General features: G+C 72.8%; 51 protein-coding genes and 1 pseudogene. 27 read left to right on the forward strand and 25 right to left on the reverse strand.

Annotation, left to right across the window (positions count from 1 at the left end):
- The first annotated feature begins 321 nt into the window (after nt 1–321).
- The 8 genes and pseudogenes from AB0L74_RS22680 to AB0L74_RS22715 all read left to right on the forward strand — a co-directional run bounded on the left by AB0L74_RS22680 (nt 322) and on the right by AB0L74_RS22715 (nt 9,452).
- Nucleotides 322–1,374, forward strand: coding sequence for a BMP family ABC transporter substrate-binding protein (locus tag AB0L74_RS22680; protein WP_365655131.1), 1,053 nt, complete (start codon nt 322–324; stop codon nt 1,372–1,374).
- Nucleotides 1,375–1,809: 435 nt separating this feature from the next.
- Nucleotides 1,810–2,856: a BMP family ABC transporter substrate-binding protein gene (locus AB0L74_RS22685; protein WP_365655134.1), complete on the forward strand. Its 1,047-nt coding sequence runs from the start codon at nt 1,810–1,812 to the stop codon at nt 2,854–2,856.
- A 209-nt stretch (nt 2,857–3,065) separates the two neighbouring features.
- Nucleotides 3,066–4,622 (forward strand): ABC transporter ATP-binding protein, encoded by a 1,557-nt coding sequence (locus AB0L74_RS22690; protein ID WP_365655137.1) that lies wholly within the window; start codon nt 3,066–3,068, stop codon nt 4,620–4,622.
- Nucleotides 4,622–5,746, forward strand: coding sequence for an ABC transporter permease (locus AB0L74_RS22695; protein WP_365655140.1), 1,125 nt, complete (start codon nt 4,622–4,624; stop codon nt 5,744–5,746). The genes AB0L74_RS22690 and AB0L74_RS22695 overlap by 1 nt, the downstream gene beginning before the upstream one ends.
- Nucleotides 5,743–7,020 carry an ABC transporter permease gene (locus AB0L74_RS22700; protein ID WP_365655143.1) on the forward strand — a complete coding sequence of 426 codons (1,278 nt, stop codon included), beginning with the start codon at nt 5,743–5,745 and terminating at the stop codon, nt 7,018–7,020. The genes AB0L74_RS22695 and AB0L74_RS22700 overlap by 4 nt, the downstream gene beginning before the upstream one ends.
- Nucleotides 7,017–7,409, forward strand: a complete 393-nt coding sequence (locus AB0L74_RS22705; RefSeq protein WP_365655146.1) for a cytidine deaminase — start codon at nt 7,017–7,019, stop codon at nt 7,407–7,409. Before AB0L74_RS22700 ends, AB0L74_RS22705 begins: the two co-directional genes overlap by 4 nt.
- A 90-nt stretch (nt 7,410–7,499) precedes the next feature.
- The gene (locus tag AB0L74_RS22710) at nt 7,500–8,783 is read left to right on the forward strand and encodes a thymidine phosphorylase (protein ID WP_365655149.1); all 1,284 of its coding nucleotides are present in this window, start codon (nt 7,500–7,502) and stop codon (nt 8,781–8,783) included.
- Between the two features lie 89 nt (nt 8,784–8,872).
- Nucleotides 8,873–9,452, forward strand: a pseudogene (locus AB0L74_RS22715) (Uma2 family endonuclease).
- Nucleotides 9,453–9,459: 7 nt separating this feature from the next.
- Here the strand turns inward: AB0L74_RS22715 and AB0L74_RS22720 are convergent.
- Nucleotides 9,460–10,380, reverse strand: a complete 921-nt coding sequence (locus tag AB0L74_RS22720; protein WP_365655153.1) for an AEC family transporter — start codon at nt 10,378–10,380, stop codon at nt 9,460–9,462.
- Nucleotides 10,381–10,527: 147 nt separating this feature from the next.
- Between AB0L74_RS22720 and AB0L74_RS22725 the strand changes: the two genes are divergently transcribed.
- On the forward strand, nt 10,528–10,914 hold the full coding sequence (locus AB0L74_RS22725; RefSeq protein ID WP_365655156.1) for an STAS domain-containing protein: 387 nt from the start codon (nt 10,528–10,530) through the stop codon (nt 10,912–10,914).
- Here AB0L74_RS22725 and AB0L74_RS22730 read toward each other — a convergent pair.
- Nucleotides 10,798–11,814: a sigma-70 family RNA polymerase sigma factor gene (locus AB0L74_RS22730; RefSeq protein ID WP_365655159.1), complete on the reverse strand. Its 1,017-nt coding sequence runs from the start codon at nt 11,812–11,814 to the stop codon at nt 10,798–10,800. The two genes, AB0L74_RS22725 and AB0L74_RS22730, sit on opposite strands and share 117 nt — an antisense overlap.
- A gap of 129 nt (nt 11,815–11,943) precedes the next feature.
- A complete protein-coding gene (locus AB0L74_RS22735) occupies nt 11,944–13,242 on the reverse strand; it encodes an MFS transporter (protein ID WP_365655162.1) in 1,299 nt (432 codons plus the stop codon).
- 63 nt (nt 13,243–13,305) lie between these two features.
- On the opposite strand from AB0L74_RS22735, the gene AB0L74_RS22740 reads away from it, so the two are divergent.
- Complete coding sequence (locus AB0L74_RS22740) at nt 13,306–14,259, forward strand: LysR substrate-binding domain-containing protein (protein ID WP_365655165.1); 954 nt, start codon at nt 13,306–13,308, stop codon at nt 14,257–14,259.
- 124 nt (nt 14,260–14,383) lie between these two features.
- On the opposite strand, the gene AB0L74_RS22745 is transcribed toward AB0L74_RS22740, so the two are convergent.
- Nucleotides 14,384–15,145 carry an alpha/beta hydrolase gene (locus AB0L74_RS22745; RefSeq protein WP_365655168.1) on the reverse strand — a complete coding sequence of 254 codons (762 nt, stop codon included), beginning with the start codon at nt 15,143–15,145 and terminating at the stop codon, nt 14,384–14,386.
- A 157-nt stretch (nt 15,146–15,302) separates the two neighbouring features.
- Between AB0L74_RS22745 and AB0L74_RS22750 the strand changes: the two genes are divergently transcribed.
- Together AB0L74_RS22750 and AB0L74_RS22755 are read left to right on the forward strand one after the other, a co-directional pair.
- Complete coding sequence (locus AB0L74_RS22750; protein ID WP_365655172.1) at nt 15,303–16,421, forward strand: adenosine deaminase; 1,119 nt, start codon at nt 15,303–15,305, stop codon at nt 16,419–16,421.
- Between the two features lie 177 nt (nt 16,422–16,598).
- Complete coding sequence (locus tag AB0L74_RS22755) at nt 16,599–16,931, forward strand: ATP-binding protein (RefSeq protein WP_365655175.1); 333 nt, start codon at nt 16,599–16,601, stop codon at nt 16,929–16,931.
- Nucleotides 16,932–17,016: 85 nt separating this feature from the next.
- On the opposite strand, the gene AB0L74_RS22760 is transcribed toward AB0L74_RS22755, so the two are convergent.
- The 5 genes from AB0L74_RS22760 to afsQ1 all read right to left on the reverse strand — a co-directional run bounded on the left by AB0L74_RS22760 (nt 17,017) and on the right by afsQ1 (nt 21,015).
- The gene (locus AB0L74_RS22760) at nt 17,017–17,220 is read right to left on the reverse strand and encodes a PspC domain-containing protein (RefSeq protein ID WP_365655178.1); all 204 of its coding nucleotides are present in this window, start codon (nt 17,218–17,220) and stop codon (nt 17,017–17,019) included.
- Nucleotides 17,221–17,377: 157 nt separating this feature from the next.
- A complete protein-coding gene (locus tag AB0L74_RS22765; protein ID WP_365655183.1) occupies nt 17,378–17,929 on the reverse strand; it encodes a VanZ family protein in 552 nt (183 codons plus the stop codon).
- Between the two features lie 127 nt (nt 17,930–18,056).
- Complete coding sequence (locus tag AB0L74_RS22770; RefSeq protein WP_365655186.1) at nt 18,057–18,653, reverse strand: hypothetical protein; 597 nt, start codon at nt 18,651–18,653, stop codon at nt 18,057–18,059.
- A complete protein-coding gene (locus AB0L74_RS22775; RefSeq protein ID WP_365655189.1) occupies nt 18,650–20,341 on the reverse strand; it encodes a HAMP domain-containing sensor histidine kinase in 1,692 nt (563 codons plus the stop codon). Before AB0L74_RS22775 ends, AB0L74_RS22770 begins: the two co-directional genes overlap by 4 nt.
- Nucleotides 20,338–21,015: a two-component system response regulator AfsQ1 gene (afsQ1, locus tag AB0L74_RS22780; RefSeq protein WP_006133375.1), complete on the reverse strand. Its 678-nt coding sequence runs from the start codon at nt 21,013–21,015 to the stop codon at nt 20,338–20,340. Before afsQ1 ends, AB0L74_RS22775 begins: the two co-directional genes overlap by 4 nt.
- Nucleotides 21,016–21,304: 289 nt before the next feature.
- Between afsQ1 and AB0L74_RS22785 the strand changes: the two genes are divergently transcribed.
- Entirely contained in the window at nt 21,305–22,126 is an 822-nt protein-coding gene (locus AB0L74_RS22785) for a SigE family RNA polymerase sigma factor (protein WP_365655192.1), read from the forward strand.
- A gap of 266 nt (nt 22,127–22,392) precedes the next feature.
- Here the strand turns inward: AB0L74_RS22785 and AB0L74_RS22790 are convergent, their stop codons facing one another.
- On the reverse strand, nt 22,393–23,028 hold the full coding sequence (locus AB0L74_RS22790) for a uridine kinase (RefSeq protein WP_365655195.1): 636 nt from the start codon (nt 23,026–23,028) through the stop codon (nt 22,393–22,395).
- 172 nt (nt 23,029–23,200) lie between these two features.
- Here AB0L74_RS22790 and AB0L74_RS22795 point away from each other — a divergent pair, with 172 nt between their 5' ends.
- A complete protein-coding gene (locus tag AB0L74_RS22795; protein ID WP_365655198.1) occupies nt 23,201–23,605 on the forward strand; it encodes a hypothetical protein in 405 nt (134 codons plus the stop codon).
- A gap of 125 nt (nt 23,606–23,730) precedes the next feature.
- Here AB0L74_RS22795 and AB0L74_RS22800 read toward each other — a convergent pair whose 3' ends face one another.
- The 3 genes from AB0L74_RS22800 to deoC are packed head-to-tail and all read right to left on the reverse strand — an operon-like array spanning nt 23,731 to nt 27,034.
- Nucleotides 23,731–24,621, reverse strand: coding sequence for an aldehyde dehydrogenase family protein (locus tag AB0L74_RS22800; protein ID WP_365655201.1), 891 nt, complete (start codon nt 24,619–24,621; stop codon nt 23,731–23,733).
- Complete coding sequence (locus tag AB0L74_RS22805; RefSeq protein WP_365655475.1) at nt 24,614–26,059, reverse strand: aldehyde dehydrogenase family protein; 1,446 nt, start codon at nt 26,057–26,059, stop codon at nt 24,614–24,616. Before AB0L74_RS22805 ends, AB0L74_RS22800 begins: the two co-directional genes overlap by 8 nt.
- A gap of 12 nt (nt 26,060–26,071) precedes the next feature.
- On the reverse strand, nt 26,072–27,034 hold the full coding sequence (gene deoC / locus AB0L74_RS22810; RefSeq protein ID WP_365655478.1) for a deoxyribose-phosphate aldolase: 963 nt from the start codon (nt 27,032–27,034) through the stop codon (nt 26,072–26,074).
- A 254-nt stretch (nt 27,035–27,288) separates the two neighbouring features.
- Here deoC and AB0L74_RS22815 point away from each other — a divergent pair, with 254 nt between their 5' ends.
- Entirely contained in the window at nt 27,289–27,972 is a 684-nt protein-coding gene (locus AB0L74_RS22815; protein WP_365655204.1) for a PH domain-containing protein, read from the forward strand.
- A gap of 147 nt (nt 27,973–28,119) precedes the next feature.
- On the opposite strand, the gene AB0L74_RS22820 is transcribed toward AB0L74_RS22815, so the two are convergent.
- The 4 genes from AB0L74_RS22820 to AB0L74_RS22835 form a co-directional block, all read right to left on the reverse strand.
- The gene (locus tag AB0L74_RS22820; protein ID WP_365655207.1) at nt 28,120–29,337 is read right to left on the reverse strand and encodes a glycosyltransferase family 39 protein; all 1,218 of its coding nucleotides are present in this window, start codon (nt 29,335–29,337) and stop codon (nt 28,120–28,122) included.
- 168 nt (nt 29,338–29,505) lie between these two features.
- Nucleotides 29,506–31,152 (reverse strand): phospho-sugar mutase, encoded by a 1,647-nt coding sequence (locus AB0L74_RS22825; protein WP_365655210.1) that lies wholly within the window; start codon nt 31,150–31,152, stop codon nt 29,506–29,508.
- 456 nt (nt 31,153–31,608) lie between these two features.
- Nucleotides 31,609–32,433 carry a purine-nucleoside phosphorylase gene (locus AB0L74_RS22830; protein WP_365655213.1) on the reverse strand — a complete coding sequence of 275 codons (825 nt, stop codon included), beginning with the start codon at nt 32,431–32,433 and terminating at the stop codon, nt 31,609–31,611.
- A 92-nt stretch (nt 32,434–32,525) separates the two neighbouring features.
- Nucleotides 32,526–32,963, reverse strand: coding sequence for a gamma-glutamylcyclotransferase (locus AB0L74_RS22835; protein WP_365655216.1), 438 nt, complete (start codon nt 32,961–32,963; stop codon nt 32,526–32,528).
- 96 nt (nt 32,964–33,059) lie between these two features.
- Between AB0L74_RS22835 and AB0L74_RS22840 the strand changes: the two genes are divergently transcribed.
- Nucleotides 33,060–34,508 (forward strand): NAD(P)H-quinone dehydrogenase, encoded by a 1,449-nt coding sequence (locus tag AB0L74_RS22840; protein WP_365655219.1) that lies wholly within the window; start codon nt 33,060–33,062, stop codon nt 34,506–34,508.
- A 269-nt stretch (nt 34,509–34,777) separates the two neighbouring features.
- Nucleotides 34,778–35,734: a DeoR/GlpR family DNA-binding transcription regulator gene (locus AB0L74_RS22845; protein WP_365655222.1), complete on the forward strand. Its 957-nt coding sequence runs from the start codon at nt 34,778–34,780 to the stop codon at nt 35,732–35,734.
- A gap of 95 nt (nt 35,735–35,829) precedes the next feature.
- Here the strand turns inward: AB0L74_RS22845 and AB0L74_RS22850 are convergent, their stop codons facing one another.
- Nucleotides 35,830–37,605, reverse strand: coding sequence for a biotin carboxylase N-terminal domain-containing protein (locus tag AB0L74_RS22850; protein ID WP_365655226.1), 1,776 nt, complete (start codon nt 37,603–37,605; stop codon nt 35,830–35,832).
- A gap of 382 nt (nt 37,606–37,987) precedes the next feature.
- On the opposite strand from AB0L74_RS22850, the gene AB0L74_RS22855 reads away from it, so the two are divergent.
- Complete coding sequence (locus tag AB0L74_RS22855; protein ID WP_365655229.1) at nt 37,988–38,494, forward strand: hypothetical protein; 507 nt, start codon at nt 37,988–37,990, stop codon at nt 38,492–38,494.
- Here the strand turns inward: AB0L74_RS22855 and AB0L74_RS22860 are convergent.
- Both AB0L74_RS22860 and AB0L74_RS22865 read right to left on the reverse strand, forming a co-directional pair.
- On the reverse strand, nt 38,463–39,083 hold the full coding sequence (locus tag AB0L74_RS22860) for a nucleoside triphosphate pyrophosphatase (protein ID WP_365655232.1): 621 nt from the start codon (nt 39,081–39,083) through the stop codon (nt 38,463–38,465). The genes AB0L74_RS22855 and AB0L74_RS22860 overlap by 32 nt on opposite strands.
- A gap of 31 nt (nt 39,084–39,114) precedes the next feature.
- The gene (locus AB0L74_RS22865; protein ID WP_365655235.1) at nt 39,115–39,243 is read right to left on the reverse strand and encodes a hypothetical protein; all 129 of its coding nucleotides are present in this window, start codon (nt 39,241–39,243) and stop codon (nt 39,115–39,117) included.
- A gap of 129 nt (nt 39,244–39,372) precedes the next feature.
- Between AB0L74_RS22865 and AB0L74_RS22870 the strand changes: the two genes are divergently transcribed.
- Complete coding sequence (locus AB0L74_RS22870; RefSeq protein WP_365655238.1) at nt 39,373–40,503, forward strand: SGNH/GDSL hydrolase family protein; 1,131 nt, start codon at nt 39,373–39,375, stop codon at nt 40,501–40,503.
- A gap of 22 nt (nt 40,504–40,525) precedes the next feature.
- On the opposite strand, the gene AB0L74_RS22875 is transcribed toward AB0L74_RS22870, so the two are convergent.
- Nucleotides 40,526–40,738: an acyl-CoA carboxylase epsilon subunit gene (locus AB0L74_RS22875; RefSeq protein WP_365655241.1), complete on the reverse strand. Its 213-nt coding sequence runs from the start codon at nt 40,736–40,738 to the stop codon at nt 40,526–40,528.
- Between the two features lie 24 nt (nt 40,739–40,762).
- Nucleotides 40,763–42,367: an acyl-CoA carboxylase subunit beta gene (locus tag AB0L74_RS22880; protein WP_365655244.1), complete on the reverse strand. Its 1,605-nt coding sequence runs from the start codon at nt 42,365–42,367 to the stop codon at nt 40,763–40,765.
- 110 nt (nt 42,368–42,477) lie between these two features.
- Between AB0L74_RS22880 and AB0L74_RS22885 the strand changes: the two genes are divergently transcribed.
- Nucleotides 42,478–43,344, forward strand: a complete 867-nt coding sequence (locus AB0L74_RS22885; protein ID WP_365655247.1) for a biotin--[acetyl-CoA-carboxylase] ligase — start codon at nt 42,478–42,480, stop codon at nt 43,342–43,344.
- A gap of 106 nt (nt 43,345–43,450) precedes the next feature.
- Nucleotides 43,451–44,572 carry an adenylate/guanylate cyclase domain-containing protein gene (locus tag AB0L74_RS22890; RefSeq protein WP_365655250.1) on the forward strand — a complete coding sequence of 374 codons (1,122 nt, stop codon included), beginning with the start codon at nt 43,451–43,453 and terminating at the stop codon, nt 44,570–44,572.
- A 7-nt stretch (nt 44,573–44,579) separates the two neighbouring features.
- Here AB0L74_RS22890 and AB0L74_RS22895 read toward each other — a convergent pair whose 3' ends face one another.
- Nucleotides 44,580–45,266, reverse strand: a complete 687-nt coding sequence (locus AB0L74_RS22895; protein ID WP_365655253.1) for a hypothetical protein — start codon at nt 45,264–45,266, stop codon at nt 44,580–44,582.
- Between the two features lie 213 nt (nt 45,267–45,479).
- Between AB0L74_RS22895 and AB0L74_RS22900 the strand changes: the two genes are divergently transcribed.
- Both AB0L74_RS22900 and AB0L74_RS22905 read left to right on the forward strand, forming a co-directional pair.
- Nucleotides 45,480–46,280 (forward strand): enoyl-CoA hydratase-related protein, encoded by an 801-nt coding sequence (locus tag AB0L74_RS22900; protein WP_365655256.1) that lies wholly within the window; start codon nt 45,480–45,482, stop codon nt 46,278–46,280.
- Between the two features lie 95 nt (nt 46,281–46,375).
- Complete coding sequence (locus tag AB0L74_RS22905; protein ID WP_365655259.1) at nt 46,376–47,524, forward strand: diguanylate cyclase; 1,149 nt, start codon at nt 46,376–46,378, stop codon at nt 47,522–47,524.
- Between the two features lie 37 nt (nt 47,525–47,561).
- Here AB0L74_RS22905 and AB0L74_RS22910 read toward each other — a convergent pair whose 3' ends face one another.
- The gene (locus tag AB0L74_RS22910; RefSeq protein WP_365655262.1) at nt 47,562–47,888 is read right to left on the reverse strand and encodes a hypothetical protein; all 327 of its coding nucleotides are present in this window, start codon (nt 47,886–47,888) and stop codon (nt 47,562–47,564) included.
- A gap of 109 nt (nt 47,889–47,997) precedes the next feature.
- Between AB0L74_RS22910 and AB0L74_RS22915 the strand changes: the two genes are divergently transcribed.
- The 3 genes from AB0L74_RS22915 to AB0L74_RS22925 all read left to right on the forward strand — a co-directional run bounded on the left by AB0L74_RS22915 (nt 47,998) and on the right by AB0L74_RS22925 (nt 53,477).
- On the forward strand, nt 47,998–48,378 hold the full coding sequence (locus AB0L74_RS22915) for a hypothetical protein (protein WP_365655265.1): 381 nt from the start codon (nt 47,998–48,000) through the stop codon (nt 48,376–48,378).
- 221 nt (nt 48,379–48,599) lie between these two features.
- Nucleotides 48,600–49,847, forward strand: a complete 1,248-nt coding sequence (locus tag AB0L74_RS22920; RefSeq protein ID WP_365655267.1) for an Ig-like domain-containing protein — start codon at nt 48,600–48,602, stop codon at nt 49,845–49,847.
- 324 nt (nt 49,848–50,171) lie between these two features.
- On the forward strand, nt 50,172–53,477 hold the full coding sequence (locus AB0L74_RS22925) for a S8 family serine peptidase (protein WP_365655271.1): 3,306 nt from the start codon (nt 50,172–50,174) through the stop codon (nt 53,475–53,477).
- A gap of 51 nt (nt 53,478–53,528) precedes the next feature.
- On the opposite strand, the gene AB0L74_RS22930 is transcribed toward AB0L74_RS22925, so the two are convergent.
- Entirely contained in the window at nt 53,529–54,413 is an 885-nt protein-coding gene (locus tag AB0L74_RS22930) for a helix-turn-helix transcriptional regulator (RefSeq protein ID WP_365655274.1), read from the reverse strand.
- Nucleotides 54,414–54,586: 173 nt separating this feature from the next.
- Here AB0L74_RS22930 and AB0L74_RS22935 point away from each other — a divergent pair, with 173 nt between their 5' ends.
- Nucleotides 54,587–55,630, forward strand: a complete 1,044-nt coding sequence (locus AB0L74_RS22935) for an NAD(P)-dependent alcohol dehydrogenase (RefSeq protein WP_365655277.1) — start codon at nt 54,587–54,589, stop codon at nt 55,628–55,630.
- The last annotated feature ends 207 nt before the right edge of the window (nt 55,631–55,837 follow it).

Here is a 55,837-nt window from a genome sequence, read left to right on the forward strand (position 1 = left end):
CAATCCACACCGAACCGGAAGGCCCTCACCCGTTCAAGATCCCCCAGCCGAGACCTGGCTCACCCGTCCACAACCTCCCCGGACAGAACAGCTAGCCGGCCCCGGCCCGTCCCGGCGGCGGCCGGGCGGGCCGCCGGCTGACCGGTGCCCCGTTGGCGCCCTTTCGTTCCCCTTCGAACCGGTGGTTCACCGGGCCGTAACCGGCCACCGGCACGAATGGATAACGGCCCCGGGGAACCCCGTTCCCAGGGGTTTCTACGCGCGTTAATGTGCGCCGAACCGAGCATCCGCTGCGGGGTTGTGAAGAATGGGGAACTTCAGATGCGCCGGATACCGAGACTGACCCGCGCCGCGGTGGGGGTCGCGTCGCTCGCCCTCGCCGCCACCGCCTGCGGCAGCACCAGCAGCGAGAAGGACAGCGTCGACAGCGGCGCGAAGGGCGGCAAGGGTCTCGCCATCGCCTACGACATCGGCGGCCGGGGCGACCAGTCCTTCAACGACGCCGCGTACGCGGGCCTGGAGCGGGCGAAGAAGGAGTTCGGTTACGAGACCGCCGACATCGAGCCCACCGAGGGCGAGACGGACGCCGACAAGGAGCAGCGCCTGGCGTCCCTGGCGCGCCAGGGCCACAACCCGGTCATCGGCGTCGGGTTCGCCTACGGTCCGGCGATGAAGGCCGTGGCCGCCAAGTACCCGAAGACCACCTTCGGCATCGTCGACTCCGTGGTCGAGGGCAAGAACGTCGCCTCTCTGGTCTTCGCCGAGGAGCAGGCGTCGTACCTGGCCGGTGTCGCCGCCGCGAAGGCCACCAGGACGAAGTCGGTCGGCTTCGTGGGCGGCGTGGACGTCCCGCTCATCCACAAGTTCGAGGCCGGCTTCGAGCAGGGCGTGAAGGACACCGACCCCAAGGTGAAGGTCCTCTCCCAGTACCTGACGCAGACGGCCGAGGAGGGCGGCTTCTCCAGCCCGGAGAAGGGCAGGGCCGCCGCCGAGGGCCAGATCGAGAAGAAGGCGGACGTCGTCTACCATGCCGCCGGCCTGTCCGGACAGGGGGTGATCGAGGCCGCCGCCAAGGCCGGGGTCTGGGCGATCGGCGTCGACTCCGACCAGTACCGGCAGGAAGCCCTCGCGAAGTACAAGGACTCCATCCTCACCTCGGCGACCAAGGACGTCGGCGGCTCGGTGTACGCCCTGGCCAAGTCCGTGAAGGACGGCAAGCCGCTGACCGGCACCCAGACCTTCGACCTGAAGGTCAACGGCGTCGGCCTGACCGAGAGCAACCCGCGGTTCGCCGCCGTCCCGGGCCTGAAGGACGCCGTCGCGAAGGCGAAGGCGGGCATCATCGACGGCTCCATCAAGGTCCGCACCGAGTGACGCGCGCGGCGGGGCCGACGCGCCGGTGAACACCGGCCCGCACCAACCGGCCCCGCCCCCCGTCCGGCCCAGGCCCCCGGCCCGTACCACCTCGCCCGCCCCGGCCCGCCCGCTGCCGGTCATCCGCCCCCTCGCCCGCCCGCGCCCCGAGCCGTACCGGCAGCCGTACCGGCCGATCGGATGAAAGCGACCGGACGCTGACGAAACGGGCGGGTGCCGCCGGTGTCCGCCCGGTCGGCCGTCCCGCCGCCCGGTTACCCGCCGCCACCCTTCCTTTGCGGTCGGCAACACTCGGCGCGCCGCGCACGGCCGGTTGGCCACGGGCGGATAACAAGGTGGACAGAAGGGGTTTTCAGGTAGGTCTACGCGCGTTAATCTGCGGCGAAGTCAGCGCCGAAGCCGAACCGTCCGGCGCTAGCACGACAGGAGCACCACATGCGCCGGATTTCCCGGATCACGGTCGCAGGCGCAGCGACCGCCTCCCTGGCCCTCGCGCTCTCCGCCTGCGGCGGTACCTCGACCTCCGGGTCGTCGGAGTCGAAGGGCGACAAGGGCCTCGCCATCGCCTACGACGTCGGCGGCAAGGGTGACCAGTCCTTCAACGACGCCGCCTTCGCCGGCCTGGAGCGGGCGAAGAAGGAGTTCGACTACACCACCGCCGACATCGAGCCCACCGAGGGCGAGACGGACGCGGACAAGCAGCAGCGCCTGGAGTCCCTGGCCAAGCAGGGCTACAACCCGGTCGTCGGTGTCGGCTACGCGTACGCCACCGCCATGAAGGGCGCCGCGGAGAAGTACCCGGACACGACCTTCGGCATCGTGGACGACTCCACGGTCAACGCCGACAACGTGGCCGACCTCGTCTTCTCCGAGGAGCAGGCGTCGTACCTGGCCGGTGTCGCCGCCGCCAAGTCCACCAAGAGCAAGGTCGTCGGCTTCGTGGGCGGCGTGGACGTCCCGCTGATCCACAAGTTCCAGGCCGGCTTCGAGCAGGGCGTGAAGGACACCGACCCCAAGGTCAAGGTCCTCTCCCAGTACCTGACGCAGACGGCCGAGGAGGGCGGCTTCTCCAGCCCGGACAAGGGCAAGACCGCCGCCGAGGGCCAGATCGAGAAGAAGGCCGACGTCGTCTACGCTGCCGCCGGTCTGTCCGGACAGGGCGTGATCGAGGCCGCCGCCGCCAACAAGGTGTGGGCGATCGGCGTCGACTCCGACCAGTACCAGCAGGAAGCCCTCGCGAAGTACAAGGACTCCATCCTCACCTCGGCGATGAAGGACGTCGCCAAGGCGGTGTACAACCTCGCGAAGTCCGTGAAGGACGGCAAGCCGCAGACCGGTATCGTCAGGGGCGATCTGAAGAGCGGTGAGGTGAGCCTGTCGGACTCCAACCCGAAGTTCGCGCGGAACGCCGAGCTCCAGGAAGCCATCAAGACGGCCAAGGAGAAGATCATCAGCGGCGAGATCAAGGTCAAGAGCAGCTGATACTGCACCACCTCGAACAGCGTGCAACCGCCGGGTTGCGTCCGCGCAGCGGGGTACGGGGAGGCCCGCCTCCCCGTACCCCGTTGCTCGGTGCGCCGCTCGTTTCGATGCCGTAGGGGCGCTACGCGTGTAGATGACCCCCGTCCCCAGGAGAGTGCGCCATCCACGCGTCCAGCAGCCCTCCGGCCGGCGCGGCGGTCAACGGTCAGGTGACCGCCGTCGAGCTCGCCGGGATCACGAAGCGTTTCCCCGGTGTCGTGGCCAACCACGACATCCACCTCACCGTCCGCAAGGGCACCGTCCACGCCCTCGTCGGCGAGAACGGCGCCGGCAAGTCGACGCTGATGAAGATCCTCTACGGCATGCAGAAGCCGGACGAGGGCACCATCGCGATCGACGGCGAGCAGGTGAGCTTCTCGTCGCCGGCCGACGCCATCGCCCGCGGCATCGGCATGGTCCACCAGCACTTCATGCTCGCCGACAACCTGACGGTGCTGGAGAACGTGGTGCTGGGCAGCGAGAAGCTGTACGGCATCGGCTCCAAGGCCCGCCGCAGGATCCAGGAGATCTCCGACCGCTACGGTCTCGGCGTGCGTCCCGACGCCGTGGTCGAGGAGCTCGGCGTCGCCGCCCGCCAGCGCGTGGAGATCCTCAAGGTCCTCTACCGCGGCGCCCGCACGCTGATCCTGGACGAGCCCACCGCGGTCCTCGTCCCGCAGGAGGTGGACGCCCTCTTCGACAACCTGCGCGAGCTGAAGTCGGAGGGCCTGTCCGTCATCTTCATCTCCCACAAGCTGGGCGAGGTCCTCTCGGTCGCCGACGACATCACCGTCATCCGCCGCGGCACGACGGTCGGCACGGCCGTGCCCGCCGAGACGACCCCGCGCCAGCTCGCCGAGATGATGGTCGGCAGCGAGCTGCCCACCCCGGAGACCGCCGAGTCCACCGTCACCGACCGCCCCGTCCTCACCGTCGAGAAGCTGCGCCTGGCGGCCCCCGGCGGCAAGGCCCTGCTCGACGACGTCACCTTCACCATCCACGCCGGTGAGGTGCTGGGCATCGCGGGCGTCGAGGGCAACGGCCAGACCGAGCTGGTGGACGCGCTGATCGGGCTGCGCCACGCCGACTCCGGCACGATCCGCCTCGGCGACGAGGAGATCACCGGCTGGACCACCCGCAAGCGCCGCGAGCAGGGCGTCGGCTACATCCCCGAGGACCGCCACCGCCACGGCCTGCTCCTGGAGGCCCCCCTCTGGGAGAACCGCATCCTCGGCCACGTCACCGAGAAGCCCAACGCCAAGGGCGTCTGGCTGGACCCGAAGGCGGCCCAGGAGGACACCCGGCGGATCGTGACGACGTACGACGTCCGCACCCCGGGCATCGACGTCACCGCCGCCTCCCTGTCCGGCGGCAACCAGCAGAAGCTGATCGTCGGCCGCGAGATGAGCCACCAGCCGCGCTTCCTGATCGCCGCGCACCCCACCCGCGGTGTGGACGTCGGCGCGCAGGCGGCGATCTGGGACCACATCCGCGAGGCGCGCCGCGAGGGACTGGCGGTGCTGCTGATCTCCGCCGACCTGGACGAGCTGATCGGCCTGTCCGACACCCTCCGCGTGATCTACGACGGCAGGCTGGTCGCCGACGCCGACCCGGCCTCCATCACCCCCGAGGAGCTCGGCTCGGCGATGACCGGTGCCGCCACCGGCCACCTCGAACACGAAGAGCCCCCGGCCGCCGGCCCGGGCAGGGAAGACGAGGCCCGTTGATGAAGAAGTTCGACAAGGAGCGCGTGCTCCTCGCGGTGGCCGGTCCGGTCATCGCGCTCGCCGTGGCCTTCGTCCTGAGCGCGATCGCGCTGATCGCCTCGGGCAAGAACCCCGTCGAGCCGTTCGCCCTCATGTTCGAGCAGGCCGGGTTCTCCGACATCCAGGTCCTCATCGTCAACCAGGCGTCGATGTACTACGTCGCCGCGCTGGCGGTCGCCATCGGCTTCCGGATGAACCTGTTCAACATCGGCGTCGACGGCCAGTACCAGCTCGCCGCCATGCTCACCGCGATCGTCGGCGCCCACGCCGCCCTGCCGGCCTTCCTCCAGGTCCCGCTGCTGCTGCTGACCGCCGCCCTCACCGGCGCGTTCTGGTCCGGCATCGCCGGTGTCCTGAAGGTCACCCGCGGGGTCAGCGAGGTCGTCGCCACGATCATGCTGAACGCGATCGCCACCTCCGTCATCGGCTACCTCTGGCTGCCGGACGTCTTCGGCGTCAAGGTCGGCAACAACAACACCACCGGCGAGATGCACGACTCCGGCTGGATCCCCGGCATCGACCTGGGCGCGGCCGGCGAGATCTACGGCCTGGTGTTCCTCGCGGTGCTGCTCGGCATCGGCTACTGGGTCGTCCTCAACCGCACCCGCTTCGGCTTCGACCTGCGCGCCTCCGGCGCCTCGGAGTCCGCCGCCGCGGCCAGCGGCGTCGACCCCAAGCGCATGGTGCTGACCGCCATGCTCATCTCCGGCGCCATCGCCGGTCTCGCGGGCCTGCCGATCCTGCTCGGCGACACCCACACCTACAGCCTCAACTTCCCCACCGGCATCGGCTTCCTCGGCATCGGCATCGCCCTGCTGGGCCGCAACAGCCCGGTCGGCATCGCCTTCGCCGCCCTGCTGTGGGCCTGGCTCGACAAGGCGTCGCCGGAGCTGGACTTCCACGGCTACGACAAGGAGATCGCGGTCATCATGCAGGGCCTGATCGTGCTCTCGGTCGTCGTCTCCTACGAGGCCGTCCGCGAGTGGGGCCTGCGCCGCCAGCAGCGCCGCGTCGGCGCCGAACTGGCCGCCGGGCACGTCCTGGGCGCCGACACCGACACCACGAAGGAGGTGGCTGGCCGATGACCACCCCGCAGACCACGGCGACCGACGTCAACCAGCCCACGCTGCGGCCCGCGGCACCGACCGGCCGCCGCTTGTCGCTGCCCGTCCTGCTGCTGGTCATCGCCGGAGCCCTGGCGCTGACCTCGCTCGTCCGCATCATCACCGGCGCCGACGGCATCACCAACGTCAGCCAGATGTCCACCGCGCTCCAGCTCGCCGTCCCCATCGGCCTGGCCGGTCTCGGCGGCCTGTGGGCCGAGCGCGCGGGCGTCGTCAACATCGGCCTCGAAGGCATGCTGATCCTCGGCACCTGGTTCGGCGCCTGGGCCGGCTTCCAGTGGGGCCCGTGGACCGGCGTCCTGGTCGGCATCATCGGCGGCGCGCTCGGCGGCCTGCTGCACGCGATCGTCACCGTCACCTTCAACGTCAACCACATCGTCTCCGGTGTGGCCCTCAACATCCTCGCCCTGGGCGCCACCCGCTACCTGGCCCCCCTCGCCTTCGAGGGCGAGCCCGGCGGCTCCGCCAAGCAGTCCCCGGCGGTGGACTCCCTCGGCCACTTCACCGTGCCCGGACTGTCCGACGCGCTGAGCGACCTCAACGACAAGGGCTGGTTCCTGGTCTCGGACCTCGCCGGCCTGCTCGGCGGCCTGGTCACCAACGTCTCCTGGCTGACCCTGATCGCCGTCGCCCTGATCCCCGCCACCTGGTGGATCCTGTGGCGCACCCCGTTCGGCCTGCGCCTGCGCTCCTGCGGCGAGAACCCGGTCGCCGCCGAGTCCCTCGGCGTCAATGTCTACAAGTACAAGTACCTGGCCGTGATCATCTCCGGCGGTCTGGCCGGGCTCGGCGGCGTCTTCCTCTCCATCGTCGCCAACCCCTTCTACCTGGAGGGCCAGACCAGCGGCCGCGGCTACATCGGCCTCGCGGCGATGATCTTCGGCAACTGGATGCCGGGCGGCCTCGCCATCGGCGCCGGCCTGTTCGGCTACACCGACAGCCTCAACCTGCGCGGCGGCTCCGCCAACGTCCACGCGCTGCTGCTGCTCGGCGCGCTGCTGCTGCTCGCGGGGGCGATCTGGTTCGCGGTCCGCAAGGCGTACGTCAAGGCCGTGGTCACCGTGGTCGTCGGCGCCCTGGTCTTCGCCTGGTACGCGAGCACCGACGAGGTCCCCAACCAGGTCGTCTCCGCCACGCCGTACGTCGTCACGCTCGTCGTCCTCGCCCTGTCCGCGCAGCGCCTGCGGATGCCGAAGGCGGACGGCCTGCCGTACCGGAAGGGACAGGGCAAGTGACCGGCGCCGACTGGGCGGCGCTGCGCCGGGCCGCCCGGGACGCCATGTCCCGGGCGTACGCCCCGTACTCCGGGTACGCGGTCGGCGCCGCCGCCCTGGCCGACGACGGCCGCACGGTGACGGGCTGCAACGTGGAGAACGCCAGCTACGGCATCGGCCTGTGCGCCGAGTGCGGCCTGGTCTCCCAGCTCCAGCTCACCGGCGGCGGCCGGCTGACCCACTTCGTCTGCGTGGACGGCCACGGCGAGGTCCTCGTCCCCTGCGGGCGCTGCCGCCAGCTGCTGTACGAGTTCGGCGGCCCGGAGCTGCTGCTTCAGACCCCGGCGGGCGTCCTGCCGCTGTCGGAGATGCTCCCGCAGGCGTTCGGTCCGGACCATCTCACCGGATGACCCTTGCACGGCCCCTCCGAGCCGCGACCGACCGCTCGGAGGGGCCGCGCGTTTCCCCTTCCCCCTTCGCACTCCTGGAAGGAACCACCCATGGCCATGGACGCCATCTCCGTCATCCGCACCAAGCGGGACCGCGGCGAGCTCAGCGACGCGCAGATCGACTGGGTCGTCGACGCGTACACCCGCGGGGAGGTGGCCGACGAGCAGATGTCGGCCCTCGCGATGGCCATCCTCCTCAACGGCATGAACCGCCGCGAGATCGCCCGCTGGACCGCGGCGATGATCGCCTCCGGCGAGCGCATGGACTTCTCCGCGCTGTCCCGCCCGACCGCCGACAAGCACTCCACGGGCGGCGTCGGCGACAAGATCACCCTGCCGCTGGCCCCGCTGGTCGCGGCCTGCGGCGCCGCCGTCCCGCAGCTGTCGGGCCGCGGCCTCGGCCACACCGGCGGCACCCTGGACAAGCTGGAGTCGATCCCCGGCTGGCGGGCGCTGCTGTCCAACGAGGAGATGCTGTCCGTCCTGGACGGCGTCGGCGCGGTCATCTGCGCGGCGGGCGACGGCCTGGCCCCCGCCGACAAGAAGCTCTACGCCCTGCGCGACGTGACCGGCACGGTCGAGGCCATCCCGCTCATCGCCTCCTCGATCATGTCGAAGAAGATCGCCGAGGGCACCGGCTCGCTGGTGCTGGACGTGAAGGTCGGCAGCGGCGCCTTCATGAAGACCCTCGACGACGCCCGTGAACTCGCCTCCACCATGGTCGGGCTCGGCACCGACCACGGCGTGAAGACGGTCGCCCTGCTCACCGACATGTCCACCCCCCTCGGCCTCACGGCGGGCAACGCCCTGGAGGTCCGCGAGTCCGTCGAGGTCCTGGCGGGCGGCGGCCCGGCGGACGTCGTCGAGCTGACCCTCGCGCTCGCCCGCGAGATGCTCGACGCGGTCGGGATCAAGGACGCCGACCCGGCGAAGGCCCTCGCCGACGGCTCCGCCATGGACGTCTGGCGCCGCATGATCGCGGCCCAGGGCGGCGACCCGGACGCGGAACTGCCGGTGGCGCGCGAGCGGCACGTGGTCACGGCGCCGGCCTCCGGCGTCCTCACCCGCCTGGACGCCTACGACATCGGCGTCGCCGCCTGGCGCCTGGGCGCCGGACGCGCCCGCAAGGAGGACCCGGTGCAGGCCGCCGCGGGCGTGGAGCTGCACGCCAAGCCCGGCGACCGGGTGACCCAGGGCCAGCCCCTGCTGACCCTCCACACGGACACCCCCGAGCGCTTCGAGTACGCCCTCGCGGCGCTGGCGGGCTCGTACGACATCGCCCCCGCCGACACGGCCTTCACCGCCTCGCCGGTGGTGCTGGAACGTATCGCCTGACCTGCGCTTTCCCTGTGAACGGGACCGGTGGACCTGCGCCGGTCCCGTTCGGCATGCTGGGATCGGTGACGCACCGATAGGAGATCGCCATGGGCGCACTCACCGTCAGCCACGACCCCGAGCAGGGCTGGGACGACCTGGTCCGGTTCTGGGAGGAGATGGAATGGCCTGAGGGCAGCAAGGTGGAGATCAGGGGTCATCACCGTGTCACCCGCTCCCGCGTCCCGCCACAACGTGATCGCGGCCCGCATCCAGCGTCGCCTGTACTCCGTGATCCCCGAGAACCTGGAGATCTTCCAGACCCAGGCCATCGCTGTGCCCACGCGGCTGGGCATGCTCATCCCGGACCTGCTGGTCGCGCCCGTGGAGGAATGCGCGGAGGCGGATTCCCACATCCCCGCCGCCCTCGCCGAACTCGTGGTCGAGGTGACCTCCACGTCGAACGCCCGCCACGACCGCGTCAGCAAGCCCGCCGCCTACGCGACGGCCGGCCTCCCGTTCTGCCTTCTGGTCGACCGCTGGGCTCCCGGAGGTCCGACCGCGACCCTCTACGGAGAGCCGAAGGGTGACGTGTACCGGGTTCTGAGCGCGGCCAAGTTCGGTGACCCGATCAAGCTCCCGGAACCGTTCGGCCTCACCCTCCACACCGGCGAGTTCCCCGTCGACTGACCTGCCGTCACCCCAGCACCGCCGCCACCCCCACCAGCACCGGTACCGCCACCACCGTCGACACCAGGACCGCGTCCCGGGCGACGCGCTCGCCCACCCGGTACGCCGACGCGTACGTGAAGATGTTCTGCGCGGTCGGCAGCGCCGACGTCACCACCACGTCCAGCAACTGCGCGCCCCGCAGCCCGAACACCCCCGCCGCCAGCGCCCAGGCCACCGCCGGCTGGCCCACCGACTTCAGCGCGACCGCGAGCAGCACCGGCCGCCGGTCCGCGCCGCGCAGGGGCATCGCGCTGCCGCACAGGGAGATCCCGAAGGCCAGCAGGACCGCCGGGACGGACATGTTGCCGATCAGCTCCAACGGGTCCATCACGGGGTCCGGCACCCGCAGCCCGCTCGCCGCGACCGCGACCCCGGCCAGCGCCCCGACCGCTATCGGGTTGCGCAGCGGCGTCAGCAGCCGCCGCCACAGCGGGTCCTTCCCGTCGCCGCCCGCCAGGTCCAGGATCGTCAGCGCGAGCGGGGCGAGGGCGACCAGCTGGAACAGCAGCACCGGCGCCACCAGCGAGGCGTCCCCGAGGACGTACACGGCGATGGGGATGCCGAGGTTGCCGGAGTTGACGTAACCGGAGCACAGCGCGCCGATCGTGGTCCGGCCCACGCCCCAGCGGCGTACGACGCCGACGGCGATGAACACCCCCATCACGGCGGCCGTGCTCAGCGCCGTCACCAGCAGCCGGTCGGAGAACACCACCGACAGGTCCGCCCGCGCCAGCGTGGTGAACAGCAGCGCCGGTGAGGCCACATGGAAGGCGAGCCGGGTCAGCACCTCGCGCCCCTGCTCGCCGAGATGGCCGCCCCGGCCCAGGACATAACCGACGCCGATGACGACGGCGATGACCGCGAACCCCGTCAGCACCCCTTGCACGGCGCCTCCCCGGCAAAGAGGGGGGCGTCGGGCAGCACGGCCGGAGCGGGTATGTGGGGCATGCAGGCAATTCTCCGGGTGCGCGGCGCCGGCAGGTCAATGTGATCTTCACCGGGGCCGTCGCCCACGGGACCCGTCCCCGCACCGATGAGTTCGGCGACCACCCCGGGTCTACCGCAGGTGGATGCCGTGACACCCGCCGTACTCGTGCTGCCGGACGCCCTCTCCCCGCAGGAGCTGCCCCGGCTCTGCGGCGAGGTGCGCGCGCTGCTGGAGACCACCGGGGCCTCCGTCGTCGTCTGCGACGTCGGCGGGCTCGGCCCGCCGGGGCTGGCCGTCGTCGAGCTGCTGGCCCGCCTGGAGCTCACCGCGAGGCGAGCCGGGGGCCGGATACGGCTGCGTGACCCCGGCCCGGCCCTACAGGCCCTGCTCGGCCTGACCGGCCTCGGCTTCGAGACGGAGGGGCAGCCCGAACAGCGGGAACCACCGCCGGGTGTCGAGGAAGCAGTGGAAACCGGTGATCCGGCCGTCTGAGATCTCCAGAACCTGGATCGCCCACGGCGTGAAGCCGCCCGCCTCCGGGTCCGGCTTGTAGTGGGCGAACCCCGGCAGCCCGTTGGCCCGCACGGGCACCAGCCGGGAGTCCGCGCAGGAGGCGCCGAGCGTCGTCATGAAGCCGGTGATGTCCGCGGGGCCGGCCAGCCACAGGTCGAACGGCGGCATCGTCATGACGGCGTCCTCGTGCAGCAGGGCCGTCAGGGCCGTCATGTCGTATCCCTCGAACGCGGCGACATAGCGCTCAAGCAGCTGCTGCTGCTTCTCGTCCAGCGGGTCGGACACCGCCGCGTCGGCCCCCCGGTCCGCCCGCTCGGCCAGCGTGGCGCGGGCCCGCTGAAGGGCGCTGTTGACGGAGGCGACCGAGGTGCCCAGCAGCTCGGCGACCTCGCTCGCCTTCCACGCCAGCACCTCGCGCAGGATCAGCACCGCCCGCTGCTTGGGCGGCAGCCGCTGGAGGGCGGCCATGAAGGCGAGCCGCACCGACTCCTTGGCGACCGCGGCCTCCGCTGGGTCCTGGACGGCCGGCAGCACGCGGGCGTCCGGCACCGGCTCCAGCCAGGTGTGGTCCGGGCGGGGCGACAGGGCGGCCCGGGCCAGCGGCGTCGACTCCGTCAGGTCCATGGGCCGGGCGCGCTTGCTGCCCGCGGCCAGCATGTCCAGGCAGACGTTGGTCGCGATGCGGTAGAGCCAGGAACGCAGGCTGGAGCGGCCCTCGAACCTGTCGTAGCTCCGCCAGGCGCGCACCAGGGTGTCCTGCACCGCGTCCTCCGCCTCGAAGGAGGAGCCGAGCATCCGGTAGCAGTAGCCGGTCAGCTCCACCCGGTGCCGCTCCAGCGCCGAGTCCAGCTCCGCGGTCGCCGCCGTGCCGTTGGTCATCGTCCACCCACCCCTGTGGCCGTCCCTCGTGCGCGTGTTCGCGCCTCGCACTGGGGAAGCTACCGCAGGGCACTGACAACGGCTTCCGGAGCCGGGAAAGGCCGGGCCGCTAAGGCGCGCGGCCGCGGGTCAGGCCGTCACGGCGTACCGCTCCCGCCGCGCCGCCCGCGACCCGAGCAGCGTGATGGCCGCGACGCCCAGCACGGCCAGCAGCCCGACGGCGACCGTCCCGGCCCAGCCCTGGGCGTGGAAGGCCACCGCGCCCACCGTGCTGCCCGCGCTGGAGCCGACGTAGTACGCGGACTGGTACAGGGCCGACGCCTGGGCGCGGCCGTGCGCCGCCGTCTTGCCGACCGCCGACGACGCCACCGCGTGCCCCGCGAAGAAGCCCGCCGTGATCAGCACCAGGCCCAGCAGGACCAGCGGCAGGGACGGCGCCAGGGAGAGCAGCAGCCCGGCCGCCGTCGTACCGCCCGCCAGGTACAGCGCCCCGCGCCGCCCGAGGCGGCCCACCAGGCGGCCGGCGGCCGACGCCGAGACCGTGCCGACCAGGTAGACGAGGAAGACGGAGCCGACGATGCCCTGCGGCAGCGAGAACGGCGCCCCGGCCAGGCGGTAGCCGATCACCGTGTAGACGCCGCCGAACACCGTCATGAACAGGGCGCCGATCGCGTACAGGCGGCGCAGCAGCGGGTTGGCGAGGTGGTCGCGGACCGTGCGGGCGAGCACCCGCGGGCGCAGCGAGCCCGGGTGGAAGTGCCTCGGCCTCGGCAGCAGCAGCCGGAAGGCCACCGCGCACGCCACCGCGAGCGCCCCGACCACGCCGACGGCGACCCGCCAGCCCCACTCCTGGGCGACCCAGCCGGTGACGATGCGCCCGCTCATCCCGCCGACGCTGTTGCCGGCCACGAACAGGCCGATGGCGGTGACCAGCGCCTTCGGCGTCACCTCTTCCGCGAGGTAGGCCGTCGCCGAGGCCGGCAGCCCGGCCAGCGCCGCGCCCTGCACCGCCCGCAGCGCCACCAGCGCGGGCAGCGAGGGGGCGAAGGGGACCAGCAGCCCCACGGTCACCGCGACCGCCAGCGACGCCGTCATGACCGTACGCCGCCCGAAGCGCTCCGACAGCGCGCTCATCGGCAGCACGGACACCGCCAGACCACCGGTCGCGGCGGCCACCGTCCAGCTCGCGTCGCTCGCGCTCACGCCGAAGTCGCCGGAGATCAGCGGCAGCAGGGCCTGGGTGGAGTACAGCAGGGCGAAGGTGGCGACGCCCGCGAGGAACAGGGCGAGGCTCATCCGGCGGTAGCCGGGCCCGCCGGGGGACATACGGGACTCGGAGCTGGCCCCGGAGCGGGAGGCGGAGTCGGGTGCGAAGACGGCGGAGGCGGCGCCCACGGTGGTGGACGCCCCGGTACTGGCGGGAGTCATACCGGGACCGTACGGAGGCGCCCGCTGATCCGTCCAATGCATGGAATCGCCATAATCGTTCCCATGGTGCATCAGCAGAGGTCACAGGGTCGCCTGTCACCGTCCGGTGACACAGAAGACATCGTCGCGCTGCTCGCGCCACGCCTGGCCCACTTCGCCGGCGTCGCCCGCACCGAGCACGTCACGCGCGCCGCGCAGGAGATGAACGTCCCCCAGTCGACCCTCTCGCGCGCCCTGGTCCGCCTCGAACAGGACCTGGGCGTCGACCTGTTCGCCCGCCGCGGCCGCACGGTCTCCCTCACCCCCGCCGGGCGCACCTTCCTCGCCTCCGTCGAACGCGCCCTCGCCGAGATCGAGCGGGCCGCCGAGGAGGTCCGCGCGGACGCCGACCCGGCCACCGGCAAGGTGGCCTTCGGCTTCCTGCACACCATGGGCGCCGAGACCGTGCCCGGGCTGCTCCACGCCTTCCGCGCCGATCATCCGCGCGTCCGCTTCAGCCTGGTGCAGAACTACGGCGAGGCGATGCTGGAGCGGCTGCGCGCCGGGGAACTGGACCTGTGCCTGACCTCCCCGGTCCCCGACGCGCCGGACCTGGTCGCCCGCCGCCTCGACGAGCAGAAGCTGCGCCTGGTCGTCCCCGCCGACCACCGCCTGGCCGCCCGCCGGCGCGTGCGCCTGGCCGAGGCCGCCGACGAGATGTTCGTGACCCTGGAGCCCGGCTACGGGCTGCGCCGCATCACCGACGCCCTGTGCCAGGAGGCCGGGTTCCGGCCGCGGGTGGCCTTCGAGGGGGAGGAGGCCGAGACGCTGCGCGGTCTGGTCGCGGCCGGTCTGGGCGTCGCCCTGCTGCCGCCGCCCGCCGTGCCCCGCCCGGGCGTGGCCGAACTGACGGTCACGGCCCCGCGCGCGGCCCGCGAGATCGGGGTGGCCTGGCTGGCGGGCCGCCCGGACACGCCACCGGTGGCGGCGTTCAAGAGGTTCCTGCTGTCCAGACGGGGCAACCTGCTCCCCCACTGAGGGGCGCCACACGGGGCGGCGCGGCTCCCGGCGGCGACGCGCTGCCCGCGCCTGCCGTGAACGGTGAGTCCCGGCGGGCGCCTTTGCCGCGGAGAGCTGCCGTGCGGTGCGCCCCGGCGGCGCTCTACCGCCGCAAAGAGGTGCCGAACCCCGCCGCCAGCGGCATCCGCAGCCCGAGCGGCGGCGGGGCCGCCAGCGCGTCCGCCACCGGCCGCGAGAACGCCCGCCCGAACAGCACGCCCATCACGAAGTCCTCGACCAGGGCCAGGACTTCGTCGCGGTAGTGGTGCAGCCCGTGCCCGTCGGAGTGGACCTCGAACCGGCACACGTCCCGGTTGGCCTTCTTCGCGCGGGCCGCCAGCCGGAACGACAGTTCGGGATCGCTCCGCGCGTCGTTCGTGCCGTGCACGATCAGCACATGCCGGCCGGCGAGCTGTTTCACCGGTTCGGGCGACGCCGCCATGTCCTCCTCCGGCAGCCACGGGGCGAGGGCGACCACCGCGCCGACGGCGTCGTGCCCGCCCGCGCGCAGCGCCGCCCGGCCGCCCATGCCGACACCGGCCAGGCAGACGGGCACGTCCCCGTAGCGCCGTACCACCTCGTCGGCGGCCCAGGAGGCGTCCCGCGCCAGACGCGCCTCGCTGCCGTTCCAGCCGCGGCAGCGGTAGTGCACGACGTGCGCGGCCAGGCCCTCGGCCCGCCCCGCGCGCGACAGGCGGCGGCCCAGCGCGCGCATCGACGCGGTCGCCACCAGGGGAGAGGGCCGGCGGCTCGACACCTCGTCACCGCCGGGGAGCAGCAGGACCACGCCGCTCACCGGCGTCGGCTCCGGACCGAGCGCCCGCCCCAGTCGTGCCGTGCGCGCCGGCGTCGCTTGCTGTGCCATGACAGAACAGTCTCAGAAGAGCGGGTGTACGCCACCCGTCCGTGCGGTCACCGTTACGTATCGACGCATTCGTACACCGCCGCACCACGATTCGTACACCGCCGCACCGCCTCCAACAACCGGCGCCTTCTACGCGCGTAGGAGTTACAGTGCGGAAATGACGAGCCAGAGCACCGCGAAGAGCCCGACGCCGGACCAGATCCGCCGGGCGCCCAAGGTTCTGCTGCACGACCACCTCGACGGCGGGCTGCGCCCGGCCACCATCGTCGAACTCGCCCGCGCCACCGGTTACGCGAAGCTGCCGGACGCCGATCCGGACAAGCTCGGCCTGTGGTTCCGGGAGGCCGCCGACTCCGGGTCCCTGGAGCGGTACCTGGAGACCTTCTCCCACACCGTCGCCGTGATGCAGACCCGCGAGGCGCTGGTCCGCGTCGCCGCCGAGTGCGCCGAGGACCTCGCGCGCGACGGCGTCGTCTACGCCGAGGTGCGCTTCGCCCCCGAGCAGCACCTGGAGGGCGGGCTCACCCTGGAAGAGGTCGTCGAGGCCGTCAACGAGGGCTTCCGGGAGGGCGAGCGGCGGGCGAAGGAGGCCGGCCACCGCATCCGCGTCGGCGCGCTGCTGACCGCCATGCGGCACGCGGCCCGCTCCCTGGAGATCGCCGAACTCGCCAACCGCTACCGGGACGTGGGTGTCGTCGGCTTCGACATCGCCGGCGCCGAGGCCGGTCACCCGCCCACCCGCCACCTCGACGCCTTCGAGTACCTCAAGCGGGAGAACAATCATTTCACCATCCACGCCGGAGAGGCGTTCGGCCTGCCGTCCATCTGGCAGGCGCTCCAGTGGTGCGGCGCCGACCGGCTGGGGCACGGGGTGCGCATCATCGACGACATCCAGGTGCACGAGGACGGTTCGGTCACGCTCGGGCGGCTCGCCTCCTACGTCCGTGACAAGCGCATCCCGCTGGAGCTGTGCCCCAGCTCCAACCTCCAGACGGGGGCCGCCTCCTCGTACGCCGAGCACCCCATCGGGCTGCTGCGCCGCCTGCATTTCCGCGCGACCGTCAACACGGACAACCGGCTGATGTCCCACACCAGCATGAGCCGGGAATTCGAGCATCTTGTCGAGGCATTCGGTTACACGCTCGACGACATGCAGTGGTTCTCCGTCAATGCGATGAAATCAGCGTTCATTCCTTTCGATGAACGACTGGCCATGATCAATGACGTCATCAAGCCCGGGTATGCCGAGCTGAAATCCGAATGGCTGTTCCGGTAGTCCGCCTTCACCAGCGTTGATGAAGGCGGCGGGGGTCGTTCTGGAGGGGCTGGGTCCCGTACATGCGGACGGGCTTTCACAATCCGTCCTCAATTCGATGTTTGCGGCGGGTGGTGCCTCGTGTTTACGGTCGAGCACCGCTCATCCCTGTCATCCATTTTTCGAGGACGCATTTTCATGAAGCAGTCTGTTGCCAAGACCCTCGGTGCCGCCGCCCTCGGTGCCGCCTTCGCCGCCGCGGGCGCGGGCACGGCCGGTGCCGTCGGTGGCGCGCCGGACCCGGGCCAGGCCCTGGACCCCATCACCCGGACGCTGCCGGTGGAGAGCCTGGCCCGGTCGCTGCCGGGCGCGGGTGAGGCGCTGACGCAGGGCGAGAGGGCGGCCGAGGGCGGCCTGGCCGCCGTCCAGCCGACCGCCCAGAAGCTCCCCCAGAGCCCGATCGACCCGCTCGCCGGCCTTCTCGGCGGTGTGCCGGTGAACAAGCTGCCGGTGACCCTCCCCCTCATCTGAGCCGCTCGCCCAGCCCTCATGCGCCGACGGGGCGCATCCGGTCCGCCCGGATGCGCCCCGTCGGCATGTGTCGGGGCCGTATCGCTCACCAGGCCGTGCGGGCAGCCTTGTCCGCCGAGGGGAGCAGCACCCACAGAGCGATGTAGAGCAGGAACTGAGGGCCCGGCAGCAGGCAGGAGAGCAGGAAGATCACGCGCATGGTCGTGGCGGAGGTGCCGAAGCGCCGCGCCAGTGCGGCACAGACTCCCCCGATCATGCGGCCGTCGGTGGGTCGGGCGAGGCGGGACATCGCGGCTCCTTGGTGTCGTTCGGTCGTTCCCCTGTAGGCGCTTCAGCCGGCGCGGCGGGACGGGTGCCCCGGACGTCCCCGGACGTCGATCCGGCCGGCGGGCCGACTGTTTCCTTCTGCCCCCACGCTACGGAGACGAACGGGCCAAAGCGTCGCTCTACGGGGCGATCCCGACCCTGGGAATCGTCGGGGTCCGCCCCTGAGGCGCCTCCTTCTGGAGGAGGCCCGCGCCGCATCGGCGGGCGGACCTGCGACGGACCCAGGCCCGGCCCGCGGGCACCACCAGCAGATGCGCGAGGGCAACGCCCGCGGTGTTCAGCAGCAGGGAGTCGATGTCCACCACCCGGCCGGGCACCCCGGTCTGCAGCAGCTCGATGGCCAGCGACAGCAGCGCCCCCGCGGCCACCGTGCGAAAGAGCGAGGCCAGCGGCGAGACACCCAGCCGCCCGCCCGCCATCGGCAGCAGCACGCCGAGCGGCGCCAGCAGGGCGAGCCCCTCGCCGATGCGCCGGGCCGCCTCCGGCCAGCCCAGTGCCAGGTCGGCCCGGATGCCGGCGAGCGGGTGCACATTGGCGGGCATCACCCACGGAACGTCCAGCGGCCGAAGCGTGCACCAGGCGACGAGCGCGAGATGCGCGGCGAGGAGGGCACCCCCCGTCACACGGATGCGGATCACGGCGCTGCCGCCGATGGAGCCTTGACGCTGCACGCCCCCCTAGACGCGGCGCCCGGCGGGATCGGTTCCGCCCCGCCCCCGCCCACTCGGATGAGTCATACGCCACACGCACACATGTGCGACCGGCGCCGCCTTGCCCGGTCCGCCCGGAGCCCGTCCGTCATCCGCCGGCGACCGCGCTGGAGGGCGGTCCGCTCCCGCCGGGGCGGACGCGGACCTCGTCCGTGCAGGTGTAGCGGCGCGGCGGCTGCCCGCCCGGGCCGCCCAGGACCACCGAGCCGCCGCCCTCGGCCGCGGCCGAGTGGGAGAGCGTGCAGACGATCTGGGACAGCGCGTACGCGGTGAGGTCCGCCGGGGAGACGCCGAGCCGCAGCGTGTCCTCCGGGTCGCCGGGGCGCGGACCGGTCAGGGCCGTCCCGCCGCGCACCTCCGTGCCGTACCCGGACTCCTTCTCCGCGGCCGTCGGCGGCTCGGCCAGCCGGTCCAGCAGGCCCCGCGCCAGCAGCAGGCGCCGCTGCGGGCCCGTCACGCCGTCCGGGACCCGCACCGCGCGGTCCACCGCCACCAGCGACGCCCCGCACACCAGGAACACCTGCACCGGCGTCCCGGGCGTGGACCGCGCCGCCGTCTCGGGCGGCGCGCAGCGCACCCGCGAGGGCGCCGGACCGAAGTCCGTCGGCACCTCCGTGGGCCGGATGCCGCACCCGGCGAGCAGCACGGCCAGCACGGGAAGCCCCAGCAGACGGCGTACGGTCATCGGCCCCGCCCCTTCGCGTCCGTGCCCTCGCCCCCGGTGCCCGCGCCGCCCGCGCCCTCCGCGGGGTCCGGCTCGGTCAGCTTCGAGGCGTCCCGGGGCAGCCGCAGCGTGAACACCGCGCCCCCCTCGGGAGAGTTCTCGGCGGTGATGCTGCCGCCGTGGATGTGCGCGTTCTCCAGGGCGATGGACAGGCCGAGCCCGCTGCCCTCGGAGCGCGGCCGGGAGGCGCTCGCCTTGTAGAACCGGTCGAAGACGTGCGGCAGGACGTCCTCGGGGATGCCGGGCCCGTGGTCCCGCACCCGGATCACGACCTGCGCGCCGTCCGCGCCCCCGGGGCCTTCCGCGTCCTCCGCGTCCTCCGCGCCCGCCGGGCCCCCTGGGCCTTCCGGGCCTTCCGCGCCTGTCCCGTCCGACTCCGTCACCGACACCCGCACCGGCGAGCCGCCGTGCTTGAGCGCGTTGCCGATCAGGTTGGCGAGGATCACGTCCAGGCGGCGCGGATCGAGCCGGGCGTGGATGCCGCGCTCGGCGTCCAGCTCCACGGCGTCCAGCCAGGCACGGGCGTCGATGCACGCGGTGATCTGGTCGGCGACGTCGACGTCGTCCAGGACCAGCCGGGCGGTGCCCGCGTCGAAGCGGGTGACCTCCATCAGGTTCTCCACGAGGTCGTTCAGCCGCCGCGTCTCGCTCACCACCAGCCGTACGGCCGGCTCGATCATCGGATCGATGCCCCCGCCCTCGAACTCCAGCTCCTCCTCCAGCACTTCCGTCACGGCGGTGATCGCGGTCAGCGGGGTACGCAGCTCATGGCTCATGTCCGCCACGAACCGCCGCGAGGCCGCCTCCCGCGCGGCCATGTCCGCCACCCGCTTCTCCAGCGCCTCCGCGGCACTGTTGAACGTGCGCGAGAGATCGGCCAGTTCGTCGGTGCCGGACACCCTCAGCCGGGTGTCCAGCCTGCCCTCGCCCAGCCGCCGCGCGGCCACCCCGAGCCGTTGCACGGGCTTGAGGACGGTCGAGGCGGCGGCCTGCGCGAGCAGCGCGGAACCGATCAGCGCCAGCCCCGTGGCGATCCCCAGCGACCAGGCCAGCGAGTTCAGGTCCTTCGCCTCCGGCTCCAGCGACTTGAGCATGTAACCGGTCGGTCCGCCCCCCATCACCTTCGTCCCGGCCACCAGATACGGGGTGCCGTCGTCGACGATCCGCTGCCAGTACAGGTGGTAGGCGTGCTTGTTGGCCGCGGTGATCTTCTGCCGCTTGTCCACCGCCTCGCGCAGCGACGCCGGCACGTCCGCCGGCGTGAAGCCGCCGAGACCGCCGGAAGCGCCGTACACCGTCCTGCCGTCGGGGCCCGCCGCGGCGAGCAGCACGCTGAAGCGCTGGCCGCTGCCGGCCATCTGGCTCGCGGTGCGCTGCAACTCGTCCTGGGTGGGGCGCTCGGGCAGGGCGCCGGCCCGGTTCTGCATCTCCCGCTCGAAGTCCCGCAGTACGGCGTCCTGGGCGCGGGTGAGCACCGCCTCCCGGTTGAGCCAGTACGCGATGCCGGACGCGGACACGGCCGCGGTGAGCGCGACCAGTCCGAAGACGACGACCAGCCTCAGCCGCAGGCTGGTCAGGCGCAGCCGCGACCAGACTCCCTTGCGCGCCGCGGCCCAGCCGCGCGAACCCCCCTGGTGTTCCCGTGTCACTGAGGCGGATCCAGCCGGTAGCCGACACCGCGCACGGTACGGATCAGGGTCGGGGAGGACGGCACGTCCTCGACCTTGGCGCGCAGCCGCTGCACACAGGCGTCCACGAGCCGCGAGTCACCGAGGTAGTCGTGCTCCCACACCAGCCGCAGCAACTGCTGCCGCGACAGCGCCTGCCCCGGCCGCCGGCTCAGCTCCAGCAGCAGCCGCAGCTCGGTGGGGGTGAGCTGGAGGTCCTCGCCGTTCTTGGTGACGGTCATCGCGGCCCGGTCGATGACCAGGCTGCCGAAGGTCGCCGAGTCGCTGGACTCCCGCTCCCCGCGCCGCAGCACGGCCCGGATCCGGGCGTCGAGGACCCTGCCCTGCACCGGCTTGACGACATAGTCGTCGGCGCCCGACTCCAGGCCGACGACCACGTCGATGTCGTCGCTCCGGGCGGTCAGCAGGATGATCGGCAGCTGGTCCGTGCGCCGGATGCGCCGGCACACCTCGAACCCGTCGATGCCGGGCAGCATCACGTCCAGCACGATCAGGTCCGGGCGCTGCTCGCGCAGCAGCTTCAGACCGTCCTCACCGCTCGCAGCGGTGGCCACCCGGTGTCCCTGGCGCGTCAAAGAGAGCTCCAGGGCCGTACGGATGGCGTCGTCGTCCTCGATCAGCAACAGGGAAGGCACGGGCCTCATTCTGGCCCATGCGGGCCGTGCTGTTCGACCGGGCGGCCCGCAGGACAGGGCCGCCCCCGGGCCCGGCACCGCGCCGTGCCCCGCCCGCGCCGCCGGTGAGGAAACGTGCCTTCGCGGGGCGAACCGTTGTGACAGGTCTGTGACAGTCGGCGGACACGGCCATGAAGTGGGCACGGCAGGCTCTTGGGTTGCGGGCACATCCCATCGGGCCGGACGGACCGGCGGGCCGCCCGGCACGACAGTACGCAGAACGCCGGAAGTCCATGACGGGGGGCGCGAGATGAACACGCTGCACGGCACCATCACCAGCGGCGCAGTGGTCACGCGTCTGCACGACATGCACACGCACCGGGGTTCGGAGAAGCCCGGTGCGGGCGGGGGAACCTCCCTGCTGGAGCGCGGCCGGGAGCCCGGGGGAGGGCGAGGGTGCGCGCGCGGCGCCGGGCGCCAGCACACCGCGTACGGCCAGCAAGGGCTCCAGCCCGTCGCGCCGGCCGACGCGCACACGGGGGAGACGCACGGGGGAACCGCGTACGGGGAGGCACCGGGGGAGCGCCGTTCGCCGGCGGAGGCCGTGGACACCGAGGCGGCGTTCACCGCCTACGTCCGCGAGCGCCGCGCCTCCCTGTACGCGACCGCCTACCACCTGACCGGCGACCGCTTCGAGGCCGAGGACCTGCTCCAGAGCGCGCTGTTCTCGACGTACAAGGCGTGGGACCGGATCAGCGACAAGGCGGCCGTCGGCGGATACCTCCGCCGCACCATGACCAACCTGCACATCAGCGCCTGGCGGCGCCGCAAGCTCAACGAGTACCCGACCGAGGAACTGCCGGAGACGCCCGGTGACACGGACGCGATGCGCGGCACCGAACTGCGCACGGTCCTGTGGCAGGCGCTGGCCCGGCTGCCCGAGACCCAGCGCACCATGCTGGTCCTGCGGTACTACGAAGGACGTACGGACCCGGAGATCGCGGACATCCTCGGCATCAGCGTCGGCACGGTGAAGTCCAGCATCTGGCGGTCGCTGCGCCGGCTGCGCGACGACGAGGCCCTCAGCTTCGGAGGCGACCGGGAGGACGCCTTCGGCGAGCTCGTCGCCTGAGGTACCGGCCGGTCCGGGGAAACCCGAAAAAAAATCGGGCCCGGGGTGTATCACGGGGGCGCCCGGCGTCTCTTACTCATGGGGAAGCACCACGGGGACGGGGGAAGCGCGACCCACGCGGGGGGAGCACGGGGGAGCGGGGAAGAACGGGGGAAGCACGGGGGAACGGGGGATGCGGGAACGGGACTGGAGGGCCGGGGGGGCCGTCCAGTCCCGTTCTTGCTGTGCGCGGACGCGCCGTGGGCGTGCGCGCGGACGCCGTCCGGCTACGCCGGTGTGCGGGCCGTGGGGCAGCGGCCCGCCGCGGCGGCGGCCAGGCGGCCCAGCGCCTCGTCCCGGTCGCAGGCGTACGCGCCCAGTGCCGTCTGGCGGGCGATGATCGTCCGCTCCTGCCGCATCAGCCGCCAGCCGCGGCGCACCAGGAACGGCACCGACTTGCGGCCCTCCCTCAGATCCCGCAGGAAACGGCGGCGGAACGTCGTCACCGGGCCGCGGCTCAGGCACAGCGCGTCGGCCAGGAGGCCAAGGTCGCGGCAGCGGGCCACGATCTCGGCGGCGAAGATGCCCTCGGCGATGAACACGGGGGGCCGCCCGATGTCGACCGCCTCCTCGCCGGTGCGGGCGCTGAGCGCGATGTCGTAGACGGGGACGTGGGTACGGCCCGTGCGGCACAGGTCCGTGATCGCGGCGACGGCCGCGTCCGCGTCCCAGGAACCGGGGTGGTCCCAGTCGATGTCGGAGCTCCCGGCCACCAGCGGCAGCGAGGGGTCGGTGCCCTCCTTGTAGAAGTCGTCGAGCCGCAGCACCGGCAGGCCGGAGCGGGCGGCGAGGAGGGACTTGCCGGAGCCGGAAGGGCCGCAGAGCAGCACGACTCGCGTGGGTATGGGCGGATGGGAGCTCACGGGACACCAGTGTGCGGTATCCGGCGGCCGCCGTACGACCCGCCGGAGCGGCTTTGGAACACGCCGTTATTCCTGCGCTACGGTGTGCGTTCTTACGATTACCGTCCGCAGTGCCCGAGGGGTGTTCCGAGGCGCCCGGTGGGTGCCGCGCGACGACGAGGCGGCAGCAGCGATGACCCGACACGCGTCCCCCCGCACCCCCTTCGCCCGGCGAGCCCTGGCCGCTCTCGCGACCGCGGGCGCCGCGCTGGGAGGCGGCGCGGCGACGGCCGCCGCGGACACCACGGTCTCCGCCGGTGCGGCGCCGCCCCCTCCCGCCGCCGCGGACGAGGGCGGACCGCGGACCGCTCTCCCGGCCACGCTCGGCACCGTCCGCCATGTGACCGGCCCGGTGGCGGGCCTGCGGCCCAACCCGCTCGCGGGCACGGGCGTGGACCCCCTCGCCAACGGCGTCGCTACGCAGGTGGCCGACTTCAAGCCGCTGAACTCGCGGACGCTGACGGATCCGGTGACGCAGGCCCCGTCGGTCGGCGGTATGCCGGTGGCGGGGCGGGTGACGGGGCTGCTGGGCGGCTGACGTCCGCCACGACGGAGCCGGGAGCCGCGCTCCTCCCGGACCGGGGGCGCGACTCCCGGGCCGGGGGAGGTGCGCGGCTCCCGGGCCGGGGGAGGTACGCGGCTCCCGGCGTGCCGGGCCGGCCGTCAGTAGGACGAGCCGGAGGCGCCCAGCGAGCCCGTGGGGTGCCAGACCGTCTTCGTCTCCAGAAACGCCGTCATGCGCTCGATGCCCGGAGTCGCCGTCCAGTCGTCCACAGGCTGTGGACGCAGGACGCGCTTGAGGTTGTCCGCCGCCGCGATCTCCAGCTCCTTGGCCAGCTCCTCGCCGGCACCGGCGAGATCGATGGCGTTCACGTCCTGGTGGGCGGCGAGCGGCGCGGCGATCTCCGCCGTGCGGCCGGACAGGATGTTGACCACGCCGCCGGGCACGTCGGAGGTGGCGAGGACCTCGGCGAGGGACAGGGCCGGGAGCGGGGACCTCTCGCTCGCGACCACCACGGCCGTGTTGCCCGTCGCGACGACCGGGGCGACGACCGAGACCAGGCCCAGGAAGGACGACTCCTGCGGGGCCAGGACCGCCACCACGCCCGTCGGCTCGGGGGAGGACAGGTTGAAGAACGGGCCCGCCACCGGGTTGCCGCCGCCGACCACCTGGGCGATCTTGTCGGTCCAGCCCGCGTACCAGACCCAGCGGTCGATCGTCGCGTCCACCCGCTCGGCGGCCCTGGCCTTCGACAGGCCCTCGGCGTCGGCCACCTCGCGGACGAACTGGTCGCGGCGGCCCTCCAGCATCTCCGCGACGCGGTAGAGGACCTGGCCGCGGTTGTACGCCGTCGCGCCCGACCAGCCGCCGAACGCCTTGCGGGCCGCGACCACCGCGTCCCGGGCGTCCTTGCGGGAGGAGAGGGGCGCGTTGGCCAGCCACTTGCCCTTCGAGTCGGTCACCTCGTACACCCGGCCGCTCTCGGAACGCGGGAACTTCCCGCCGACGTACAGCTTGTAGGTCTTGAAGACACTCAGTCGCGCGTCAGACATCGAGGTACGCCTCCAGGCCGTGGCGGCCGCCCTCGCGGCCGAAGCCCGACTCCTTGTAACCGCCGAACGGCGAGGTCGGGTCGAACTTGTTGAACGTGTTGGACCAGACGACACCGGCGCGGAGCTTGTTCGCGACCGCCAGGATGCGCGAGCCCTTCTCCGTCCAGATGCCCGCCGACAGGCCGTACGGGGTGTTGTTGGCCTTGGCGACCGCCTCGTCCGGGGTGCGGAAGGTGAGGACCGACAGGACCGGGCCGAAGATCTCGTCGCGGGCGATGGTGTGCGCCTGGGTGACGTTCGTGAACAGCGTCGGGGCGAACCAGTAGCCGTTCTCCGGGAGTGCGCAAGCCGGTGACCAGCGCTCGGCGCCCTCCGCCTCGCCCCGGTCGGCGAGGGCGGTGATGCGGGCGAGCTGCTCGGCGGAGTTGATCGCGCCGATGTCCGTGTTCTTGTCCAGGGGGTCGCCCAGGCGCAGGGTGGACAGGCGGTCCTTGAGGGCGTCCAGCAGCTCGTCGTGGACCGACTCCTGGACCAGCAGGCGGGAGCCCGCGCAGCAGACCTGGCCCTGGTTGAAGAAGATGCCGTTCACGATGCCCTCGACGGCCTGGTCCACGGGGGCGTCGTCGAAGACGATGTTGGCGCCCTTGCCGCCCAGCTCCAGGGTGAGCTTCTTGCGGGTGCCCGCGACCGTGCGGGCGATCTCCTTGCCGACGGCGGTGGAGCCGGTGAAGGCGACCTTGTTCACGTCGGGGTGGGCGACCAGGGCGGCGCCCGCGCGGCCGTCGCCGGTGACGATGTTGACGACGCCCCTGGGCAGGCCGGCCTGGCGGCAGATGTCCGCGAAGAACAGCGCGGAGAGGGGAGTCGTCTCGGCGGGCTTCAGCACCACCGTGTTGCCGGTCGCGAGCGCCGGGGCGATCTTCCACGCCAGCATCAGCAGCGGGAAGTTCCACGGGATGACCTGGGCCGCGACACCGAGGGGGCGGGGGTTCGCGCCGAAGCCCGCGTGGTCCAGCTTGTCGGCCCAGCCCGCGTAGTAGAAGAAGTGCGCGGCGACCAGGGGGAGGTCGGCGTCGCGGGTCTCCCGGATCGGCTTGCCGTTGTCCAGGGTCTCGAGGACCGCGAGTTCGCGGCCGCGCTCCTGGATGATGCGGGCGATGCGGAAGAGGTACTTGGCGCGCTCGGAGCCGGGGAGCGCCGACCACGTCTCGAACGCCTTCCGCGCGGCCTTCACGGCGCGGTCGACGTCCGCCTCGCCGGCCTCCGCGACCTCGGAGAGCACCTCCTCGGTGGCGGGGGAGACGGTCTTGAAGACCTTGCCGTCGGCCGCCTCGGCGAACTCGCCGTCGATGAACAGGCCGTAGGACGGGGCGATGTCGACGACCGCGCGGGACTCGGGCGCCGGTGCGTACTCGAACGCGGATGCCTGCTTTTCCATGGTCATGGGGTCTCAGTCCACCGTCACGTAGTCAGGGCCGGAGTAGCGGCCGGTGGCCAGCTTCTGCCGCTGCATCAGCAGGTCGTTCAACAGCGAGGAGGCGCCGAAGCGGAACCAGTGGTTGTCCAGCCAGTCCTGGCCGGCGGTCTCGTTCACCAGGACGAGGAACTTGATCGCGTCCTTGGCCGTGCGGATGCCGCCCGCCGGCTTCACGCCGACCTGGACGCCGGTCTGCGCCCGGAAGTCGCGGACCGCCTGGAGCATCAGCAGGGTGTTCGCCGGGGTCGCGTTGACCGCGACCTTGCCGGTGGAGGTCTTGATGAAGTCGGCGCCCGCCAGCATGCCGAGCCAGCTCGCCCGGCGGATGTTGTCGTACGTCGACAGCTCGCCGGTCTCGAAGATGACCTTCAAGCGGGCGGAGGCGCCGCAGGCGTCCCGCACGGCGACGATCTCGTCGTACACCTTCATGTAGTTCCCCGCGAGGAACGCGCCGCGGTCGATGACCATGTCGATCTCGTCGGCGCCCGCCGCCACGGCCTCCCGCACGTCGGCCAGCTTGACGGCGATCGGGGCGCGGCCCGCCGGGAACGCGGTGGCGACCGAGGCGACCTTCACGCCGGAACCGGCGACGGCCTCCTTGGCGGTGGCCACCATGTCCGGGTAGACGCAGACCGCGGCCGTCGACGGGGCCGAGCGGTCGGCCGGGTCGGGGCGGACCGCCTTGGCGCCGAGCGCCCGGACCTTGCCCGGGGTGTCCGCGCCTTCCAGCGTCGTCAGGTCGACCATCGAGATCGCGAGGTCGAGGGCGTACGCCTTCGCCGTGGTCTTGATCGAGCGGGTGCCCAGGGAGGCGGCACGTGCCTCCAGGCCGACCGCGTCGACGCCGGGCAGCCCGTGGAGGAAGCGGCGCAGCGTGCTGTCGGACGCGGCGACGTCCGAGAGTGCGTGAACTGCGGTGGGTGCATTGGTGGACATGGTCACCAGCCGAGCATATCTACGCGCGTAGCGGCTGTACAGCCCCCGAGCGGGGGCCGGGGGCGCGCCTGGGCGCGCGGGGTGCGGGCGGGGAGGTACGGAAGCGCCGGGAGGCGTTTGAGGTAGGTCCCGGGGGCGCGGAAGCCCTGGAAGGGGCCCCGGGGGCCGGGGCCGGGAGGCACGGGGGAGGGGGCGGGGGCGGTGAGGGGCTCGCGGTGGCCGGGGCGTCGGGGGCGTCGGGCACAATCGGCAGCATGACGACCCCGGAGCACCAGCCCTCAGCACCGCAGCCGCCGGTACCCGCGACCAGGGACCGGGTCTACCGCTCGCCCGCGGGCATCGCCGGCGGCGTCCTGCTGCTCGCCGTCATCGGCTGGCTCGGCGTCGACGCCGTCGTGTCGGGCGAGGGGCGCACCCCGTGGACGGCGCTGGCCGTGCTGCTCCTGCTCGTGCCGCTGGTCGTCGCCTTCACCCTGCGGCCCGCCGTCTTCGCGGACGAGGACCGGCTGCGCGTCCGCAACCCCCTGCGGGTCATCGTGCTGCCCTGGGGGCAGGTCGCCGCGCTGCGGTCCGGCTACACCAACGAGGTCGTGGCCGCCTCCGGCACCAAGTACCAGCTGTGGGCCGTCCCCGTCTCGCTGCGCGCCCGCAAGAAGGCCGCGCGGCAGGAGGCGCGGCGGGCCGCGGGCGGCGGCCGGGGGCGGGGCGGTGTCCTCGGGGGGATGGCACCGGGCGCGTTCGGGGGCGCGGCGGCCGTGCCGGACGGGCCGGTGCGCGCGGAGACCGACAAGGCCATGGACGAGCTGCGCGACCTGCGTGAGACCCGGGAGAAGGCGGAGACCGCGCAGGGCGAGGTGACCGTGCGCTGGGCCTACGAGATCGCGGGACCGGCGGTGGCCGGGGCGGTGCTGCTGGCGGTGCTGCTGGCGGTGGGCTGAGGCGCTGAGGCGCCGCCGGTGCGGGGGTGACGGCCCGCCGGACCGGGGAGCGTAGCGGGCGACGGCGGTGCGGAGGGGGCGCGGGGCGGACGGCGGTTGTGGTCCCGCGGTGCGTCGGGGTGCGTGGTGCGGGCCGGGCGGTTGTTTCTACGGTGCGCTCGGCCAGACCAGGAGCATGTGTGCCCCGCAGTACGCCGAGCCCAGGGCGGCGGCCGTCAGCGTGAGCGCGCGGTGGCGGCGCGAGGTGCGGGACAGGTGCAGGGCGAGCGGCAGCAGCAGCGGAAACGCCGGGAGCAGGAAACGGGCCCGTGGGAAGTACACACCGCCGCTGGCCAGGACGATCAGCAGCAGGACGCCCGTGAAGACCAGCAGCGGCAGCGGCTGACGGTCCCACAGGGACAGGCCGAACAGCGCCACCGCCCCGATCAGCGTCAGCGTCACCACCACGAGGAACAGGTGCGGTGTCGGGTCGTACGCCAGGAGCTGCCGCACCTGGTGCAGCGTGCGCGCGCCGCCGTCCAGCTCGTTGTGCCACAGCCGCTGTACGGCGAAGTAGCCGTCCCAGCGGCCCAGCCGCAGGCCCACCCAGCCGACGTACGCGCACCAGCCCAGCGGTGCCAGGGCCGCGGCGATCAGGGCGCGCGCCCGCGGCGGGCGGCGCCGCAGGGACCACAGGGCCGCCACGCCGACCGCCGCCGCCACCGCGATGCCGGTCGGCCGGGTCAGGCCCGCCAGCGCGGCCAGGCCGCCCGCCCACAGCCAGCGGCCCGTGAGCACCGCGTACAGCGACCACGCCGCGCACGCCGTGAACAGCGACTCGGTGTAGCCCATCCACTGCACGGCGCCCACCGGGAACGCGGCCCACAGGGCCGTGAGGAGGACACCGGCCCGGCGGCCGTACAGGCGGTCGCCCACCGCGAAGATCCCCCAGGCCGCCAGGAGGGAGGCGAGGACGGCGATGCCCAGACCGGTGGAGGCCCGCGAACCGGGGGTGAGGACCGCGACCGCCTTCACCAAGGCCGGGTAGAGCGGGAAGAAGGCCAGGTTGTTGGTGTTGTACGCGGTGCCCAGCTCGTCGGCGTAGCCGTGCTCGGCGATGCCCAGGTACCAGTCCGCGTCCCACTGCGCCGCCAGGATCGGCCACAGCTCGCGACGCTGGAGGCGGGCCCACACGGCGAGCACCAGGAGCCCCGTGACGCGTACCGCGGCGTAGGCCGCCAGAGCCGGGGCCGCGCGGCGCAGGGCGGGCGGGACGCGCAGCGCGAGGGCGTGCCGGGCGGCCGGCGCGGCGGCCCGGGGGGTCTGGGGGCGCCGGGTGCCCGGGATGCGTCCGCTCGGCTTGGTTTCGGGGGCGGTCGAGGACACGGCGGCGGCTCCCTGGGCGGCTCGGCTCTGGTGGGGTTCCGTCCACCGTTGCCCGGGCGGAGGCGCGCGCCGGGGAGCGGGGTCAGCCCACGGAGCGAAATCACCCGATGGGGTGCCTCCGGGCGGGGGCACCCCATCGGGGACGGCGGGAGCGGCGGGGGACGGCGGTCAGATCCCGGCCGCCGCCGCGAGGTCGCGCTTGAGGGCCGTCAGCAGGCCGGCCGCCTTCGCCCGCGCCGCCGGCAGGCCGGCGTGCGCGGCCACCGGGACGGTGACCTCCAGATAGCACTTGAGCTTCGGCTCCGTACCGCTGGGCCGGACGATCACGCGGGCACCGTCCAGGGTGTAGCGCAGGCCGTCGGTGGGCGGCAGGCTCTCCGTCCCCCGGGTGAGATCCTCCGCCTTCGTCACCGGCAGCCCGGCCAGCCGGGTGGGAGGCTGCTCGCGCAGGCGGCGCATGGCGTCGGCGATGACCGAGAGATCCTGGACGCGGACCGAGAGCTGGTCGGTGGCGTGCAGGCCGTGCTCGACGGCGAGGTCGTCGAGGAGGTCGAGGAGCGTGCGGCCCTCCGACTTCAGGACGGACGCCAGTTCCGTGACGAGGAGGGCCGCCGTGATGCCGTCCTTGTCGCGTACGCCGTCCGGGTCGACGCAGTAGCCGAGCGCCTCCTCGTAGCCGTAGCGCAGGCCGTCGACGCGGGCGATCCACTTGAAGCCGGTCAGGGTCTCCTCGTGGGGCAGCCCCGCCTTCGCGGCGATGCGGCCGAGCAGGGCGGAGGAGACGATCGACTCGGCGAAGGTGCCCCGTGCTCCGCGGGTGACCAGGTGGGCGGCGAGGAGCGCGCCGACCTCGTCGCCGCGCAGCATGCGCCAGTCGGCGCCGTCCTTGACGGCGACGGCGCAGCGGTCGGCGTCCGGGTCGTTGGCGATGACCAGGTCGGGGTCCATCTCGCGGGCCTTCGCGAAGGCCAGGTCCATCGCGCCGGGTTCCTCCGGGTTGGGGAAGGCGACGGTGGGGAAGTCCGGGTCGGGCTCGGCCTGCTCGGCGACGAGGGCCGGCTCCGGGAAGCCGGCGCGCGCGAAGGCGGCGAGGACGACGTCCTTGCCGACGCCGTGCATCGCCGTGTACACCGTGCGGGCGGTGCGCGGGGAGCCGGGGGCGAGGACGGCGTCCGTGCGGGCCAGGTAGGCGTCGAGGACACTGTCGTCGAGCGTGTCCCAGCCGGATTCGGGGCGCGGCACGTCGTGCAGGGACCCCACGGCGTCGATCTCCGCGGCGATGTCCGTGTCCGCGGGCGGGACGATCTGGGAGCCGTCGCCCAGGTAGACCTTGTAGCCGTTGTCGCGGGGCGGGTTGTGGCTGGCGGTGACCTCCACGCCGGCGACCGCGCCGAGGTGGCGGATGGCGAACGCCAGGACCGGGGTGGGCAGGGGGCGGGGGAGGAGGGCCGCGCGCAGTCCGGCGCCGGTCATCACGGCGGCGGTGTCGCGGGCGAAGTCGGCGGACTTGTGGCGGGCGTCGTAGCCGATGACGACGAGGCCGGCCGTACCGTCCCCGTGGGGGGTCCCCCGCTTCTTGAGGTACGCGGCCAGGCCGGCGGCGGCGCGGATGACGACGGCGCGGTTCATGCGCATCGGGCCGGCGCCGAGTTCGCCGCGCAGGCCGGCGGTGCCGAACTGGAGGGTGCCGCCGAAGCGGGCGGCGAGCTCGGCGTGGTCCCCGGTGTCGATGAGCCGGGCGAGTTCCGCACGGGTGTCCGCGTCGGGGTCCTCGGCCAGCCACGCCTGGGCCCGGGCGATGAGTTCGTCGTGCACGTCGGGTCAGCCTCTCGTTCGTCGTGCGGGTGGGTGGGCGGTGTGCCGTGGTGCCTGCGGCGCGTCTGTGGCTCCGCCGGGTGCGCCGTGGTGCCTGGGGTGTGGTGCTTGCGGCCGGAGTGATGCTTGCGGTGCGTGCGGTGCCTGCGGCCCTGCGGCCCCTGCGGTGACTGCGGCCCGTGCGGCCCCGTGGTGCCTGCGGCGCCTGTGCGTCGTCGTGCCTGCGGCGCCTGTGCGGCTCCGGTGGGGGTGCGCGCAGCGCCCACGGTTTCGGGGTGGGCCGGGCCGCGTCGGGGGGGGCCGTCCTCGGAACGGCGCGGAATCGGCCGGTGACCAACCTTCCGGCGTTGACGCGCCAACCGCTGCGGGCGGACACCCCCCGACACGTCCCTTCCAGCGTGGGCGTCCGCGGGCCGTGCGGGGCGGACGGCGGCGCGGTGCCGGTTCGGGGTCCGTCTACAGGCGTTCCAGCACCTGGGCCAGCAGGGAGCCCATGCGGGTCGCGGAGTCGCGGCCGGCCTGGAGGACCTCCTCGTGGTTGAGGGGTTCGCCCGTCATGCCGGCGGCGAGGTTGGTGACCAGGGAGATGCCCAGGACCTCGGCGCCCGCCTCGCGGGCCGCGATGGCCTCCAGGACCGTCGACATGCCCACCAGGTCGGCGCCGATGACGCGGGCCATGCGGATTTCGGCCGGGGTCTCGTAGTGCGGGCCGGGGAACTGGGCGTAGACGCCCTCCTCCAGGGTGGGGTCGACCTCCTTGCACAGGGCGCGCAGGCGCGGGGAGTAGAGGTCGGTGAGGTCGACGAAGTTGGCGCCGACGATGGGGGAGGTGGCCGTGAGGTTGATGTGGTCGCTGATCAGGACCGGCTGGCCGGGGCGCATGCCCTCGCGCAGGCCGCCGCAGCCGTTGGTGAGGACCACGGTCTTGCAGCCGGCCGACACGGCGGTGCGGACGCCGTGGGCGACGGCGGCGACGCCGCGGCCCTCGTAGTAATGGGTGCGGCCCAGGAAGACCAGGGCGCGCTTCTCGCCGATCGTGTACGAGCGGATCTTGCCTCCGTGTCCCGCGACCACCGGCGGCGGGAAGCCGGGCAGGTCGGTGACCTGGAACTCGGCGTCGGGGGCGCCGAGGGCGTCGACGGCCGGAGCCCAGCCGGAGCCCATCACGAGGGCGACGTCGTGGGTGTCGGCGCCCGTGAGTTCGCGCAGGCGGGCCGCGGCGGCGTCGGCGGCGGCGTACGGGTCGCCCTGGATGTCGTCCGGAAGAAGAGATGCGTTCACGCCGACGAGGGTAGCCGGAATTCGCCTACGCGCGTAGATGACAGAGCTCACGGGATTCCGATTGTTGCCTTGTCGTTTCCGGCGGGCCCTGGTCAGCAGGGGCGTTTGCGCAGGTCCATGACGTAGTCGTAGGGGGCGCCCGCCGACTCGGCCGCGTCGGCGAGCTCGCCCAGGTAGCGGGCCGAGGGCAGGCCGCCCTCGTAGGCGTTCAGGACGTACGCCCAGGCGTGCTCCTCACCCTCCAGGGTGTGCGCGCGCACGCGTGTGCGGCGGTATATGTCCAGCCCCACGCCGACCCACCGGTCCATCGCCTCCTCGTCCATCGGGGCGATCTCGTACAGCGCGACGAAAACCTGGGCCGTCGGGTCCTCGACGATGGTCGCGAGGGCGCCTTCCCAGCCCATGTCCTCGCCGCCGAAGGTGAGCCGCCAGCCGTTGAGCCAGCCGGTGGCGCGCAGCGGCGAGTGCGGGGCGCGGCGGGACATCAGCCGCGCGTCGAGGTTGCCGGCGTACGCGGCGTAGAGCGACATGGGGAGAGGGTACGGCAGACGTGGCGTACGTCACTGTGGTGACGTGAGTGCCGCGCCGCGGCCCCGGGGCGGTGCCGCGTTGAAGGGTGCGGGACAATGGAGTACGTGACTCGGATCGTGATCATCGGTGGCGGACCCGGCGGATACGAAGCGGCGCTGGTGGCCGCGCAACTCGGTGCGGAGGTGACCGTCGTCGACTGCGACGGTCTGGGCGGAGCGTCGGTGCTGACCGACTGCGTGCCGTCGAAGACCCTGATCGCCACGGCCGAGGTGATGACCACCTTCGACTCCTCGTACGAGGAGCTGGGCATCATCGTCGCCGACGACACGCCGCACAACGAGCAGGCCGCCCGGGTGGTGGGCGTGGACCTCGGAAAGGTCAACCGGCGGGTCAAGCGGCTGGCGCTGGCGCAGTCGCACGACATCACCGCCGCCGTCACCCGCGCGGGCGCGCGCGTGGTGCGCGGGCGCGGGCGGCTGGAGGGGATGCAGGGCCTGGACGGGTCGCGCAAGGTCGTGGTGCGGGCCGCGGACGGGAGCGAGGAGACGCTCACCGCCGACGCGGTGCTGATCGCCACCGGCGGCCATCCGCGTGAGCTGCCGGACGCCCGCCCCGACGGCGAGCGGATACTGAACTGGACCCAGGTGTACGACCTGACCGAGCTCCCCGAGGAGCTGATCGTGGTCGGGTCGGGTGTGACGGGTGCCGAGTTCGCCGGTGCCTACCAGGCGCTCGGGTCGCGGGTGACGCTCGTGTCGTCGCGGGACCGGGTGCTGCCCGGCGAGGACCCGGACGCGGCGGCGGTCCTGGAGGACGTCTTCCGGCGGCGCGGCATGAACGTCATGGCGCGCTCGCGCGCCCAGGCCGCCAAGCGGGTCGGGGACCGGGTGGAGGTGACGCTGGCCGACGGGCGGGTCATCTCCGGCACGCACTGCCTGATGGCCGTCGGCGCCATCCCGAACACCGAGGGCATGGGGCTGGAGGAGGCCGGCGTCAGGCTGCGCGAGTCCGGGCACATCTGGACCGACAAGGTGTCGCGGACGACGGCCCCGGGCGTCTACGCCGCCGGTGACGTGACGGGCGTGTTCGCACTGGCGTCGGTGGCGGCCATGCAGGGCCGCATCGCCATGTACCACTTCCTGGGGGACGCCGTCGCCCCGCTGAACCTCAAGACCGTGTCGTCGAACGTCTTCACCGACCCGGAGATCGCCACCGTCGGCTACACCCAGGCCGACGTCGACGCCGGCAAGATCGACGCCCGTGTCGTCAAGCTGCCGCTGCTGCGCAACCCGCGCGCCAAGATGCAGGGCATCCGCGACGGCTTCGTCAAGATCTTCTGCCGGCCGGGCACGGGGATCGTGGTGGGCGGTGTCGTCGTGGCGCCGCGCGCTTCGGAACTGATCCACCCCATCTCGATCGCGGTCGACAACAACCTGACGGTCGAACAGATCGCGAACGCGTTCACCGTGTACCCGTCCCTGTCGGGCTCGATCGCCGAGGTGGCCCGGCAGCTGCACACGCGGAAGGCGGGCGCGGAGGCGTGAGTCCGGGGCGCCGGACCGCCCCTCGACGAGAAAGGCCAGGCAGCCCGCCGGATGCGGGCGCCTGGCCTTCGTGTTGCCGGGACCGGCGCGCAGACGCGCGGGGCGGCCGAAAGCGGATCCCGGTGTTCACGGCGAGTGACCGGACGTGCGCGCGGCATAGTCGGCGGGCCTAGACTCCTATACCACTTGCTGCCCTACTCTACGAACAACTTCTGTTATTCGGCGCAAACTGCTGAAAGCAGACGGTCGTTGGGGTTACTGTCAGTTTCGTGTTCGCTGCAGAACGTCGCCAACTGATCCTCGAAATGGTGCGCGCCAACGGAGCCGTGTCGCTCCGTGAGCTCGCCCGCGTCGTCCAGACCTCCGAAGTGACCGTACGGCGGGACGTGCGGGCACTGGAGGCAGAAGGACTCCTCGACCGCCGGCACGGCGGTGCGGTACTGCCGGGTGGATTCACACGCGAGTCCGGCTTCCCGCAAAAGGCCCATCTCGCGACCGCCGAGAAGACCGCCATCGCCGACCTGGCCGCGTCCTTCGTCCACGAGGGCGAGGCCATCGTGGTGGGAGCGGGTACGACCACACAGGAGCTGGCCCGCCGGCTCGCCCGGGTACCCGGACTGACCGTGGTCACCAACTCGCTGCTGGTCGCCCAGGCGCTCGCCCACGCCAACCGGGTGGAGGTCGTCATGACCGGCGGCACCCTGAGAGGCTCCAACTACGCCCTGGTCGGGTCGGGAGCCGAGCAGTCCCTCCAGGGGCTGCGGGTGTCCAAGGCATTCCTGTCGGGGAGCGGACTGACCGCCGAACGCGGGCTGTCCACCTCGAACATGCTGGCGGCCTCCGTCGACCGCGCGCTCGTCCAGGCGGCCGCCGAGGTCGTCGTCCTCGCCGACCACAGCAAGATCGGCGCCGACACCATGTTCCAGACCGTGCCGACCGATCTCATCACCCGCCTGGTCACGGACGAGCCGCCCGCCCACGACGAACGGGCGGTCACCGAGCTCCAGGCCCTCGCCGACCAGGGCGTACAGGTCTCCGTGGCCGGTGCGGAGGGATCGGCGGGCTCGGGGGGTGATACCGCCCCGGCGCGTCAGCAGCGCCGGGACATGCCGCTTCCGGGGCCACGCCGACAGGTTCCGGGCGCGGGATTGCGGGCGGCCACCGCCCTCGGTGAGCAGAACGGCGGGGCAGAGCGGGCCCGGGTCGCCGATCTGCGGCGCCGCTGAGCACTCCGGCGAGGATCCGCGCCGGTCCGCCGCGCCCCCCGCCGCGCGGCGGGGCGCCCGGCGGACCGACCGCCGGGCGCCGCTGCCGGTACGGCTCAGTCCTTGATCTCGCAGATGGCCGCGCCGGAGGTGAGGGAGGCGCCGACCTCGGCGGTCAGACCCTTGATGGTGCCCGCCTTGTGGGCGTTGAGGGGCTGCTCCATCTTCATCGCCTCCAGGACGACGATCAGATCGCCCTCCTGGACCTCCTGGCCCTCCTCCACGGCGATCTTCACGATCGTGCCCTGCATCGGGGAGGTGAGGGTGTCGCCGGAGGCCACGGGACCGGACTTCCTGGCCGCCCGGCGCTTGGGCTTGGCGCCGGCCGCCAGCCCGCTGCGGGCCAGGGACATGCCCAGGGAGGCCGGGAGGGAGACCTCCAGGCGCTTGCCGCCGACCTCGACGACGACCGTCTCGCGGGCACCGTCCTCGTCCGCCTCCGCGGTGTCGGCGGGCGCGGCGAAGGGCTTGATCTCGTTGACGAACTCGGTCTCGATCCAGCGGGTGTGGACCGTGAACGGGTCGGTGGAGCCGGTCAGCTCCGGCGCGAACGCCGGGTCCCGCACCACCGCGCGGTGGAAGGGGATGGCGGTCGCCATGCCCTCGACCTGGAACTCCTCCAGGGCGCGGGAGGCCCGCTCCAGGGCCTCCTTGCGGGTGCGGCCGGTGATGATCAGCTTGGCGAGCAGGGAGTCCCAGGCCGGGCCGATGACCGAGCCGGACTCCACACCGGCGTCCAGGCGGACGCCGGGCCCGGAGGGCGGGGCGAACGTCGTGACGGTGCCGGGCGCCGGGAGGAAGCCCCGCCCCGGGTCCTCGCCGTTGATGCGGAACTCGAAGGAGTGGCCGCGCAGGACCGGGTCGTCGTAGCCCAGCTCGTCGCCGTCGGCGATGCGGAACATCTCCCGGACCAGGTCGATGCCGGAGACCTCCTCGGTGACCGGGTGCTCGACCTGGAGGCGGGTGTTGACCTCCAGGAAGGAGATGGTGCCGTCGTTGCCGACGAGGAACTCGACGGTGCCGGCGCCGACGTAGCCGGCCTCCTTGAGGATGGCCTTGGAGGCGCGGTAGAGCTCGGCGACCTGCGCCTCGGACAGGAAGGGCGCGGGGGCCTCCTCGACCAGCTTCTGGTGGCGGCGCTGGAGGGAGCAGTCGCGGGTGGAGACCACGACCACGTTGCCGTGGCTGTCGGCCAGGCACTGGGTCTCGACGTGGCGGGGCCGGTCCAGGTAGCGCTCCACGAAGCACTCGCCGCGGCCGAAGGCGGCCACCGCCTCGCGGACGGCGGAGTCGTACAGCTCCGGCACCTCGTCGAGGGTGCGGGCGACCTTCAGGCCGCGCCCGCCGCCGCCGAAGGCGGCCTTGATGGCGATGGGCAGGCCGTGCTCCTCGGCGAAGGCGACGACCTCCTCCGCGCCCGAGACCGGGTCGGAGGTGCCGGCGACCAGCGGGGCGCCGGCGCGCTGGGCGATGTGCCGGGCGGCGACCTTGTCACCCAGGTCGCGGATGGCCTGCGGCGGCGGGCCGATCCAGATCAGGCCCGCGTCCAGGACCGCCTGGGCGAATTCGGCGTTCTCGGAGAGGAAGCCGTAGCCCGGGTGCACGGCGTCGGCGCCCGACTCACGCGCGGCCTTCAGCACCTTCTCGATGTCCAGGTAGCTGGTGGCCGGGGTGTCGCCGCCCAGGGCGAACGCCTCATCCGCGGCGCGGACATGCAGGGCGTCCCGGTCCGGGTCGGCGTAGACGGCCACGCTCGCGATCCCTGCGTCCCGGCAGGCCCGGGCCACGCGGACAGCGATTTCGCCACGGTTGGCGATGAGCACCTTGCGCACGATTGAGGCTCCCTCCTTGAAACAAGCCGAGTTTAGGGACTGCCGACACGGCACTTCGACCCATCCCCATTGGTGAGCTTGCCCACACGGAGCGTGATACAAGGCTCGCTCGACCCGCGTAGCCCTTGTCGCACCTGGGCACGCGGGATTCCACCGGGAAACCCTAGCCGTCCGTTGTGGTCCAGGTCTCTGTCACCACGTGCTGCGGGCCACTCGGTTTCTTTGTGGAGTCCCTACGAATGGCCCAATGATTCTTTGCCCTCCGTAGAAGTCTTGTCCCCGGTTTTACCGGTGAGTAGCGTGCACGATGCCTCGGACGTACTTGGGGTAACGGCAGTCTTGCCCGGGGCGCTCGGGCAGCGGTCGAAGGGGGGTGGGGCCGGTGGTGCGCAGACCGGTGGCGGGGGTCGTGGCGGTCGTGCTCTTCGCCGAGGCGTTCGGCGTGGCGGCGCTGAACTGGTTCCTCGGGCTCGTCGTCGACCGGCAGAACATGTCTTTGGCCGGGCTCGACCCGGCCGTGATGTCGGTGTCCTCGAAGATCGGCGGCCTGGTCTTCGGTCTCTACTTCGCCCTGTGCGGCCTGGCCGCCCTGCCGGTGGCGCTGCGTGGCCGGCGCCCGGCCGGCCTGGGCCGGACCCTGCTGATCAGCGCCGCCGTGGTGCACGGGCTGCTCGGCGCCTTCGCCTGGGGGCTGGTGGGCCGGGGCGCGTTCCTGTGCATGGTCGCCGTCCTCGGGCTCATCGTGCTGCTGCTGATGACCTACGACCAGCCGGCCCAGCCAGTCCGGCCGGCCGCTCCCGGGGAGGGCCCGGCCGCGGCCGGGCCCGAGGGCGACGGGGGAGACGGCGGCGCGCCGCTCAGTCCGCCGCCGGCGCCCACAGGTCCGTGATCGGCACGCCGAGCTCCGCGAGCAGCCGCCGGACCAGCGGCAGGCTGATGCCGATCACATTGCCGTGGTCGCCGTCGATGCCGTCGATGAACGGAGCCGAGCGGCCGTCGAGCGTGAACGCCCCGGCGACGTGGAGGGGCTCGCCGGAGGCGACGTAGGCGGCGATCTCCTCGTCGGTGGGCTCGCCGAAGCGGACGACGGTGGAGGCGGTGGCCGAGGCGTACCGGCCGCTGGCGGTGTCGTGCACGCAGTGGCCGGTCTGGAGGGTGCCGACCCGGCCCCGCATCGCCTTCCAGCGGGCGGTGGCCTCCTCGGCGTCGGCGGGCTTGCCGAGCGCCCGGCCGTCCAGGTCGAGCACGGAGTCGCAGCCGATCACCAAAGCGCCCTGGACCTCGGGCTTCGCGGCCACGACGGAGGCCTTGGCCTCGGCGAGGGCGAGGGCGAGCTCGGCGGGGGTGGGGGCGGTGACGGCGTCCTCGTCGACACCGCTCACGATCACCTCGGGGGCGAGTCCGGCCTGGCGGAGCAGGCCGAGCCGGGCGGGTGACTGGGAGGCGAGAACGAGTCGGCGGCGCGGCTGAACTGTCATGCGGTCAGCGTATCGGCGTCCCCCGGACGCCTCACCTCACACCGATCACGAGCATCGCGAGCACCATGGCCAGCGCCAGGAGAACGCCCATCCGCCGCACCCTCGCCTGCGTCTCGCGCAGGTCCTCGGGCGGTTCGTTCTCGGGGTCGGACCACAGCATGCCTTCCATCGTCCGGCGGCCGTCCGGGACGACGCCTGAGTACGCGTACTCAACTTGCGGACGGGAATCAAAAGGGTCCACCGTTCCGTTAATTTAAAGGAACTCCAATCCCGTTTGGAAGGGTGGGTCATGTTCACCACTGCCTGGACCGCGTCACCGCAGCTCCCCAGCGAGGGCTTCACCCCCAACTGGTCCCGCGAGGGCTTCTGGCGCCAGTCGCTGCGCCAGGCCGTCCGGCTGACCGCCGGCGGGGGACGGATCCGCGTCCGGCTCTCGCACGCGTACGGGACCTCCCCGGTGCGGATCGCGGGCGCCGCCGTCGCCCGCGCCGCCGCCGGGGCCGCCGTGGCGCCCGGCACCCTCACGCCCCTCACCTTCGGCGGCGAGCGCGGCGCCGTACTGCCCGCGCTCGGGGAGGCCGTCAGCGACCCGGCCGCACTGGCCGTCGCCGCCGGGGATTCGGTGACCGTCACGCTGTTCTTCGACGCGGCGACCGGACCGGCCACCTTCCACGCCCAGGCGTTCACGACCGCCTACCGGGGCGCCGGGGACCTGCTGGCGGACGCCGGCGGCGCGGGCTACGACGAGACGACCGAGTCCTGGTACTTCCTGACCGCCGTGGAGACCGACGCCGGCCGCACCGACGGCATCGCCCTGTTCGGCGACTCCCTCACCGACGGCTTCGGCTCCACCCCGAACGCCGACCGCCGCTGGTCCGACGCGCTCGCCGACCGCACCGGACGGCCCGTCCTCAACGCCGGGATCGGCGGCAACCTGCTGCTGCACGACTCCGCCTGGTACGGCGAGAAGGGCGTCCACCGCCTGGCCCGGGACGTCCTGGCCCATCCCGGCGTGGACACCCTGGTCGTCCTGCTCGGCGTCAACGACATCGGCTTCAGCGAGACCGACGGGCAGCCGACGTACCAGCCCGCGCCCGTGGTGGAGGCCGCCGAACTGATCGACGGGCACCGGGCGCTGCTGCGGCAGGCCAGGGCGCGGGGCCTGCGGGTGATCGGCGCGACACTGGTGCCGTTCGGCGGCTCCGACCACTGGGGGGAGCACGCCGCCAAGGTGAGCCACGAGGTGAACGAGTGGATCCGCACCTCGGACGCCTACGACGCGGTCGTGGACCTCCACCGCCCGCTGGCCGACCCGGCGGACGCGGACCGGCTGCGGCCGGCGTACGACTTCGGCGACCACCTGCACCCGAACGACGAGGGGTACGCGGTGATGGCCGAAGCCGTCACGGCCGTGCTCTGACCGCTCAGGCCCCCGGCCGGGCTCAGGCCCCGGGCCAGTAGGTGCGCGCCCACGCCGCCGGCCCCGGCCGCGGCAGGCGGCGGGCGGCCAGGCGGGACGGGTCGGACCAGGCGGCCCGGGCCGGGCCCGCGCCGGGCGGCGCGGTGTCCGCCGCCGCGGCGCGGGCCCGGACCACCGCCAGGGCGGCGGCCAGCTCCTCCGGCGTCGGGTTGCCCCGTACGACCTTGATGTTCATGACGCCTCCCGGGGATCCGCGGGCCTACAGGGGGATGTTGCCGTGCTTCTTCGGAGGGAGGGATTCCCGCTTGGTGCGCAGCTGACGCAGGCCGCGCACGATGTGGCGGCGGGTGTCCGACGGCATGATCACCGCGTCGACGTAGCCGCGCTCGGCGGCGACGTAGGGGTTGAGGAGGGTGTCCTCGTACTCCCGCATCAGCCGGGCGCGGACCGCCTCGACGTCCTCGCCGCCCGCCTCGGCCTCGGCGAGGGCGCGGCGGTGCAGGATGTTGACCGCGCCCTGCGCGCCCATGACCGCGATCTGCGCCGTGGGCCAGGCCAGGTTGAGGTCGGCGCCCAGGTGCTTGGAGCCCATGACGTCGTAGGCGCCGCCGAACGCCTTGCGGGTGATCACCGTGATGAGCGGGACGGTGGCCTCGGCGTAGGCGTAGATCAGCTTGGCGCCGCGGCGGATGATCCCGTCGTGCTCCTGGTCGACGCCGGGCAGGAAGCCGGGGACGTCCACGAAGGTCAGCACCGGGATGTTGAAGGCGTCGCAGGTCCGCACGAAGCGGGCCGCCTTCTCGCTGGCCCTGATGTCCAGGCAGCCCGCGAACTGCATCGGCTGGTTGGCGACGACGCCCACCGGGGCGCCCTCGACGCGGCCGAAACCGGTGAGGATGTTCGGCGCGTACAGCGGCTGGGTCTCGAAGAACTCGCCGTCGTCCAGGACGTGCTCGACCACCGTGTGCATGTCGTACGGCTGGTTGGCGCTGTCCGGGATGATCACGTCCAGCTCGCGGTCCTCGTCGGTGACGGCGAGGTCCGCCTCCTCCGGGAACGCCGGGGGCTCGGAGAGGTTGTTGGACGGCAGGTACGACAGAAGCTGCTTGATGTACTCGACCGCGTCCTTCTCGTCGCCGGCCATGTGGTGGGCCACGCCCGAGGTCGCGTTGTGGGTGCGGGCGCCGCCCAGCTCCTCGAAGCCGACGTCCTCGCCCGTCACCGTCTTGATCACGTCCGGGCCGGTGATGAACATGTGCGAGGTCTGGTCGACCATGACCGTGAAGTCGGTGATCGCGGGCGAGTAGACCGCGCCGCCCGCGCACGGGCCCACGACCAGGCTGATCTGCGGGATCACCCCGGAGGCATGGGTGTTGCGGCGGAAGATCTCCCCGTAGGCGCCGAGGGAGGCGACGCCCTCCTGGATGCGGGCGCCGCCGGAGTCGTTGATGCCGATGACCGGGCAGCCGGTCTTCAGCGCGAAGTCCATCACCTTGACGATCTTCTGGCCGTAGACCTCGCCGAGGGCGCCGCCGAAGACGGTGAAGTCCTGGGAGAAGACGGCGACCGGGCGCCCGTCGACCGTGCCGTACCCGGTCACGACCCCGTCGCCGTAGGGGCGGTTCCGCTCCAGGCCGAAGTTGTTCGAGCGGTGCCGGGCGAACTCGTCCAGTTCGACGAAGGACCCCTCGTCCAGCAGCAGATCGATCCGCTCACGGGCCGTCAGCTTGCCCTTGGCGTGCTGCTTTTCGACCGCGCGTTGCGAACCGGCGTGCGCCGCTTCCTCGATACGGCGCCTCAGGTCCGCGAGCTTGCCCGCGGTGGTGTGAAGGTCAGGCTGGTGCAGTTCTTCCGGCTCGGACATCGGGACGCGGCTCCCTGCCTGCTCAAAAGTGGGGGCGGTTACTCATCCGCAGCGTAGTGGTGCGCCTACCCATCGGCAGTGCGGTGTTCACCACACCTAGGGTGGCTTGCATGACGCCGCGAGATGCCTCAGACGGGAACAGCAGCCGGTGGTCCGATCTGGACCGTCCGCCCCTCAACGCCGCCGCGCTGCGGCGCGGGCTGGTACGGGAGGGAGGGCTGTGGTCGACGGTGGAGGTGGTGCAGCGCACCGGCTCCACCAACTCCGATCTGGTCGCCCGCGCCGCCGGGGGCACGGCCACCGAGGGGGCCGTCCTGGTCGCCGAGGAGCAGACCGCCGCCCGGGGCCGCCTGGACCGGCAGTGGACCGCGCCGCCCCGCTCCGGCCTCTTCTTCTCCGTCCTGCTGCGGCCCGCCGAGGTCCCGGTGGCCCGCTGGGGCTGGCTGCCGCTGCTCACCGGCGTCGCCGTGGCGACCGGCCTGTCCCGCACGGCGGGCGTCGACACGGCGCTGAAGTGGCCCAACGACCTGCTGGTCACCGTCGGCGGCGAGGAACGCAAGGCCGGCGGCATCCTCGCCGAGCGCGCCGGCGGCGACGGCGTCGTCATCGGCGTCGGCGTCAACGTCACCCTGCGCGCCGGTGAGCTGCCGGTGCCGCACGCCGGGTCGCTGGCCCTGGCCGGCGCCGTGAGCACCGACCGGGACCCGCTGCTGCGGGGCGTGCTGCGGTCGCTGGAGGACTGGTACGGGCGGTGGCGGGCGGCGGGCGGCGACCCCGCCGCGTGCGGCCTCCAGGAGACGTACGCCGCCGGGTGCGCGACGCTCGGCCGCCGGGTGCGGGCCGAACTGCCCGGCGACCGGTCGGTCACCGGGGAGGCCGTCGCCGTCGACGGGGACGGCCGGCTGGTGCTGGCCACCGAGGACGGCGTGCGGGAGCCGGTGGGCGCCGGGGACATCGTCCATCTGCGCCCGGCCTGAGGGGGCGCGGCGGCCCCCCCGGCTCACGGGAGTGAGCTGGCGCACACCTGCCGTAGAGTTGAGGCCGGTCGGTACCTGACCGCGGCAGATGGGAAGGGCAGCAGGCGTGACCGTCGACGATACGGGCTCCGGCACGGCCGGGGACGGCCGGGGAGACCACCCCGCCGATCCCGGAGAGGACCCGCTCGCGCTGCGCCTGGAACAGCTCATCCTGGGCGCGGAGCGCCGCTACACCCCCTTCCAGGCGGCCCGCAGCGCGGGCGTCTCCATGGAGCTGGCCTCCCGCTTCTGGCGGGCCATGGGCTTCGCCGACATCGGGCAGGCCAAGGCGCTCACCGAGGCCGACGTGCTCGCGCTGCGGCGCCTGGCCGGTCTGGTGGAGGCGGGCCTGCTCAGCGAGGCGATGGCCGTGCAGGTGGCCCGCTCCACCGGGCAGACCACCGCCCGGCTGGCCGAATGGCAGATCGACTCCTTCCTGGAGGGCCTGACCGAGCCGCCGGAGCCGGGCATGACCCGCACCGAGGTCACGTATCCCCTGATCGAGCTGCTCCTGCCCGAGCTGGAGGAGTTCCTGATCTACGTTTGGCGGCGCCAGCTCGCCGCCGCCACCGGGCGGGTCGTGCAGGCCGCCGACGACGAGGAGATGGTCGACCGGCGTCTCGCCGTCGGCTTCGCCGACCTGGTCGGCTTCACCCGGCTGACCCGCCGCATGGAGGAGGAGGAGCTCGGCGAGCTCGTCGAGGCCTTCGAGACCACCGCCGCCGATCTGGTCGCGGCGCGCGGCGGGCGGCTCATCAAGACCCTCGGCGACGAGGTGCTCTACGCCGCCGACGACGCGGGCACGGCCGCCGAGATCGCGCTGCGCCTGATCGAGACCATGGCCAACGACGAGACGATGCCGGAGCTGCGCGTCGGCATGGCCTTCGGCACGGTCACCACCCGCATGGGCGACGTCTTCGGCACCACCGTGAACCTCGCCTCCCGGCTCACCTCCATAGCCCCCCGCGACGCCGTCCTCGTCGACAGCGCCTTCGCCCAGGAACTGATCCGCACCGGGGACGCCCCGGCCTCCGAGGCGCAGGCGGCCGAGGAGGCCGCCACCGCGGAGAAGGAGGGCGTCGAGCCGCCGGTGTACCGCTTCGCCCTCCAGCCGATGTGGCAGCGGCCGGTGCGCGGCCTCGGCGTGGTCGAGCCGTGGCTGCTGTCCCGGCGGGGCGCGGAGCGGTAGGCCGGCTTCAGCCGTCGTCGTTCCGGACGTCCACGCACAGGCCGATGCCCGGTATGCACAGACCGGGCCCCTCCGGATCCGGGGGAGGCGGGGCGGCCGGTGTGCCACGGGACGGGGCCGGTGACGCGGGGGGCGGGGGCTGTGGCCCGGGGGTCCGCGAACGCGGGGGGCGCGGGGCGGGGGAGCGCGCGCCCTCCGGCCCGTCCGACGCCCCGGAGGCGGGCGGTGCCCCGTCGGTGTTCGGGCGGTCGGGGATCGCCGTGCCCGTCGTCCCGGTACCGGTACCGGGCGCGGTGGTGCCCGACGCGGGCCCGGACGGGCCGTCCGTGGCCGTGGAGCCGTTCCGCTCGCCCAGCGTGGAGGCCGCCGAGGGGCTCGGCCGGGCCGCGCCGGGCGCGGTCTTCGTGCCCGGCCCCGGGACCGTGCGCGCGGCCGGGCCGGTGACCCGGTCGGGGCGGGGGGCGTGCACGGAGCCGGAACCGCCGGCGGCCGGGTCCGACACGATGCGTACGAGGCTCAGGGCGCCGGCCGCCAGCGCGAGGCCGCCCGCGCCGAGCAGCAGCTTGTGCGGGCGGGGCGGCCGGCGGTGACGGCCCCGCGGTCCCCACGGGCGGGGTCGGGCACCGTGCGGCGGGAGCGGCGCCGTCCCGGCCTCGGTGCGGTGGTGTGGCGTGGCCGGTGTGTCCGTCGTCATCGGTGCTCCTCCCCGGTGCCCAGGCGTCCCCCGACGCGCCGCGGCGAGCGCACGTTATGCCGTTGCCGAGGTCCGGGGAGCGCGACTCGGCGGCATGTCACTCGAACGGGTACGCGGACCTTGCCACCCGGAAGGGGACGCCCCGCCTTCCCCCGCGCGCCCGGCCCTGCGATGATCGGGAGAGGTGTGAACCAGCGTTAACCGGAGGGTGCCATGAGCGAGGAGCGGTTCGGGGAGTTCGTCCTGGTGCGGCGGCACGAGGGCGGGCATGTCGCGGAACTCGCACTCGACCGGCCGAAGGCCATGAACGCCGTCTCCACCGAGATGGCCCGCTCCCTCACCGCGGCCTGCGCGGCGCTGGGCGAGGACCGCGACGTACGGGCCGTGGTGCTCACCTCGACGCACGAGCGGGCGTTCTGCGTCGGAGCCGACCTGAAGGAGCGGAACTCCTTCAGCGACGCCGACCTGCTGCGGCAGCGGCCCGTGGCGCGCGCCGCGTACACCGGTGTCCTGGAACTGCCCGTGCCGGCGATCGCCGCCGTCCACGGCTTCGCGCTGGGCGGCGGGTTCGAGCTGGCGCTGTCGTGCGACCTGATCGTGGCCGACCGCACGGCCGTGGTGGGGCTGCCCGAGGTGTCCGTCGGGGTGATCCCCGGCGGCGGCGGGACCCAGTTGCTGCCCCGGCGCGTGGGTGCCGCCCGGGCGGCCGAGCTGGTCTTCACGGCACGCCGGGTGCAAGCCGGGGAGGCGCGGGAGCTGGGGCTGGTCGACCAGCTGGTGGACGAGGGGCGGGACCGGGAGGAGGCCCTCGCGCTGGCGTCCCGGATCGCCGCGAACTCGCCCGTCGGGCTGCGGGCGGCCAAGAAGGCGCTGCGGCTCGGGCACGGGCTGGATCTGCGCACCGGGCTTGAGGTCGAGGACGCGGCCTGGCGGACGGTGGCGTTCTCGGGGGACCGGGCGGAGGGAGTGGCGGCGTTCAACGAGAAGCGCGCGCCGCGGTGGCCGGGGGAGTGAGCCGGGGCGGCGAGGGCAAAGCGGCGAGGGCGTGGCTGCTCCCCGTTCGCCGCATCGATGTCCCGGTTTATCCCGAATTTCCCTAGCCTGGGGTGATGGGTGAGGACAGTCGGCTCGCGGCCGTGGTCGCACTGGCCCAGGGTATGGCGGCCGCGTGCAGCTCCCGTGAGACGTGGTGCGCGGCGGCCACCGGGGCGTGCCGGGCGCTGGGCGGGAGCTTCGCCGCGCTGTCGGTGTGGGAGCGGGAGCTGGGCCGGCTGCGCGTCCTGGTGAACGCCGGGGAGCGGGCGGAGGGCGAGGAGGAGTTCCCGGACGACGAGTCCTACCCGGTGCACCAGTTCGCGGAGATCACCGAGTTCCTGCACGAACGCTGGGCCGGGGGCGGCGAGCCCGGCGCCTGGGTGGAGACCGCCGAGGGCCCGGCGGCCGGGCGCCCCGGCTACGTCCACCAGCGGGTCGCCGCCCTGCGCCGCCGCGGGCGCGGCTGCTGTGTGGTCGCGCCGATCGTGCTGCACGGGCGGGCCTGGGGCGAGCTGTACGTCGCCCGCCCGGTCGGCGCCCCCGTCTTCGATCGGGCCGACGCCGACTTCGCCACCGTCCTGGCCTCCGTCGTCGCCGCCGGCCTCGCCCAGACCGAGCGGCTGGAGGAGGCCAAGCGGCTGGCGTACACCGACGCCCTCACCGGGCTCGCCAATCGCCGCGCCGTCGACGCCCGCCTGGACGAGGCGATCGAGCGGCACCGCCGGGACGGTGTCGCCGTCAGCCTCGTCGTCTGCGACCTCAACGGGCTCAAACGGGTCAACGACACCCACGGGCACGCGGTCGGCGACCGGCTGCTGGAGCGCTTCGGGACGGTGCTGTCGCTGTGCGGCGCCATGGTGCCGGGCGCGCTGGCGGCCCGCCTCGGCGGCGACGAGTTCTGCCTGCTCGCGGTCGGGCCGCCCGCCGACGCGGTGGTCGAGGCGGCCGGGGAACTGTGCCGCCGCGCCGCCGAGATGGAGATCGGCGACGGCGTGGCCTGCGGCGTCGCCTCCACCGAGGACCCCATCGGGCCCGTGCGCTCCGCGCGCCGGCTGTTCCGGCTCGCCGACGCGGCCCAGTACCGCGCCAAGGCCGAAGGGGCGGCCCGGCCCGTCGTCGCCGGGCGCGAGGGCCCGCGGGACCCGGTCGTGCGGCTGGCGGACGAGCCGCCCCGGGAGGAGGACGGGGAGCGCCGCCGGTTCCGGGGGCGGCACTCGCCCTGACACCCGCGCGGGCCGGGTCAAAAGTCCGTCAAGTCACTCACAGGCCAAGGCGTTCCCGGCGCACCGAGTAGACGACGAACCCGGCGCCGAGCGTCAGGAAGAGCGTGCCGCCGACGACGTACGGCGTGCTGTCGAAGCTGCCGGTGTCGGCCAGCCGGACCTGCTCCCCGGTGGTGCCCAGGTCCGTCGCCTCCGTGGCCGACTTCGCCCTCGCCTGCTCTGTGACCTGCGAAGACGGGCTCGCGGAGGAGGTCTGTGACGCCAAGGCGTCCGGTGTCGCGTTCGCGGACGGGACGAACCACAGGGCGCACAGCAGGCTGCCCGCGGCGGTGGCGGTCAGCAAGGAACGGCGAGCGGATGACACGGAATATCGATCCCCTTGTGGCGCTGGCGAATTGGCCGTGTGGGGCGATGTTAGTGAAAGGCGCGGGTCACCGGAAAGTCACGGGAGCCGGTCACCGTACGCTCCGCACATGAGCACTCCAGAGACATCACGTTTTGTGCGCCTTCGGGTGGAACTCGTCCTCGCGGTGGACGACGAGGAGGCGGTCACCGGGGCCGCGCTCCAGCGGATCGCGGACGACCCCGACATGCCGGGTGAGGAGCAGATGCATGCGCAGAACGCTGTGACAGAGGACACCGCGGAGGCGCTGGCCTATCTCGTCGACCCGTTCGACCTGGTCAGCGAGGTGCCCGGGGTCGAACTCCAGCAAGCCTCCTGGAGCAGTGAGCGGATCGACTACGACCCCGGCTCGCCCGAGTGGGACTTCGACGAGGATGATGGCGGGCAGGACGACGCGGAGGACGCGGCAGCCGCACGGGACGTGGACGGCGGCGGGCGGACGGCCGGCTGAGGCGACGGGAGGCACCCGGACCCCGGGCGGGCAACCGCCGTCCGGGGTCCGCTCGTCTCAGGGGACGTACGGACGGCATCCGCGGCCGCCCCCGCTGGGCGGACGTGGTGTGTCCCACACCCGCCAGGGACGTGGAACCGGGCGAACCGGTCGTAACGTTGAACGTTTGTGACGGGGAATCTCGGGGTTTTCGGGAATCGGCAACGATGGAGAAGCGTGTGATGACCAACAGTAGGCGGCGCAAGGGCCTGGCGGCCGCGTCCGCACTGCTCGGCGGTGTGCTGGTGCTCTCGGCCTGTTCCGGCGGTGACGACGCCTCCGGCGGCGGAGGCGACGGCGCCTCGCAGGCCACGGTCGACAAGGCGGCAGCCGAGAAGACGTCCGAGGCCCAGATCAAGATCACGCCCAAGGACGGCTCCAGCAACGCCTCCATCAACAACTCCGCCGCCGTCACCGTGAGCAAGGGCACGCTCACGGAGGTGAAGATGACCACGGCCGACGGCGCGGAGGTCGGCGGCCAGATATCCGCCGACAAGACGAGCTGGAAGCCCACCGGCCAGCTGGAGCGCGCCACCACCTACAAGGTGACCGCCACCGCGACGGACGCCGAGGGCCGCGCCGCGCACGAGAACGCGTCGTTCACCACGGTGTCCCCCGCCAACAGCTTCATCGGCACCTTCACGCCGGACGACGGCACCACCGTCGGCGTCGGCATGCCCGTGTCGATCAACTTCGACAAGGCGATCACCAACAAGGCCGCCGTCCAGAAGGGCATCACGGTCAGCACCACCAGCGGTCAGGAGGTCGCCTGCCACTGGTTCAACGCCAACCGCATGGACTGCCGCCCGGAGAACTACTGGCAGGAGGGCGCGACCGTCACCCTGAAGCTGGCGCTCGACGGAGTGGAGGGTGCCGAGGGCGTCTACGGCGTCCAGCAGAAGACGGTCACCTTCAAGATCGGCCGCAACCAGGTCTCCTACGTCGACGCGAAGACCAAGCAGATGAAGGTCACGCAGGACGGCAAGGTCGTGCGCACCATCCCGATCTCCGCCGGCTCGCCCGAGAACAAGACGTACGAGGGCCAGATGGTGATCTCCGAGAAGTTCAAGGAGACCCGGATGAACGGCGCGACGGTCGGCTTCACCGACGACGACGGCGAAGGCGAGTACGACATCAAGGACGTGCCGCACGCCATGCGCCTGAGCACCTCCGGCACCTTCATCCACGGCAACTACTGGGGTGCCAAGTCCATCTTCGGCAACGCCAACACCAGCCACGGCTGCGTGGGCCTGTCCGACACCAAGGGCGCCAACGACCCGAACACGCCGGGCGCCTGGTTCTACAACAACTCCCTCATCGGTGACGTGGTCGTCGTCCAGAACACCGGCGACAAGACCATCGCGCCGGACAACGGCCTCAACGGCTGGAACATGAACTGGGAGCAGTGGAAGGCGGGCTCGGCCGTCTGACGCCCCCTCCGCCCGGTTCCGCACGACGCCGCCCGCCCCCCACGGGGCGGGCGGCGTCGTCGTGTGTGCGGCCGGCTCCTCGGCCCGACCCCTCGGACGGGTAACAAATTTCGCGGTGAGGTAACGCCACCCGTCGATCGTGTAACAGTTGCCGGGCGATTGTCCGACCATGTGTCGAATCGGACTCTTTTCCCTTGAGTGGCTGATCACCTCTCGGCATACTGCCCCTTCCGGGGGGATGTACGTGTGTGCGAAACCACCCCCGGCCGGGTGAACGGGGATAGGCACCCGGTACTTCTGCAAGGGGGAAACTTGCGCAGACAAATGAAGAGAGCATGCGGGGCGACCGTCGCCACGGCGGTGGCCGTGGCCCTCGCGGCGGGCATGACCGGCCCGGCCGCGGCGGAGGGGGAGCAGACGGCCGGTGCCGCCGCCCGGGGCTCCGTCGCCGGGCAGCAGCGCGTCACGCTGATCACCGGCGACCGGGTCGTCCTCGACGCCAAGGGCCGGGTCACCGGCCTGGAGCGGGCCAAGGGCCGCGAGCACATACCCGTCCAGATCCGCAGGACCGGCGGGCACACGCTCGTCGTCCCGGCCGACGCCGCCCGCCTGCTCGCCACCGGCAAGCTGGACCAGCGCCTGTTCGACGTCACCGAACTCACCAGGTCCGCCAGCCGCAAGGCCCACAAGAACGGCCTGAAGGTCATCGTCGGCTACCGGGGCAGCGCCGCCGCCACCAAGGCCGACGTCCGCGAGGCGGGCACCCTCCGCCGCACCCTGAAGAGCCTCAACGCCGACGCCGTCCAGACCCCGCAGCAGGAGACGCCCGAGCTGTGGGACGCCGTCACCGACGGCGGGAAGACCGCCTCCGGCATCGCGCACATCTGGCTGGACGGCGTCCGCAAGGCCAGCCTCGACACCTCCGTCCCGCAGATCGGCGCCCCCAAGGCGTGGGCCGCCGGCTACGACGGCAAGGGCGTCAAGATCGCCGTCCTGGACACCGGCGTCGACACCACCCACGCCGACCTGAAGAACCAGGTCGTCGCCTCGAAGAACTTCTCCACCTCGCCCGACGCCACCGACAAGTTCGGCCACGGCACGCACGTCGCCTCCATCGCGGCCGGCGCCGGAAAGACGTACAAGGGCGTCGCGCCCGGCGCCCAACTGCTCAACGGCAAGGTACTCAGCGACGACGGCTACGGCGACGACTCCGGCATCCTCGCCGGCATGGAGTGGGCCGCCCAGCAGGGCGCCGACATCGTCAACCTCAGCCTCGGCGGTGGCGACACCCCGGAGATCGACCCGCTGGAAGCGCAGGTCAACAAGCTCTCCGCGGAGAAGGGCATCCTCTTCGCCATCGCCGCCGGCAACGAGGGCGACTTCGGCGACCAGACCGTCGGCTCGCCGGGCAGCGCCGCCGCGGCCCTCACCGTCGGCGCGGTCGACGGCAAGGACAAGCTGGCCTCCTTCTCCAGCCGGGGCCCCGGCCTGGACGGCGCCGTCAAGCCGGACGTGACCGCCCCCGGCGTCGCCATCACCGCCGCCTCCGCGCGCAACAGCGTCATCGCCAGGGAGGAGGGCGAGAAGCCGGCCGGCTACGTCACCATCTCCGGTACGTCGATGGCGACCCCGCACGTCGCGGGCGCGGCGGCCCTCCTCAAGCAGCAGCACCCCGACTGGACGTACGCCGAGCTGAAGGGCGCCCTCACCGGCTCCGCCAAGGGCGGCGCCTACACGCCGTTCCAGCAGGGCGCGGGCCGCATCCAGGCCGACAAGGCCATCCGGCAGACCGTCGTCGCCGAACCGGTGTCGCTGACCTTCGGCAAGCAGCAGTGGCCGCACACGGACGACAAGCCGGTCACCAAGAAGCTGACGTACCGCAACCTCGGCACGGCCGACGTCACCCTGAAACTGACCGCCACCGCCACCGGCCCCACGGGCAAGGCGGCCCCGGCCGGCTTCTTCACCCTCGGCACGGACACGGTCACCGTCCCCGCGGGCGGCACCGCCTCCGTCGACCTCACCGCCGACACCCGCCTCGGCGGCACCGCCGACGGCGCCTACTCGGCGTACGTGACGGCGACCGGCGGCGGGCAGAGCGTGCGCACCGCCGCGACCGTGGAGCGCGAGGTCGAGTCGTACGACGTCACGCTGAAGACCGTCGGCCGCGACGGCAAGCCCGCCGCCAACTACGACATCGACCTGACCGGCGTCTCCGGGCTCGGCAAGGACACCTGGTTCAATCCGTACGACGCCGACGGCACCGTCACCGCCCGCGTTCCCAAGGGTGGTTACATCCTCAACGCCTCCCTGTACGTCTCCGCCGACCCGGAGAAGTACAAGGGCGCCGACTGGCTCGCCCAGCCGAAGCTGAACGTCACCGGGAAGACCACGATCACCCTGGACGCGCGCACCGCGAAGCCGGTGTCCATCACCGTCCCGGACAAGGCCGCCAAGTCCGAGTTCGCCTCCCCCGACTTCACGGTCGAGACCGGCGACTCCATCTACGGCTTCGGCTGGTGGCTGGACTCCTACGACAACTTCCGCACCCGGCACCTCGGTCCGCAGATCACCGACGGCTCGCTGTACCAGCAGTGGGACGGCCACTGGAGCAAGGGCGCCAAGGAGCAGTACGACACCGTCGCGGGCGGCACCGTCAAGCAGCTCGCCACCGGTTACACCCGCCACTACAAGAAGGGCGACCTGGCCACGCTGAAGGCCGGCCTGGGCGTCTCCACGAGCGGCAAGAAGGGCGCCGTCTCCGCGATGGGCATGCTGCCCGACAGCATGGGCGGCTCCGCGATCGGCATCCCGCAGACCCTGCCCGGCACCCGCACCCTGCACCTGTCGACCGCCGGCGGCGTCCGCTGGGACATCGGCTTCGAGCAGCACGGCTCCCTCGACGAGGAGGGCTTCCCGACCATCGAGGCGGCCTACGTGCTCGACGCGCCGCAGGCCTACAAGGCGGGCAAGAGCTACGCGACGACGTTCAACACGGCCGTCTTCGCGCCCCGCGTGACCTCCGAGTTCGGCCTGTTCCGCGACGGCAACGCGATCAGCGGCGACCTCCCGCTGTTCGCGGACGGCAAGGGCCACGCGGGCTCCTCGCTGTTCACCGCCGTCACCACCACCCTGTACCGCGACGGCAAGAAGGTCGGCTCGCACAAGGACCCGCTGTTCGGCAACGAGGAGTTCACCGTCCCCGCCGGTGACGCGGCCTACCGGCTGACCACCTCGGTCAAGCGCAGCCCCAAGGTCGCCGCGGCGGCCAGCCGCATCGACGCGAGCTGGACCTTCCGCTCCAAGAAGACCGGCGACGAGACCAAGCTGCCCGCCTCCACGGCCCGCTTCGGCGCGGCCGTCGGCCTGGACAGCAAGGCCCCCGCCGGACGGAAGGTCACCGTCCCGGTCACCGTCGAGGGCTCCGCCGCGGGCGCGAACCTCAAGTCGCTCACGGTGTACGTGTCCTACGACTACGGCAAGACCTGGAAGAAGGCCACCGTCACCAAGGGCAAGATCTCGGTGCAGAACCCGGCGAAGGGGAAGGGCATCTCCTTCCGCGCCGTGATCACCGACAAGAAGGGCAACACGTCGACGATCTCGGTCTACGACGCCTACCACGGCAAGTAGGGCTCCGGATCACCACGGTCCCGGCGGCGGCCTTCCGACCCGCCGCCGGGATCAGCCCGTCCGTACGGCCGCCGCGTCCGACCCCCAGCTCGCCAGCAGCCGCAGCGCGTCCGCCGACGCGGAGCCCGGCTCGGCGTGATACGTGATCAGCGACTGCTCCCCGTCGTCGGCCGGGCGGAACGTCTCGAAGTACAGGGTCACCTCGCCGACCAGCGGATGCCGCAGCCGCTTCTCACCGTGCGTCTTCTCCTTCACGTCGTGCGCCGCCCACAGCCGCCGGAACTCCTCGCTCTTCACCGACAGCTCCCCGACCAGCGCGGACAGCTGCGGGTCGTCCGGGTGGCAGCCGGCGTCCATGCGCAGATAGCCGACCATGTCGGCCGCCTTGCCCTCCCAGTCCACGAACAGCTCCCGGTAGGCCGGGTCCAGGAACACCCGCCGCGCCCAGTTCCGCTCCGGCGCCGGCAGCCTGCCCCAGTCGCCGAAGAGGGCCGCCGCCATCCGGTTCCAGGCGAGGACGTCCGAACGCCGCCCCACCACGTACGCCGGCACGCCGTCGATCGACTCCAGCAGTTGCCGCAGCGCCACCCGGACCTGCTGGGTGCGCGCCACCGCCTTCCTCCGGTGCCGCTTCGGCTTCGCCAGGTGCACCAGATGCTGGTGCTCGGCGTCGCTCAGCCTGAGCGCCCGCGCGATCGAGTCCAGCACCTCCGCCGACACGTTCTGCCCGTTGCCCTGCTCCAGCCGCGTGTAGTACGCCACGGACACCCCGGCGAGCTGCGCCAGCTCCTCCCGGCGCAGCCCCGGCACCCGGCGGTACCGGCCGAGCTGCGGCAGACCGACGTCCTCCGGCTTCAGCCGGGCCCGCCGGGTGCGCAGAAACTCGCTCAGCTCGGCACGCCGGTCCAGGCCGCCGCCGGTCTCCTGTACGTCCATGCACTCCAGTATTGCTGGTCGTACGCATACGAGCCTGACCTCGCCAGTGGTAGGAACCGCAGACGTACGCAGAGCCGTGACCTGGGTGGATGTCCGCGCGTCCGGCAGGCTGGAGGCCATTGCCCGGCCGACAGGCAGCCGGGCGCGCACGACCCCGCTAGGAGACCCCCGGCATGACCACCTCTGTTGCCGCGTACGCCGCCCCCGCCGCCAAGGCTCCGCTGGAGCGCACCACCATCGAGCGGCGCGAGGTCGGTGCGCACGACGTCCTGATCGACATCAGGTTCGCCGGCATCTGCCACTCCGACATCCACCAGGTCCGCGAGGGCTGGGGCGAGGCGATCTTCCCGATGGTCCCCGGCCACGAGATCGCGGGCATCGTCACCGAGGTCGGCTCCGCCGTGACCAGGTTCAAGGTCGGCGATCGGGCCGGCGTCGGCTGCATGGTCGACTCCTGCCGCGCCTGCGAGAACTGCCAGGCGGGCCAGGAGCAGTACTGCGTCCAGGGCAACGTCCCGACGTACAACGGCATCGGCAGGGACGGCGAGCCGACCTACGGCGGCTACTCCCAGAAGATCGTCGTCGACGAGAACTACGTCGTCCGCATCCCCGAGGGCCTGCCCCTCGACGCCGCCGCGCCCCTGCTGTGCGCAGGCATAACCCTCTACTCCCCGCTCAAGCGCTTCGGCGCCGGCCCCGGAAGGAAGGTCGCGATCGTCGGCCTCGGCGGCCTCGGCCACATGGGCGTGAAGATCGCGCACGCGCTCGGCGCCGAGGTGACCGTGCTGTCGCAGTCGCTGCGCAAGAAGGACGACGGCCTGAAGCTGGGCGCCGACCACTACTACGCCACCAGCGACCCGAAGACCTTCGAGGAGCTGGCCGGCACCTTCGACCTGATCGTCTCCACCGTCTCCGCCCCGCTCGACTTCGGCGCGTACCTGTCGCTGCTGAAGACCCACGGCACCCTCGCCAACGTGGGCGCCCCCGAGGAGCCGGTCTCCCTGAACCTGTTCTCGGTCATCGGCGGCGGCAAGTCCCTCGCCGGGTCCATGATCGGCGGCATCGCCGAGACCCAGGAGATGCTGGACTTCTGCGCCGCACACGGCATCGGCGCGGAGATCGAGCTGATCGCCGCTTCGGAGATCAACGAGGCGTACGAGCGGGTGCTCGCCAGCGACGTCCGCTACCGGTTCGTGATCGACACGGCGACGATCTGAGCCGGGGCGCCGCCCGCCGGAAGGCCCTGGAATTCGCCCGCGCCGGGGCCTTCCGGCCGTCCGCCACCGGTACGGCGCCGGACCGAGGACGAAAGGCGGGGGGCGGTCACATCCACGGGCGGATGAGGCGGCCCGGGCGGACCGCATAGCGTGGTGAGAGCCGTACCAGCCAGGAGCCGATGGCGCGAGCCGAGGGCCGCGCTGCGG

Source organism: Streptomyces sp. NPDC052020 (assembly GCF_040680575.1).
Taxonomy (GTDB): domain Bacteria; phylum Actinomycetota; class Actinomycetes; order Streptomycetales; family Streptomycetaceae; genus Streptomyces.

Excerpts from the sequence above, each read along its gene's own strand:
- AB0L74_RS22795 (WP_365655198.1), top strand. The coding sequence starts at position 23,201 with ATGACCCGACACGCGTCCCCCCGCACCCCCTTCGCCCGGCGAGCCCTG.
- AB0L74_RS22925 (WP_365655271.1), top strand. The coding sequence starts at position 50,172 with ATGAAGAGAGCATGCGGGGCGACCGTCGCCACGGCGGTGGCCGTGGCC.
- AB0L74_RS22770 (WP_365655186.1), bottom strand. The coding sequence starts at position 18,653 with ATGACCGTACGCCGTCTGCTGGGGCTTCCCGTGCTGGCCGTGCTGCTC.
- AB0L74_RS22900 (WP_365655256.1), top strand. The coding sequence starts at position 45,480 with ATGAGCGAGGAGCGGTTCGGGGAGTTCGTCCTGGTGCGGCGGCACGAG.
- AB0L74_RS22755 (WP_365655175.1), top strand. The coding sequence starts at position 16,599 with ATGAAGCAGTCTGTTGCCAAGACCCTCGGTGCCGCCGCCCTCGGTGCC.
- AB0L74_RS22885 (WP_365655247.1), top strand. The coding sequence starts at position 42,478 with ATGACGCCGCGAGATGCCTCAGACGGGAACAGCAGCCGGTGGTCCGAT.
- AB0L74_RS22920 (WP_365655267.1), top strand. The coding sequence starts at position 48,600 with ATGACCAACAGTAGGCGGCGCAAGGGCCTGGCGGCCGCGTCCGCACTG.
- AB0L74_RS22760 (WP_365655178.1), bottom strand. The coding sequence starts at position 17,220 with ATGTCCCGCCTCGCCCGACCCACCGACGGCCGCATGATCGGGGGAGTC.
- AB0L74_RS22880 (WP_365655244.1), bottom strand. The coding sequence starts at position 42,367 with ATGTCCGAGCCGGAAGAACTGCACCAGCCTGACCTTCACACCACCGCG.
- deoC (WP_365655478.1), bottom strand. The coding sequence starts at position 27,034 with ATGTCCACCAATGCACCCACCGCAGTTCACGCACTCTCGGACGTCGCC.
- AB0L74_RS22895 (WP_365655253.1), bottom strand. The coding sequence starts at position 45,266 with ATGACGACGGACACACCGGCCACGCCACACCACCGCACCGAGGCCGGG.
- AB0L74_RS22695 (WP_365655140.1), top strand. The coding sequence starts at position 4,622 with ATGAAGAAGTTCGACAAGGAGCGCGTGCTCCTCGCGGTGGCCGGTCCG.
- AB0L74_RS22750 (WP_365655172.1), top strand. The coding sequence starts at position 15,303 with ATGACGAGCCAGAGCACCGCGAAGAGCCCGACGCCGGACCAGATCCGC.
- AB0L74_RS22785 (WP_365655192.1), top strand. The coding sequence starts at position 21,305 with ATGAACACGCTGCACGGCACCATCACCAGCGGCGCAGTGGTCACGCGT.
- AB0L74_RS22700 (WP_365655143.1), top strand. The coding sequence starts at position 5,743 with ATGACCACCCCGCAGACCACGGCGACCGACGTCAACCAGCCCACGCTG.
- AB0L74_RS22840 (WP_365655219.1), top strand. The coding sequence starts at position 33,060 with ATGGAGTACGTGACTCGGATCGTGATCATCGGTGGCGGACCCGGCGGA.
- AB0L74_RS22875 (WP_365655241.1), bottom strand. The coding sequence starts at position 40,738 with ATGAACATCAAGGTCGTACGGGGCAACCCGACGCCGGAGGAGCTGGCC.
- AB0L74_RS22835 (WP_365655216.1), bottom strand. The coding sequence starts at position 32,963 with ATGTCGCTCTACGCCGCGTACGCCGGCAACCTCGACGCGCGGCTGATG.
- AB0L74_RS22935 (WP_365655277.1), top strand. The coding sequence starts at position 54,587 with ATGACCACCTCTGTTGCCGCGTACGCCGCCCCCGCCGCCAAGGCTCCG.
- AB0L74_RS22930 (WP_365655274.1), bottom strand. The coding sequence starts at position 54,413 with ATGGACGTACAGGAGACCGGCGGCGGCCTGGACCGGCGTGCCGAGCTG.
- AB0L74_RS22685 (WP_365655134.1), top strand. The coding sequence starts at position 1,810 with ATGCGCCGGATTTCCCGGATCACGGTCGCAGGCGCAGCGACCGCCTCC.
- AB0L74_RS22870 (WP_365655238.1), top strand. The coding sequence starts at position 39,373 with ATGTTCACCACTGCCTGGACCGCGTCACCGCAGCTCCCCAGCGAGGGC.
- AB0L74_RS22800 (WP_365655201.1), bottom strand. The coding sequence starts at position 24,621 with ATGTCTGACGCGCGACTGAGTGTCTTCAAGACCTACAAGCTGTACGTC.
- AB0L74_RS22805 (WP_365655475.1), bottom strand. The coding sequence starts at position 26,059 with ATGGAAAAGCAGGCATCCGCGTTCGAGTACGCACCGGCGCCCGAGTCC.
- AB0L74_RS22725 (WP_365655156.1), top strand. The coding sequence starts at position 10,528 with ATGAGTTCGGCGACCACCCCGGGTCTACCGCAGGTGGATGCCGTGACA.
- AB0L74_RS22860 (WP_365655232.1), bottom strand. The coding sequence starts at position 39,083 with ATGACAGTTCAGCCGCGCCGCCGACTCGTTCTCGCCTCCCAGTCACCC.
- AB0L74_RS22730 (WP_365655159.1), bottom strand. The coding sequence starts at position 11,814 with ATGACCAACGGCACGGCGGCGACCGCGGAGCTGGACTCGGCGCTGGAG.
- AB0L74_RS22745 (WP_365655168.1), bottom strand. The coding sequence starts at position 15,145 with ATGGCACAGCAAGCGACGCCGGCGCGCACGGCACGACTGGGGCGGGCG.
- AB0L74_RS22740 (WP_365655165.1), top strand. The coding sequence starts at position 13,306 with ATGGTGCATCAGCAGAGGTCACAGGGTCGCCTGTCACCGTCCGGTGAC.
- AB0L74_RS22735 (WP_365655162.1), bottom strand. The coding sequence starts at position 13,242 with ATGACTCCCGCCAGTACCGGGGCGTCCACCACCGTGGGCGCCGCCTCC.
- AB0L74_RS22815 (WP_365655204.1), top strand. The coding sequence starts at position 27,289 with ATGACGACCCCGGAGCACCAGCCCTCAGCACCGCAGCCGCCGGTACCC.
- AB0L74_RS22865 (WP_365655235.1), bottom strand. The coding sequence starts at position 39,243 with ATGCTGTGGTCCGACCCCGAGAACGAACCGCCCGAGGACCTGCGCGAG.
- AB0L74_RS22680 (WP_365655131.1), top strand. The coding sequence starts at position 322 with ATGCGCCGGATACCGAGACTGACCCGCGCCGCGGTGGGGGTCGCGTCG.
- AB0L74_RS22905 (WP_365655259.1), top strand. The coding sequence starts at position 46,376 with ATGGGTGAGGACAGTCGGCTCGCGGCCGTGGTCGCACTGGCCCAGGGT.
- AB0L74_RS22915 (WP_365655265.1), top strand. The coding sequence starts at position 47,998 with ATGAGCACTCCAGAGACATCACGTTTTGTGCGCCTTCGGGTGGAACTC.
- AB0L74_RS22710 (WP_365655149.1), top strand. The coding sequence starts at position 7,500 with ATGGCCATGGACGCCATCTCCGTCATCCGCACCAAGCGGGACCGCGGC.